49 protein-coding genes and 2 pseudogenes (2 of these 51 running past the window's edge) are annotated in these 56,705 nt (G+C 72.5%); 30 read left to right on the top strand and 21 right to left on the bottom strand.

From position 1 onward, the window contains the following. Nucleotides 1-834: the 5' portion of a sensor histidine kinase gene (locus ACFXKZ_RS41350; RefSeq protein ID WP_380009537.1), read on the bottom strand. 471 nt of this gene lie to the left of the window's left edge; the window shows 834 of its 1,305 coding nt (coding positions 1-834); the start codon lies at nt 832-834; its stop codon lies off the left edge, out of view. A gap of 395 nt (nt 835-1,229) precedes the next feature. Between ACFXKZ_RS41350 and ACFXKZ_RS41345 the strand changes: the two genes are divergently transcribed. Next, the gene (locus ACFXKZ_RS41345; protein WP_380009534.1) at nt 1,230-1,883 is read left to right on the top strand and encodes a hypothetical protein; all 654 of its coding nucleotides are present in this window, start codon (nt 1,230-1,232) and stop codon (nt 1,881-1,883) included. 362 nt (nt 1,884-2,245) lie between these two features. Here ACFXKZ_RS41345 and ACFXKZ_RS41340 read toward each other — a convergent pair whose 3' ends face one another. Further along, complete coding sequence (locus tag ACFXKZ_RS41340) at nt 2,246-3,739, bottom strand: amidohydrolase family protein (protein WP_380009531.1); 1,494 nt, start codon at nt 3,737-3,739, stop codon at nt 2,246-2,248. Nucleotides 3,740-3,932: 193 nt separating this feature from the next. On the opposite strand from ACFXKZ_RS41340, the pseudogene ACFXKZ_RS41335 reads away from it, so the two are divergent. Both ACFXKZ_RS41335 and lnt read left to right on the top strand, forming a co-directional pair. Next, nucleotides 3,933-4,256: pseudogene (locus ACFXKZ_RS41335) on the top strand (winged helix-turn-helix domain-containing protein); the annotation flags it as partial. Between the two features lie 480 nt (nt 4,257-4,736). Beyond that, the gene (gene lnt / locus ACFXKZ_RS41330; protein WP_380009528.1) at nt 4,737-6,422 is read left to right on the top strand and encodes an apolipoprotein N-acyltransferase; all 1,686 of its coding nucleotides are present in this window, start codon (nt 4,737-4,739) and stop codon (nt 6,420-6,422) included. Between the two features lie 82 nt (nt 6,423-6,504). Here the strand turns inward: lnt and ACFXKZ_RS41325 are convergent, their stop codons facing one another. After that, complete coding sequence (locus ACFXKZ_RS41325; RefSeq protein ID WP_380009525.1) at nt 6,505-7,908, bottom strand: lamin tail domain-containing protein; 1,404 nt, start codon at nt 7,906-7,908, stop codon at nt 6,505-6,507. Nucleotides 7,909-8,319: 411 nt separating this feature from the next. On the opposite strand from ACFXKZ_RS41325, the gene casB reads away from it, so the two are divergent. Together casB and ACFXKZ_RS41315 are read left to right on the top strand one after the other, a co-directional pair. Further along, nucleotides 8,320-8,901: a type I-E CRISPR-associated protein Cse2/CasB gene (gene casB, locus ACFXKZ_RS41320; protein ID WP_380009522.1), complete on the top strand. Its 582-nt coding sequence runs from the start codon at nt 8,320-8,322 to the stop codon at nt 8,899-8,901. Nucleotides 8,902-8,993: 92 nt separating this feature from the next. Beyond that, entirely contained in the window at nt 8,994-9,542 is a 549-nt protein-coding gene (locus ACFXKZ_RS41315; RefSeq protein ID WP_380009519.1) for a macro domain-containing protein, read from the top strand. On the opposite strand, the gene ACFXKZ_RS41310 is transcribed toward ACFXKZ_RS41315, so the two are convergent. The 4 genes from ACFXKZ_RS41310 to ACFXKZ_RS41295 all read right to left on the bottom strand — a co-directional run bounded on the left by ACFXKZ_RS41310 (nt 9,539) and on the right by ACFXKZ_RS41295 (nt 11,956). Next, nucleotides 9,539-10,294, bottom strand: a complete 756-nt coding sequence (locus ACFXKZ_RS41310) for a hypothetical protein (protein WP_380009516.1) — start codon at nt 10,292-10,294, stop codon at nt 9,539-9,541. The genes ACFXKZ_RS41315 and ACFXKZ_RS41310 overlap by 4 nt on opposite strands. 120 nt (nt 10,295-10,414) lie before the next feature. Beyond that, a complete protein-coding gene (locus ACFXKZ_RS41305) occupies nt 10,415-10,687 on the bottom strand; it encodes a hypothetical protein (RefSeq protein WP_380009513.1) in 273 nt (90 codons plus the stop codon). Then, the gene (locus tag ACFXKZ_RS41300; protein WP_380009511.1) at nt 10,684-11,496 is read right to left on the bottom strand and encodes a DUF3105 domain-containing protein; all 813 of its coding nucleotides are present in this window, start codon (nt 11,494-11,496) and stop codon (nt 10,684-10,686) included. The genes ACFXKZ_RS41305 and ACFXKZ_RS41300 overlap by 4 nt, the downstream gene beginning before the upstream one ends. A 94-nt stretch (nt 11,497-11,590) precedes the next feature. Beyond that, entirely contained in the window at nt 11,591-11,956 is a 366-nt protein-coding gene (locus ACFXKZ_RS41295; protein ID WP_380009508.1) for a hypothetical protein, read from the bottom strand. A gap of 270 nt (nt 11,957-12,226) precedes the next feature. Between ACFXKZ_RS41295 and ACFXKZ_RS41290 the strand changes: the two genes are divergently transcribed. Together ACFXKZ_RS41290 and ACFXKZ_RS41285 are read left to right on the top strand one after the other, a co-directional pair. Continuing rightward, the gene (locus ACFXKZ_RS41290; protein ID WP_380009505.1) at nt 12,227-12,583 is read left to right on the top strand and encodes an ArsR/SmtB family transcription factor; all 357 of its coding nucleotides are present in this window, start codon (nt 12,227-12,229) and stop codon (nt 12,581-12,583) included. A gap of 121 nt (nt 12,584-12,704) precedes the next feature. Beyond that, a complete protein-coding gene (locus ACFXKZ_RS41285; protein ID WP_380009860.1) occupies nt 12,705-14,072 on the top strand; it encodes an MFS transporter in 1,368 nt (455 codons plus the stop codon). A 9-nt stretch (nt 14,073-14,081) separates the two neighbouring features. Here the strand turns inward: ACFXKZ_RS41285 and ACFXKZ_RS41280 are convergent. Continuing rightward, nucleotides 14,082-14,639, bottom strand: a pseudogene (locus ACFXKZ_RS41280) (DUF4396 domain-containing protein); the annotation flags it as partial. A 416-nt stretch (nt 14,640-15,055) separates the two neighbouring features. On the opposite strand from ACFXKZ_RS41280, the gene ACFXKZ_RS41275 reads away from it, so the two are divergent. After that, on the top strand, nt 15,056-15,463 hold the full coding sequence (locus ACFXKZ_RS41275) for a DUF6153 family protein (protein ID WP_380009502.1): 408 nt from the start codon (nt 15,056-15,058) through the stop codon (nt 15,461-15,463). Nucleotides 15,464-15,566: 103 nt separating this feature from the next. After that, complete coding sequence (locus ACFXKZ_RS41270; RefSeq protein WP_380009499.1) at nt 15,567-16,253, top strand: DUF305 domain-containing protein; 687 nt, start codon at nt 15,567-15,569, stop codon at nt 16,251-16,253. Between the two features lie 98 nt (nt 16,254-16,351). On the opposite strand, the gene ACFXKZ_RS41265 is transcribed toward ACFXKZ_RS41270, so the two are convergent. Then, nucleotides 16,352-17,026 (bottom strand): M56 family metallopeptidase, encoded by a 675-nt coding sequence (locus tag ACFXKZ_RS41265; protein WP_380009496.1) that lies wholly within the window; start codon nt 17,024-17,026, stop codon nt 16,352-16,354. 2,707 nt (nt 17,027-19,733) lie between these two features. Between ACFXKZ_RS41265 and ACFXKZ_RS41260 the strand changes: the two genes are divergently transcribed. Continuing rightward, nucleotides 19,734-20,111 (top strand): BlaI/MecI/CopY family transcriptional regulator, encoded by a 378-nt coding sequence (locus tag ACFXKZ_RS41260; protein ID WP_380009493.1) that lies wholly within the window; start codon nt 19,734-19,736, stop codon nt 20,109-20,111. A gap of 273 nt (nt 20,112-20,384) precedes the next feature. Then, on the top strand, nt 20,385-21,359 hold the full coding sequence (locus ACFXKZ_RS41255) for an NlpC/P60 family protein (protein ID WP_380009490.1): 975 nt from the start codon (nt 20,385-20,387) through the stop codon (nt 21,357-21,359). A 12-nt stretch (nt 21,360-21,371) separates the two neighbouring features. Here ACFXKZ_RS41255 and ACFXKZ_RS41250 read toward each other — a convergent pair whose 3' ends face one another. Continuing rightward, nucleotides 21,372-21,821, bottom strand: coding sequence for a hypothetical protein (locus ACFXKZ_RS41250; protein ID WP_380009487.1), 450 nt, complete (start codon nt 21,819-21,821; stop codon nt 21,372-21,374). 607 nt (nt 21,822-22,428) lie between these two features. On the opposite strand from ACFXKZ_RS41250, the gene ACFXKZ_RS41245 reads away from it, so the two are divergent. Beyond that, entirely contained in the window at nt 22,429-23,814 is a 1,386-nt protein-coding gene (locus tag ACFXKZ_RS41245) for a DUF6895 family protein (RefSeq protein ID WP_380009484.1), read from the top strand. A 62-nt stretch (nt 23,815-23,876) separates the two neighbouring features. Here ACFXKZ_RS41245 and ACFXKZ_RS41240 read toward each other — a convergent pair whose 3' ends face one another. The 5 genes from ACFXKZ_RS41240 to ACFXKZ_RS41220 all read right to left on the bottom strand — a co-directional run bounded on the left by ACFXKZ_RS41240 (nt 23,877) and on the right by ACFXKZ_RS41220 (nt 28,736). Beyond that, nucleotides 23,877-25,400 (bottom strand): NAD(P)/FAD-dependent oxidoreductase, encoded by a 1,524-nt coding sequence (locus tag ACFXKZ_RS41240; protein ID WP_380009481.1) that lies wholly within the window; start codon nt 25,398-25,400, stop codon nt 23,877-23,879. Next, a complete protein-coding gene (locus ACFXKZ_RS41235; protein WP_380009478.1) occupies nt 25,397-25,681 on the bottom strand; it encodes a (2Fe-2S)-binding protein in 285 nt (94 codons plus the stop codon). Before ACFXKZ_RS41235 ends, ACFXKZ_RS41240 begins: the two co-directional genes overlap by 4 nt. Next, nucleotides 25,674-26,843 (bottom strand): NAD(P)/FAD-dependent oxidoreductase, encoded by a 1,170-nt coding sequence (locus tag ACFXKZ_RS41230; RefSeq protein WP_380009475.1) that lies wholly within the window; start codon nt 26,841-26,843, stop codon nt 25,674-25,676. Before ACFXKZ_RS41230 ends, ACFXKZ_RS41235 begins: the two co-directional genes overlap by 8 nt. Next, nucleotides 26,843-27,763, bottom strand: a complete 921-nt coding sequence (locus ACFXKZ_RS41225) for a dihydrodipicolinate synthase family protein (RefSeq protein WP_380009472.1) — start codon at nt 27,761-27,763, stop codon at nt 26,843-26,845. The genes ACFXKZ_RS41230 and ACFXKZ_RS41225 overlap by 1 nt, the downstream gene beginning before the upstream one ends. Nucleotides 27,764-28,199: 436 nt before the next feature. Next, nucleotides 28,200-28,736 (bottom strand): helix-turn-helix domain-containing protein, encoded by a 537-nt coding sequence (locus tag ACFXKZ_RS41220; RefSeq protein ID WP_078980568.1) that lies wholly within the window; start codon nt 28,734-28,736, stop codon nt 28,200-28,202. 487 nt (nt 28,737-29,223) lie between these two features. On the opposite strand from ACFXKZ_RS41220, the gene ACFXKZ_RS41215 reads away from it, so the two are divergent. The 10 genes from ACFXKZ_RS41215 to ACFXKZ_RS41170 all read left to right on the top strand — a co-directional run bounded on the left by ACFXKZ_RS41215 (nt 29,224) and on the right by ACFXKZ_RS41170 (nt 40,799). Beyond that, a complete protein-coding gene (locus tag ACFXKZ_RS41215) occupies nt 29,224-30,894 on the top strand; it encodes an ABC transporter substrate-binding protein (RefSeq protein ID WP_380009468.1) in 1,671 nt (556 codons plus the stop codon). Nucleotides 30,895-31,003: 109 nt separating this feature from the next. Next, nucleotides 31,004-31,999: an ABC transporter permease gene (locus ACFXKZ_RS41210; RefSeq protein WP_380009465.1), complete on the top strand. Its 996-nt coding sequence runs from the start codon at nt 31,004-31,006 to the stop codon at nt 31,997-31,999. Then, the gene (locus ACFXKZ_RS41205) at nt 31,996-32,916 is read left to right on the top strand and encodes an ABC transporter permease (RefSeq protein ID WP_380009462.1); all 921 of its coding nucleotides are present in this window, start codon (nt 31,996-31,998) and stop codon (nt 32,914-32,916) included. Before ACFXKZ_RS41210 ends, ACFXKZ_RS41205 begins: the two co-directional genes overlap by 4 nt. 17 nt (nt 32,917-32,933) lie before the next feature. Continuing rightward, a complete protein-coding gene (locus ACFXKZ_RS41200; RefSeq protein WP_380009459.1) occupies nt 32,934-33,989 on the top strand; it encodes an ABC transporter ATP-binding protein in 1,056 nt (351 codons plus the stop codon). Continuing rightward, complete coding sequence (locus ACFXKZ_RS41195) at nt 33,986-34,987, top strand: ABC transporter ATP-binding protein (RefSeq protein ID WP_380009456.1); 1,002 nt, start codon at nt 33,986-33,988, stop codon at nt 34,985-34,987. Before ACFXKZ_RS41200 ends, ACFXKZ_RS41195 begins: the two co-directional genes overlap by 4 nt. Next, the gene (locus tag ACFXKZ_RS41190) at nt 34,984-36,177 is read left to right on the top strand and encodes an amidohydrolase family protein (protein WP_380009453.1); all 1,194 of its coding nucleotides are present in this window, start codon (nt 34,984-34,986) and stop codon (nt 36,175-36,177) included. Before ACFXKZ_RS41195 ends, ACFXKZ_RS41190 begins: the two co-directional genes overlap by 4 nt. Before the next feature lie 46 nt (nt 36,178-36,223). Further along, nucleotides 36,224-36,670 (top strand): DUF4440 domain-containing protein, encoded by a 447-nt coding sequence (locus tag ACFXKZ_RS41185; protein ID WP_380009450.1) that lies wholly within the window; start codon nt 36,224-36,226, stop codon nt 36,668-36,670. A gap of 189 nt (nt 36,671-36,859) precedes the next feature. Continuing rightward, entirely contained in the window at nt 36,860-37,246 is a 387-nt protein-coding gene (locus ACFXKZ_RS41180; protein WP_380009447.1) for an ArsR/SmtB family transcription factor, read from the top strand. 29 nt (nt 37,247-37,275) lie between these two features. Next, the gene (locus ACFXKZ_RS41175; RefSeq protein ID WP_380009444.1) at nt 37,276-38,496 is read left to right on the top strand and encodes a malic enzyme-like protein; all 1,221 of its coding nucleotides are present in this window, start codon (nt 37,276-37,278) and stop codon (nt 38,494-38,496) included. Between the two features lie 176 nt (nt 38,497-38,672). Beyond that, a complete protein-coding gene (locus ACFXKZ_RS41170) occupies nt 38,673-40,799 on the top strand; it encodes a hypothetical protein (RefSeq protein WP_380009441.1) in 2,127 nt (708 codons plus the stop codon). 78 nt (nt 40,800-40,877) lie between these two features. Here the strand turns inward: ACFXKZ_RS41170 and ACFXKZ_RS41165 are convergent, their stop codons facing one another. Beyond that, on the bottom strand, nt 40,878-42,584 hold the full coding sequence (locus tag ACFXKZ_RS41165) for a hypothetical protein (RefSeq protein WP_380009438.1): 1,707 nt from the start codon (nt 42,582-42,584) through the stop codon (nt 40,878-40,880). A 297-nt stretch (nt 42,585-42,881) separates the two neighbouring features. Here ACFXKZ_RS41165 and ACFXKZ_RS41160 point away from each other — a divergent pair, with 297 nt between their 5' ends. Continuing rightward, nucleotides 42,882-44,087 (top strand): alpha/beta fold hydrolase, encoded by a 1,206-nt coding sequence (locus ACFXKZ_RS41160; RefSeq protein WP_380009435.1) that lies wholly within the window; start codon nt 42,882-42,884, stop codon nt 44,085-44,087. Nucleotides 44,088-44,112: 25 nt separating this feature from the next. Here ACFXKZ_RS41160 and ACFXKZ_RS41155 read toward each other — a convergent pair whose 3' ends face one another. Then, the gene (locus ACFXKZ_RS41155; RefSeq protein WP_380009432.1) at nt 44,113-46,602 is read right to left on the bottom strand and encodes a hypothetical protein; all 2,490 of its coding nucleotides are present in this window, start codon (nt 46,600-46,602) and stop codon (nt 44,113-44,115) included. A gap of 526 nt (nt 46,603-47,128) precedes the next feature. Between ACFXKZ_RS41155 and ACFXKZ_RS41150 the strand changes: the two genes are divergently transcribed. Next, on the top strand, nt 47,129-47,344 hold the full coding sequence (locus ACFXKZ_RS41150) for a DUF4287 domain-containing protein (RefSeq protein ID WP_380009429.1): 216 nt from the start codon (nt 47,129-47,131) through the stop codon (nt 47,342-47,344). 22 nt (nt 47,345-47,366) lie between these two features. Here ACFXKZ_RS41150 and ACFXKZ_RS41145 read toward each other — a convergent pair whose 3' ends face one another. Then, nucleotides 47,367-47,966, bottom strand: coding sequence for a helix-turn-helix domain-containing protein (locus tag ACFXKZ_RS41145; RefSeq protein WP_380009426.1), 600 nt, complete (start codon nt 47,964-47,966; stop codon nt 47,367-47,369). Nucleotides 47,967-48,046: 80 nt separating this feature from the next. On the opposite strand from ACFXKZ_RS41145, the gene ACFXKZ_RS41140 reads away from it, so the two are divergent. After that, nucleotides 48,047-49,066 (top strand): NAD(P)/FAD-dependent oxidoreductase, encoded by a 1,020-nt coding sequence (locus ACFXKZ_RS41140; RefSeq protein ID WP_380009423.1) that lies wholly within the window; start codon nt 48,047-48,049, stop codon nt 49,064-49,066. A 28-nt stretch (nt 49,067-49,094) separates the two neighbouring features. Here ACFXKZ_RS41140 and ACFXKZ_RS41135 read toward each other — a convergent pair whose 3' ends face one another. After that, entirely contained in the window at nt 49,095-50,042 is a 948-nt protein-coding gene (locus ACFXKZ_RS41135; RefSeq protein ID WP_380009420.1) for a helix-turn-helix domain-containing protein, read from the bottom strand. 191 nt (nt 50,043-50,233) lie between these two features. On the opposite strand from ACFXKZ_RS41135, the gene ACFXKZ_RS41130 reads away from it, so the two are divergent. Beyond that, complete coding sequence (locus ACFXKZ_RS41130; RefSeq protein ID WP_380009417.1) at nt 50,234-51,295, top strand: alkene reductase; 1,062 nt, start codon at nt 50,234-50,236, stop codon at nt 51,293-51,295. Nucleotides 51,296-51,482: 187 nt separating this feature from the next. Here the strand turns inward: ACFXKZ_RS41130 and ACFXKZ_RS41125 are convergent, their stop codons facing one another. After that, nucleotides 51,483-51,848, bottom strand: a complete 366-nt coding sequence (locus tag ACFXKZ_RS41125) for a MerR family transcriptional regulator (RefSeq protein ID WP_380009414.1) — start codon at nt 51,846-51,848, stop codon at nt 51,483-51,485. A 108-nt stretch (nt 51,849-51,956) separates the two neighbouring features. Between ACFXKZ_RS41125 and ACFXKZ_RS41120 the strand changes: the two genes are divergently transcribed. The 3 genes from ACFXKZ_RS41120 (at nt 51,957) to ACFXKZ_RS41110 (ending at nt 54,340) form a co-directional block, all read left to right on the top strand. Next, entirely contained in the window at nt 51,957-52,856 is a 900-nt protein-coding gene (locus tag ACFXKZ_RS41120) for an NAD(P)-dependent oxidoreductase (RefSeq protein WP_380009411.1), read from the top strand. A gap of 61 nt (nt 52,857-52,917) precedes the next feature. After that, nucleotides 52,918-53,349 (top strand): PPOX class F420-dependent oxidoreductase, encoded by a 432-nt coding sequence (locus ACFXKZ_RS41115; protein WP_380009408.1) that lies wholly within the window; start codon nt 52,918-52,920, stop codon nt 53,347-53,349. 322 nt (nt 53,350-53,671) lie between these two features. Further along, complete coding sequence (locus ACFXKZ_RS41110) at nt 53,672-54,340, top strand: DUF4232 domain-containing protein (RefSeq protein WP_380009405.1); 669 nt, start codon at nt 53,672-53,674, stop codon at nt 54,338-54,340. Nucleotides 54,341-54,384: 44 nt separating this feature from the next. Here the strand turns inward: ACFXKZ_RS41110 and ACFXKZ_RS41105 are convergent, their stop codons facing one another. Further along, complete coding sequence (locus ACFXKZ_RS41105; RefSeq protein WP_380009402.1) at nt 54,385-56,394, bottom strand: hypothetical protein; 2,010 nt, start codon at nt 56,392-56,394, stop codon at nt 54,385-54,387. A gap of 207 nt (nt 56,395-56,601) precedes the next feature. Between ACFXKZ_RS41105 and ACFXKZ_RS41100 the strand changes: the two genes are divergently transcribed. Further along, nucleotides 56,602-56,705 carry the beginning of a glycosyltransferase gene (locus ACFXKZ_RS41100; protein ID WP_380009399.1) on the top strand. It continues 265 nt past the right edge of the window, so 104 of the gene's 369 nt are visible here — the first part of the coding sequence; the start codon lies at nt 56,602-56,604; the stop codon falls past the right edge of the window.

The raw sequence follows: 56,705 nt of genomic DNA, 5'->3' as shown, positions 1-56,705 counted from the left end.
CTCGCGCAGCGCGGCGCGCCCGGACGACTCCAGGGTGAACAGCGCCTCCCGGGCGGTGTCGGGCTGACGTTCGAGGGTGGCCCGGGCGCCGCCGGACATCAGGTACATCGTGGTGATGTGGTGCGCGACGATGTCGTGCAACTCCCGGGCGATCCGCCGGCGCTCCTCGGTGACGGCCCGATCGGCGAGCAACTGCCGGTTGAGCGCGACCTGGCCCTGCCACTTGGCGGTGCCGAGTCCGACGCCGACGATCAGGAGGGTGGCCAGCAGGTCGGCGCCGACCATCTGGACGAATGTGTCGGAGTCGTACGAGTCGCGCAGCGCCTGGACGGCCAGCGCACCGCAGCCGGCGATCCAGAGGTCGCGGGTGCTGCCGAAGCGGGCCACGGTGTACAGCGCGACCAAAAGGGCGCCGCCGTAGGAGTGTGTGGTCGCGGTGGTCATCACGACCAGGAAGCTCTGGGTGACGACGACCGCGGCGAGCACGCGCATCGGATGCCGGCGCCGCGCGGGCAGGATCATGGCGGCCACCAGGGCCAGCGCGATGCCGACCGGTACGCGCCTGGGCTCCATGCCCTCGTCCGGGATGAGGTAGGCGAGGGTGTCGATCACGCCGGCGGCCAGCGATACGAGCAGGTTCACGCGGTGCCGCACCAGGAAGGCGATCGCACGGTTGGCCCGGAGCCGCTGCCAGGCGGCGGCGCCGGGCTTCGGGACGGTGCGCCGGCGGTGCGCGGGTGCGCGTGGATCGCGCCTCGCGACACCCTTCGTCACGCGCGGTGCGGCGGCGGGTGCCGGCGCGGGGGGCGCCGCCAGGCCGTGATCGGACCCCATGCTCGGGTCTCCTTCGATTGTGCAGGTGGACGGTGAGCGTGGTGGGTGGGGGTCGGGGGCGGGTCGGGGCGTGGTAGTGCGGGGCGAGCGCCGCGCGGGTGCCGGGGCGCGAGTATGGAGCGTCCATTCCATTTCACCGCCTTCGGCGGCCTCGGCGGGCCGTTCGGCAGACGATCTCGACCCGGGACCGGGGTCCGGCGTCGATGCCTGACCGGGACTCAGGTCCGGGGTCGGGGTCATCCCTGGGGCCGAGGGAGGTGGGTGAATTTGGGCGGATCGGGGTGGGGCAGGCGTACAACGGGCCCGGTCGCTGCCCGCCCCCACCCACCGCCGGCCGGCGTCGTGTCGGTGTCGTTTCGGTGCCCGCCGAAGTGTTTCCGGGCCACGATGGCCGCATGACGTCGCGAAACCACGCCTTGCTCGCCGATCCCGCCTACACGATGCCGGTCGTACCCGACGCAGCGCCTGCGGGCGTCGCATGGTTGCGCGCCTCGGTCGCCCGATTCAGCGCCGGCGCCGTGCACGAGCGGCGGCGGGCCCTGGTCGTTGCCGACCTGGACCGGATCGATCCGCAGCACCTCCGGGAGCGGGCCGCGCGGGACGGCCGCGGGCCGGTCGAGGTGTTGGCCGAAGCGCTGGGCCTGCCCGGCGAACTCGCCGCGAGCATCGCCGCCGACGTCGCGGTGGTGGCGACGGCCTACCAGCCGCACACCGCGATCACGGCCGAGGCGGACCGGGCCGTGGCGCGCCTGGTCCGGGTGTGCGGCGGCGTCGCCGACGAGGCCACCGCCAACCGCATCGGCCTGCTCGTCCAGGCGTGCGACGCGACCAAGGCCCTGGTTGCACACCTGGCCTCCGGCCGCAGCGACCCCCCGGTCCCCCGCACCCGCCGGGTGGCACCGGACGGCACCATGATCGAGATCGACCTCACCGAGACCCCCTACGGCCTCGGCCCACACGCCTGCCCCGCCCACACCCACGCCCAATCCCTCGCATCAGGCCTACTCGAAGCCCCCACCCCACAACCCACCGCGCCCACCCCGACCTGACCCCCACCGGCGCGTCAGCGCCCCCAACTCCGGCTGCCCGCGTGATCGACGCGCGAAGCGCGGAGAGCGGCGGAGCCGCGAAGTCTGGGTCGGGTGGCCCGGAGCGAAGCGGAGGGACACCCGACCCCGAGCGAGGGGCCGCTTTTCTGCGGAGGAGCGAAGCGGGGGAGCAGAAAAGTGGTCCCTCGCGAGCCGGCGCGAAGCGCCCAAAAAGAAGCCACGCTGCCGACACGAGTCCGTCCCCCGACACGCTCACGCCGCGATCGGGGCCGCACGCCCCCCGCGCCCACGACTCCGGCTCCCCGTCGCGCCTCACCCGCGTCCCGGGCCCGCGCGCTCCGACGCCCACGCCCCTGTCGGACTCACGCCCGTACCGGCCTCCCCGGCAAAGCGTCCAGGCACAACGCCCCGTCCTGGACCACCGGCACGCCGCCGACCAGGACATGTGCAAAGCCCAGCGAAGGACGCGTGCTGTGCTCATACGTCGCCCGGTCGGTCACCGTCTCCGCGTCGAAGACGATCAGGTCGGCGTCGCAGCCGACCTGCACCCGGCCCTTGCGGCGCATCGCGGGCACGCTGTCCTGGAGGATCCGGGCGGGCCCGAAGCTGCTGCGGGAGACCGCTTCCAGGAGGGTGAGCGCGTCGAGTTCGCGGACGTAGCGGCGCAGCACCTTGGCGAACGTGCCCGCGGTGCGCGGGTGGGTGACCGCCGTCGGGGGCAACGGCCAGGCCAGCGGGTCGGGTTCGCCGTTCGTCCAGGTCAGCGGCATCGCGTCGGAGCCGACCACGGTCGAGGGGTGGAGCAGGGCCCGGTCGATCAGGCCCTGTTCGAACGGGTCGGCCTCGTTGAGGAAGTGCGCGATGGCCAGTCCCGCCGGGTCCTTGGCACGCACCTCGCGCAGCCGTTCGGCGTTCGCCATGCGCTCGCCGGTGGCGGCGTAGACGATGCCGTCGGGGGTGAGGCCGGTGGCGGCGAGCAGCTCGGGGGCGAGGAAGGCGGCGCCGATGGCGGTCATGCCCGCGCCGTACGGGTACGCCTCGGTGGAGATCCGGCCGCCCTCGGCACGGGTGTCGTCCATCAGCTGCATGACCTTGTCGCTGTGCAGCCGCGAGGTCGAGGTGATGTGGCAGAAGTGCGCGTGTACGCCGGTCTCCGCCGCGGCGCGGGCGATCTCCTGCGCGCCGTCGATCGCGACGTCCGGGAACTGCTCGACCAGGTCCCGGGCGTGCGTGTAGGTGGGGCGGCCCGATTCGGCGGCCAGGCGGGAGACGGCCAGGTACTCCTCCGGCCGGACCCGCGGCGCGTAGCCGACCACGACGCCGATCCCGAGGGCGCCGGCGGCCAGGTCGAGGCGGAGGAGTTCGAGCATCTCGTCGACCTGGGTCCCGGTGGCCTCGCCCTGCCAGGCGGGGTTGCCGAGCAGGCCGAGGGCGACGTGCATGCCGCCGCCGTGCGGGAGGCCGCCGACGGCCGCCATCCGGGCCTGGCACCACGACGCGGAGAAGCCGTAGTTGAGCGGACGGCCCTCGGCGGCGGCCTGGCGGTAGCCCTCGTCGACGGGCGAGAGGCCGGCCTCGAGGTCGAGCGCGGTGGTCACGCCGTCCATGGCCTGGAGCCGGTGGCCGGCCACGTCGTGCGAGTGGCTGTGCATGTCGATGAAGCCGGGCGCGACCACGAGGCCGCGCACGTCGACGGTGCGCCGGCCGACCAGCGGGCGCGCGGACACGGCGGTGATCGTGCCGCCGGTCACCCCCACGTCGGCGAGTGCGTCGTGCCCGGTCTCGGGGTCGAGTACCCGACCACCGCGCAGCACGAGGTCGTGGATCTGGGACGGTGGCCCGGCGGTTCGCGTCATGGCCACACGCTAGGAAGCCACCGGGTGCGGGTGCGTTGTCGGCGACGCCGAAATCTCCCACACGACTTCGTGGCCGGGTACAACGCGGGCCGAGGCGGCGGTGTGCCGGGCTCGGGGCCTGTCCGGTTGGATGGGGCGGTCGAATGTTCGATTCAGTGGTTGCTTGATTCAGCGTGTGCTGTAACGTCTACGCGTGCATACGTACGAAGAGGACGGGCCGGCCGTCGTGGTGGACGCCGCCGCGCTGGCCCGGGTGGGGACCGCGCTCGCGGACGAGAGCCGGCGCCGGTTGTTGCTGGCGCTGTTGGCGGCGCCCGCGTACCCGTCGGAACTGGCCGAGCGGCTGGGGCTGACCCGGGGGAACGTGTCCAACCACCTCTCACGCCTGCGGGACTGCGGGCTGGTACGCACGGTCGCGGTGGGCCGCCGAGTGCGGTACGAACCGGCCGACCCCAAGCTGGCCCACGCGCTCGCCGACCTCGCGGCGCTCCTGCCTCCGGCAGAGGTGGAGCGGACGTCGGACGGCTTGCCGGATCGAGACGGCTTGGATCACTCGGATCACTCGGATCACTCGGATCACTCGGATGACCCGGATCACTCGGATCGCCGGGGTCGTCCGGTCGGGGACGCCGACGATGCCGCCGACGCGGCCATACCCGCAGGGGTGCTCCGTGGCTGAGACGCACGGTGGGAGCGCCCGCCGCCACGCTCCCCGCCGGGCCTTCTCCCGCCCGGGGTCGTTGCGGGCGGCAGGCGCCCCCTTCGGACAGGTTCCGGGCCTGCTCGGTGTGGATGTCGTCGTTGGTCGGCTTGCCTGCCTGTTTGTTCAGTTCGTTCCGCGGATCGCCCTACGCGCCGCCCCGAGTTCAGCCGAGGAGACGCCGATGTCGGTTCCGGTCGGGAAGGTTCCGTTGCCCGTGTTCGTCGGGGGATTCGACGACGGATGGCCGTTGTCCGCGGCCTTCGGTCGCTCGGAGCTTCGGGTCGGGTGGGCGGCATGACGGCGGTTCAGGTTCAGGTTCGGGGTGCGGTGCAGCGGCGGTTGCGGGCCTGGGCCGGGGCGATCATGGCGGCCTCCGGTGGGCTGTTGCTCGCGCTCGCGTTTCCGCCGGTCGGGTTGTGGCCCGCCGCGGCGGTCGGGCCGGCGCTGTTGTTGGCCGCCATTCGGCATCGGCGGGCCAAGGTTGCGTTCCGGCTCGGGACGTTGTTCGGGCTGACGTTCTTCATTCCGCTGCTGTGGTGGCTGACCAACCTGGGCATCCTGCCGTGGCTGGCGTTGAGCGTGGCCCAGGCGTTGCTGCTCGGACTGCTGTGCTGCGCCGTGCCGACCTTCGCCCGGCTGCCCGGATGGCCGCTGTGGGCGGCCTGCTGGTGGGTGACCACGGAGGCGGTGCGCTCCCGGGTCCCGCTCGGCGGCTTTCCGTGGGGGCGGCTCGGCTTCAGTCAGGCCGACGCGCCGACCCTGGGCTGGGCCTCCGTGGCCGGCGCTCCCGGCGTGAGTGCCGTCGTCGCGCTGACCGCCGCCTTGCTGGCCGCGCTGCTCACCGCGCCCCGCGCGTACCGCGTCCGGTTCGGGGCGGGTCTCGTGGTGGCCGGTGCGCTCGCGTCGAGCGGGGTGTTCCTGCTGCCGAGTACGCACGGCGAGCGCACCGCGAAGGTCGCCGTCGTCCAGGGCAACGTGCCGCGTGCCCGCAACATGGAGGAGCAGGCCCGGGTCCAGCAGGTCGCGGAGAATCACATCGCCGCCACCCGCGAGCTGGCCCGCGACATCAAGCTCGGCAAGGCCCCGCAGCCCGACCTGGTCCTGTGGCCCGAGAACGCCACCGACCGCGACCCGCGCACCGACGTCGGCCTGCGCGAGGGCATCTCGCTCGCCGCCCGCGAGGTCGGCGCGCCGATCGTGGTGGGCGCCATCCTCGACGCCTCCCACGACCGGATCCGCAACACCAGCCTGCTGTGGTTCCCCGACACCGGCCCGGGTCGGTACTACGCCAAGCAGCAGCTGGTGCCGTTCGGCGAGTACATCCCGCTGCGCGACCTGATCGGCGGCCTCGGCGATCTCCAGCTGATCCCACGCGACTTCGTCGCCGGCTCCGGACCGGTGCGCCTGGACGTCGGCCCGATCCACGTGGCCTCCTCGATCTGCTACGAGGTCGCCTACGACGGCCAGGTCCGCGGCGCGGTCCGCACCGGCGCCAACCTCCTCGCCGTACCCACCAACAACGCCACCTACATGCGCAACGGCAGCCTCGCCGAGCCGAAGCAGCAGTTGGCCATGTCCCGGCTGCGCGCCGTCGAACACGGCCGGTCGGTACTGGTCGCCTCCACCACCGGGATCAGTGCGGTCATCGCCCCCGACGGCACGATCGTGAAGTCCACGGACCCGTGGACGCGTACGGTGCTCAACGCGACCGTGCCGCTGCGCAGCGAGACCACCCTGGCCACGCGCCTGGGCGAACTCCCCGAGGGTGGGCTGGTGTTGATCGCCGTGGCGGCGATGGCCGAGGGCATCCGCCGCAGCCGGCGCGACCGGCGCGACGCGACTCCCGCGGCGGCGACCGCCGGCGATGCCGCGCCGACTGCGGACGCCGGCGCCGACTCGGCGACCGTGCCCGCGACGGCGTCCGACACCGCGTCGGTGCCCTCCGCCGCCGCTCCGGAGGGTGCGTCCGGAGAGCGCTGAGTCCGCCGACGGCGCGGGGCGGGTGGTCTCTCGGTACCTCTTCGTACCGAGACCACCCGCCCCGCGCCGCGTTCCGCGTCCGCTACGGCGTGCAGTTCAGCGTGCCCGCGCGCAGTGCGTGGCCGCCGTCGTTGTCGTCGTCGGACCAGACGACGGGCTTGTGGCCGGACACGCAGGCCGTCTGCGGGGCGATGGCGAAGCCCTCGTTGTTGTAGTTCGACAACCCCGTGGGTCGGTTGTACCCGGCGGTTATCGCGAACCGGCCCTGGGCGTCGATGCCGAGGGTGGTGCTGCGGCCCTGGCAGGTGTTGTCGCAGACCGCCCACAGCCGACCGGTCGCCGGCTCGAACTGCAGCTCCATCACCGCCGGGAAGCCGCTCGCGAAGGTGGCGACGCGGTGGTATCCGCCGCCGGTCCGGTCGAGTGCGTAGGCGTACACCGTGCCGTTGGCCTCCAGGCCGACGAAGAACAATCCGCTCCCGTGGTCGGGGTAGGCGGCCGGGTCGTAGGCCGCGCCGGTGTGTTCGTCCCGGAAGCCGTGTCCGGTGAGGAAGGTGTCGGGGATCCAGGTGATGCCCTCCAGGCCGCTGTTGGCCTCCACCGCGGGCAGGTCGGCGGTCAGGTTCCACTCGGCGGTCGCGTTCAGTGCGCCGGCCGTCGAGGAGGTGTCGAAGCGGGCGATCTTCGGCAGGCTGACGCCGCTGTCGTCGTTGTCGCGCTCGGTGGCGACGAACAGGCCGTCGGGGGTGAAGGTCACGCCCTCCGCGTCGGGATCGCCGCTGCCGTTGCGGTAGTTCAGCGCCTTGCCCGAGGCCCAGCCGCCGGTCGGATCCGGGCGCCACTTGCCGCCGGTGTCCGGCACGAGGCGGTACAGCGTGCCCGGACCGTTCTTCACCGCCCACAACACGCCGGCGTCCTGGAAGGAGAGGCCGCTGAGGTTGGTGCCGAACACGTTGGAGCCGTCGGCGACGCTGACGGTGCTGCCGCCGGGCCAGCCGGCCCACGAGGTGGGGCACGAGTTCGGCGCGCCCTTGGTCGGTGCGGTGGTGGTGGTGAACGAGCCGGTGCCGTCGGCGCAGCGGCCGTACGTCGTGCCGGCGTGCGCGGTCCACGTGTACGAGTCGACGAGGGTGGTGCCGCCGGGCCCGAACAGCCGGGCCGAGTCGGAGCTGCCGAGACCGAAGGACGACTCGACGTCGAGCGCCAGGTAGCCGCCGGCGGGCAGCGAGGTGCCGGCGGCGATCGAGTAGGTGTGCGCGTCGTCGTTGTCCTTGACGACCCACCCGGACAGATCCGCCGCGGCCGAGCCGGTGTTGACCAACTCGACCCAGTCGCCCGGGGTGCCGCCGTTCGACTCGATCTCGTTGATCCGTACCACGGCCTGCCCGGCGGCCTGTGCCTGCGGCTGTGTCTGCGTTTGGGCGGACGCCGGCGCGCCCGATAGTCCGAGGGCGACGAACGACAGTGCGGCTACGACGAGTTGCACTCTTCCAGGCAAACACTTTCGCACGATGGCCAGTCCTTTGCTCGGGGATCGGCGGCGAGCGGCGCACTCGCCCTCGGATCGAAGCATGGGGCACATCGGCGGCGGCGCGCTGAACACTTTACGAACGTCGTGCGAAGCACACCGGGCGGGCGTCCGGCGCGGCGGGCCCGGCCTATGACCGTCCGTCACAAAACGGGGACCTGATTCGTCATGACGGTGATGGAGCGGGACCGCCCGGGCGTGGGGATGCACCGGGGCGGGCACTTCCCGGTCCGATCCGAGTCCGTTCCGAGTCCGTTCCGAGTCCGTTCCGAGTCCGTTCCGATGGATGACCGCACCCGCCCGCCCCGGCGCCCGTCCGGGCGTTGACCCCGAGGAATCGATCATGCACCTCACGACGAATCGACCACGATGACCGCGCCGCCGATTCCGCGCGTCTCCGCGTATTGGGCGCCGTGGGAGCACGCGTTGCATACGTTCCTGGCGCGGATCCACGGCGATCGCCGGTTGGCCGCCCGATTCCTGCCGGCCGCGGCGGCGGAGCCGCCCGTGCCCGCCGTGGAGGCGATCACCGTCCACCTGCCCGTCACCCTCGAACGCGGCCTGGCCGCCCGGGCCGTGCGGCACGCGGTCGCGCTGTACGCGGTGCACCAGGGCTCCATCGCCGGCGGCCTGCACCGCCCGGACGGCACCTCGATCGGCGCTGCCTGCCGTGACCTGGCCCGACTGATCGCGCCCGACCACACCTTGGTGCAACGCCGCGAACGCACCCGCTTCGACGGCGCGGTCGAGGCCGAGACCCTGGACGAACTCTCCACCCGCCTGCACCCGTTGATGGCCGAACTGGGCCGCCGGCGGATCGCCCTGGACCACGTGCGCCTGGCCAAGGACCTGTTGTGGTGGGAAACCCCGGTCGGCCGCCGCTACACCCGAAACCGCTGGGAGGAGGACTTCCACGACCTGGCCCCACAACTCCCGCACCACGAGAGCTGATTACCGCCTCGGCGCACCGGAATGCCCAACTCACCCGCCCACCGGTCGACTTCCCGATCCGCCGCCCGGGAGGCCGCCGGCATGATCGGGCCATGACTGTGATCGAGATCGTGCGGGGTGACATCACGCTCCAGGACACCGATGCCATCGTGACCGCCGCGAACGAGTCGTTGCCGGGTGGCGGTGGCGTGGACGGGGCGATCCACCGGGCGGCGGGTCGACGGCTCGCGGCCGCGGGGGCCGAGATCGGGCCGTGCGACCCGGGCGACGCGATGGCGATGCCGGCCTTCGACCTGTATCCGCCGGTGCGCCACGTGATCCACACTGTGGGGCCGGTCTGGGAGGGCGGCGACTTCGGCGAGGCCGAGATCCTGGCCTCCTGCTATCGGCGTTGCCTCGAGGTCGCGGACGAACTGGGCGCGCGGAGCGTGGCGTTCCCGGCGATCGCCACTGGCGTGTACGGATTTCCGGCGGCGGAGGCCGCGCGGATCGCGGTGGCGACGATCGTGGGGGCGTCGAGTGCCGTGGAGCGGGTGCGGGTGGTGGCGTTCGATCGGGATGGGCGGGACGTACTGGAGGCGGTGTTTGCCTCGGCCGGCGGAGCGTCCGCGTCCGGGGCCGCCGCCGAGCCCCCGTCCTAGATGAGTGGGCGGCGGCGGGGGGTTGTCGGCCAGGGGTGGTGGGGGAGTGGGGTGGGGTCTATCGCGAAGACGCTGCGGCCGGAGGTGGCTTCGCCGACGCCGCCGCGTTTGATGACGCGGTAGTGGATCTCGGCGCTGCTGCCCTCGCAGGCGCGTACCCGGTCCAGGGGGATCTGCGCGGAGCCGTCGCCCCGGGCCCGTTCGACGGTGAAGCGGGTCTCGAACGGCTCGACGCCGGACGGTCGTGGGGTCCAGGTGACGACGACGGTGTCGCCGCTGTCGACCGGGACATCGTCGTACGGCACGGTGACGGTTGCGCCGCGCGCGTCGAGTCGGTCCAGGCTGATGTGTCCGTTGCTGGCCTCGGTGACGTCGGCGAAATCGAGCAACGGCGGGTATTCGCTGACGCATTCGACGACGGCGCCGCTGGGTGCCTCCAAGGTTCTGCCGTCCGGTTTGATCAGTCGGTAGGTCACCTGCACGGCCGCGCCCGCGCTCCAGCAGACCTTGGCGTGCGGGAGGGTGACGTAGACCGCGCCGACCCGCGCGACGGCGGTGTGTACCTCGAACGCCCCGACGAGGGTGGGGGATCGCGGCGCCCACGTCACCACGAGGCCGTCGCCGGGCCCGCACACCGCCGCCGGGGCGGTGATCCGTACGGTCAGGTCGCGCCGCCCGTGTCGATCGAGGTCGACACGATCGTCGACGGCGTCGCACACATGCGGCGGTGCCAACAGCTCGCAAACGGACATGGTGAACGTCCCTTCCACGAACGAAGATCAAACGTCGGCCACTTCGCAGCGTAACCAGGAAAGCATCCGGTAACACCTCGTTGCCGGGATGAAGATGCCAGGTCGAGATCTTGGGTGCGGTCAGGGCTTTGCCGGGTCGTCACTCGCGTGTTCTCGTGCCTCAGGAGGGTTTGCGGGCTGGGCCGATGCGGGTGCCGGTGCCGGTGCCGGTGCCGGTATTGGCATCGGTGCCGGTGCTGTGGCCGACGTCGTTGGTGCCGCCGCGCGGTCGCGGGCGTCCAGCAGGGCGCGCTCGCGGCGGTCGGCGTTGAGGATCGCGCGGATGAGGTAGGTGAACCCGAACGCGACCACCAGGAACGGGGTGAGTTCGACGATCGCGCCGAGCGCCTTCACTTGCTCACCCCGCCGCTGCACGGCGCGCCGGGTTCGGGCGATTGTGGCCCCTCCCGGTACGTCTTCAGGAACTCGTCCAGACGCGGATCGCCGACGTCGTCCAGCGGCAGTTGTATGCCCCAGGCACTGGCGACCACCGGCGACGGGAGGTCCGGGACGGGGCTCAGGATCACGTACGACGCCTTGGCCTTGGCCGTGAGCGGGGTGAGTTGGTCGGCGGGCAGATCCGGGCGGTAGGTGAGCCATACCGCGCCGTGTTCGAGCGAGTGCACCGCGTTGCGGGCCGGGACGGGTTGGGCGTATGTACCGCAGTTCAGCCACGCAGGATCGTGTTGTCCCCCGACGGGCGGCACCTGTTCGTAGCGGATCTCCCGCTTGGCCTCGTGGCCCTGGGACGCGGTGTAGGTGGTGACTCCCCGGATCGGGGAGGAGATCCCGGCGACGGACTTCACCTCGGCGACGAGCGTGCCGCCACTCGAACCGGCTTGGTCCGCACGGTTGTTCGCGTCGTCGTTGCTCCGCGATACGACGATGGCCAGGGCCGCGATCACGCCGGTGGCGAGCAGGGTCACGAGGCCCCTGACCGCGAGGGCTCGGCGGCGCTGCGCTCGGCGCTGCCGGTCGCGTTCGGCGGCGACACGGCGGCGGGTTTCGGCCATTTTGGCGGATCGTTCGGCTTTCGACTGCTTTTTGGAGGGCTTGTTGGAGTACTTGTCGGGTTGGTTCCCCGGTTGGTTTCCCGGCCGGTTCGGTTCGCTCGGCTTGTTCTTGTCGGCTGCGGACGGGTGGGTCCGGTCCTGCTGGTCCATGGGTGTCCCTCGGGCGTCTCGGTGACATCGACGACGGATCCCGCTCGCCCGGGGTGCGCCGGTGTCGCGGCGCGGGCGAGTCGGGTGGTCGTGGTCAGGTCCGACTGACGCACAACTCCCGGGTGTCGGGCGGATCCCGGGGGACGGTCGAGGGCGGGACGGCGCGGAGAGCCGCGTGCGCCGCCGTGGTGTCGAGATCGTCGGGAGCGGAGGACGATCGGGGCGGGACGACGGGGCCGGCGGTCAGAACGGCCGCGCAATGGCGGTCCCCGGGGCGGCAGTCGGCGCCGAGCGCGCCGTGCGGGGAGCCCGGATTCGGGTGTCCGGCCGGTGCGGTGGCCATTGCGGCGGAGGCGCCGAGCGCCGGGATCGGCGCGGCGGTCGCCTCGTTCGTGCCGGAGGTTTCGACCGTGCCGACCGTCGCGCAGGCCATGAGCAGGAGCAGCAGCAACGGAATCACCCGACGGAACCCACGGCCACGGGCGCGGCCATGGCCACGGGTGCGGTCGCGAGTGCGGCCACGGCTGCGGCCGGCGAAATCCCCTGCGAAGACCTGCCCTGCGGCGGACCAACGACCCACGCGCGGACCCCTCCGTCCCGAATTGCGACCGCTGCTTCGATCGAGCGGCCGGCCTACCTCCTACGTATCGTAGGAGATGTGGCGGCGCCCCCGTCGCGGCGGGGCCGTGGCGTTCGGTCGCGGCTCCGGGATTCGCCCTACGATGTGCGCATGAGTACGGGCGAACGACACGCAGGTGCCTCGATGACGCAGGAATCGGCCGCCGCTGAACGCCTGGAGGTCGCCGCTTCGGTCCTCGCCCTGCTCGCGGACCGTACCCGGCTCGCCCTGCTCGACCGGCTCGGTCGGGGTGAGGCCGACGTCACGACGCTGACCCGGGACTGCGCCGCGCCGCGCCCCTCCGTCAGCCAGCACCTCGCCAAGCTGCGGCTGGCCGGCCTCGTCACGGCCCGCAAGGACGGGCGCCGCGTCGTCTACTCGCTGCGCCACGGCCATCTGCGTCGACTGGTGGACGAGGCGCTCCAGGTGGCCGACCACACGATCGGCGAACTGCCGCCGCACGACTGACGCGTGTGGGGACACGCGCCTCCGGTGGGATTCGTGATGATCAACGCGTGCATGTGTACGCACATGATGAGTACGCTGGTCTCGCTCCTCGATGCCGCCGAACGGGACGAGGCCGATGCCGATGCTTGCCGTATTGCGAAATCGCACCTATCGCCGTCTGTTCACCGCGCAGGTCGTCGCGCTCGTGGGTACCGGGCTGGCCACGGTCGCACTGAGCCTGCTCGCCTACGACATCGCGGGGGCCGACGCCTCCGCCGTACTGGGCACGGCGCTCGCGATCAAGATGGTCGCGTACGTCGTCGTCTCGCCCGTCGCCGGTGCGCTCGCGCATCGGGTCTCCCGCCGGGGACTGCTGGTCGCGATGGACCTCGTCCGTGCCTTCGTCGCGCTCGCGCTGCCGTTCGTCACCCAGGTGTGGCAGATCTACGTGCTGATCCTGCTGCTCCAGGGCGCGTCGGCGATCTTCACGCCCACGTTCCAGGCCGGCATCCCCGAACTCCTGCCCGAGGAGGGCGAATACACGGCGGCCCTGTCGATGTCTCGGCTCGCCTACGACCTGGAGAGCCTGTTCAGCCCGGTGTTGGCCGCACTGCTCCTCGAACTGGTCTCGTACCACTGGCTGTTCGCCGGTACGACGGTGGGCTTCGTCGCCTCGGCCACCCTGGTCGTCTCGGCCGTGTTGCCTCGGCCGGCGCCGGCGGAGCGGGCCGATGGTGTGCAGGGCCGGTATGCGCAAGCGGGCCTCGGGTTCCGGCTGTTCCGGGAGACGCCGGGACTGCGAGCGCTGTTGGCGCTCGATCTGGCGGTCGCGGCGGCGAGTGCGATCGTCTTCGTCAATACGGTGGTTTTGGTTCGGGAGCACTTCGGGCGGAGCGCAGGTGCGGTGTCGCTGGCCCTGGGCGCGTATGGCGGGGGTTCGATGGTGGCGGCCCTGCTGCTGCCGCGCCTGCTGCGCCGTTTTGCGGATCGGGGCGTGATGTCGGCCGCGGCGTGCGCGCTTCCGGTCGTACTGGCCGTCGTCGCGGGGGTTACCGCGGCGGCGCCGAATACGCGGTCCTGGGTGCTGCTCCTGGTCGCGTGGGCGGCGATCGGCGCGGCGTGTTCGCTCGTGCTCACCCCGGCCGGGCGGGTGATTCGGCGGTCGGCGGGGGCCGCGGACCTGCCCGCCGCGTTCGCCGCCCAGTTCTCGCTGTCCCACGGGTGCTGGCTGGTGACCTATCCGCTCGCCGGATGGTTGGCTGCGGGTGCCGGTATGCCGGTCACCGCGATGGTGCTGGGCGGCATCGCCCTGGCGGGGGTGGTCGGTGCTGCGGCGGGTCGGCCCCGTCGCGGGCGCACGGAACTCGTGCACGTGCACCGCGACTTGCTCGCCGACCACCCGCACCTGGCCGACGCCGTGCCCTCGGCCGGCGGGTGGCGGCACCGGCACGCCTATGTGATCGATCGGCACCACCACGCCCGGCCCGACGCGCTGTCGGAGTGGGACTGAGGGGCTCGGTCAGTGGTATGCGTGCACGACCGCGTGGCCCTTGCCGCGTGCGATCAGCCAACGGTTGACAGGGACGGTGATCACGAAGGCGACGGCGAACGACAGCGCGAGACTGGCCCAGAAGAGCAGGTCGCCGAGTCCGGCGTGCATCGCGCCGGGCACGAGCATCATGACGCTGTTGTCCATCACTTCCATGACGATGATCGACACGGTATCGGCGGCAAGCGCGACCTTGACGGCCTGGCGCAGATCGACACCCGCGCGCAGGACGCCGCGCATGGTGAGGCCGTATCCGAAGACGAACGCCAGGATGATGGCGGTGATGATCGTGGCGAGGTTCGACCAGCCGAGGGCGGTGCCGATGATCATGCCCAGGACCTCGCCGATCGCGCAGCCGGTCAGGCAGTGCAGCGTGGCCATGGCCGCCATTTTCCAGGAGGCGGGGTCTTGGGTGGCGTGGCCTGCGTGGCCTGCGTGGTTCGCGTGGTCTGCATGGCCGTCATGGCCTGCATGGCCTGCATGGCCGTCGTGGCTTCCGTGGTTCTCGTGACTTCCGTGGTGCTTTTCGTGACCCGCGTGGTTTGCGTGCTCTTCGTGGGGCTTCTCGTGATCCCCGTGGTTTGCGTGTTCCCCGTGCTCCTGGTGCTCCCCGTGGTTGTTGCCGTCGTCGCCGTGGCCGCCGTGTGGGTGCTCGGAGTGGTGATTTTCCGCGTGTTGGTGTCGGGCGGGTGTTTCGTGGTGCGTGGTCATGAATGTCTCTCCCGTGTGTACTTGCGGCGCGACAGCGCCCGGCGAGTTTACGGGCCGGGGGTATGCATGACCAGAAGATCATTTCATCGGACCCCATTCGTCGATGTGTTGCTCCTGGGCCTAGTCTGGATACCAACGTGGGGTATGGGCGACGCGAAGCGGAGGGTGGGTACGTGGCGGCGCGGACGGCGGGACCGGTGGCACGCGCGCCGCGTGGCATCGACCGTGTCCTCGTGCGTGGCCTGCTCCTTCTGCTGCTGACCCTCGGCGTCATGGGCATGCACACGTTGGGCCATCCGGCGTCGGCGGCTGCGCAGGGGTCGGCGACCGAGGCCGCGGATGCGGTCGGCGCGAGCCGCGGCGCGATGGAGCCGATGGCGCCCGGCCATCACGGCGGTTGCCCGGATGGCGACTGCTCCACCGACGGCGGCCCCCGCCACGGCTCCGACCCGACCATGATCTGCCTGGCCGTGCTGCTCGCGGGCCTCGGCGTCGTGGTGGCGGCCTTGGCCGTACCCGCCCTGCGTCGCGCCCGGACCCGGCGCCGACTTCGGCCGAGGGCCCGACTGGCGGCGTTCGTACTGGGATTGCCGCCGCCGAGGACACCCGATCTCGCCCTCCTGCGAGTGCTGCGCATATAGGCCGACGTCCGGTCCCGGGCCACGGCCGGGGACTTCGCGCCCTGTTCCGCATCGCCGAGCCCGCCGTACGGGCGGGCCGCGCACTCCCAGGAGAAGTACGACCATGAAGCGATTCACCCGTACCCGTACCCGTACCCTCGCCCTGACCGCCGCCGTGTTGTCCGGCGCGCTCGTCCTCGCCGCGTGCGGTAGCGACGACAAGGACAAGTCCTCGGCGCAGGCGTCCACTTCGGCGTCCGCTCCGGCTGCGGCGTCCGCCCTCGCCTCGGCTTCGGCGTCGGCGTCGGCGGGTGCGTTCAACGACGCGGATGTGATGTTCGCGCAGATGATGATTCCGCACCACGAGCAGGCCGTGGAGATGGCCAAGGAGGCGCCGACCAAGGGGGTCGACCCCGAGGTGAAGAAGCTCGCCGCGACGATCGAGGCGGCGCAGGCACCGGAGATCAAGCTGATGAAGGGCCGGCTCACCGCGTGGGGCAAGCCGACCTCGGCTCCGGGTGGCATGAACCATGGCGGCGGCATGATGTCCGAGGCGGACATGACCGCGTTCAAGGCGTCCACCGGCGCCGACTTCGACCGGCGCTTCCTGACCATGATGATCGAACACCACAACGGGGCGATCGCCATGGCCGAGACGGAACTCGCCCAAGGCGTCGATCCCGCCGCGCGTAAGTTGGCCGAGCAGATCAAGAGTTCGCAGGCGGCCGAGGTGCAGCAGATGCGGCAAATGCTTGCCGCCAAGGGCGGTACCACCCCGAGTTCGCCGTCGATGCCCGGCATGAACCACTAGCCGGCTCCGAACGCCGCCGCCGTCCCTCCGCCGCCGAATTCCCGCACGGCGAGGGGCGGCGGCTACCTGCGCCGTCCGCCGTGCGACGTCGACGATCGTCACACGGCGATGCGGGCGGCCGTGTCGGGATCGATGCCGTCGGCCGGGGCGGACGCACAGTGGTGGGCCCCTGCGGCGTGCCCGAGCGGCGCCAACGCGAGTAGAGCGGGACCGGTGAGCAGAACGACGGCCAGCGCCATCGCCGCTGCGAGGCGCAGGCGGCCCAACGGCGCGTCGGCACGGGCGAGTCGGCGTACCCGATGCAGCGCGGACACCCCGCCGGCGCCGAGCCCGCGCGTGGTGGTTTCGGGCGCGGCCACCGCGACAACCGCCTCGGCCAGGGCCCGCCGGCCATGACGGTGCGCGGCCGCGTCATCCGCCGCGAGTTCGATCAGCAACGTGATCTCGGCGCGGGCGCGGCGAAACAGCGGCGGGAACGGCATGGCTCGCTGAAGCCCGGCGGCCAACCCGAGGGCAAGATGGTGCCGTTGGCGGATGTGGGCATGCTCGTGGGCGAGGGCCGCCCGCAGCTGACGCGACGTCAGCGCCGCCACCGCCGCCGAGGTCAACACGACCGTCGGCCGGCGCCCCGGCAGGCAGTACACCATGGGTTCGGCAAACGGAACGACAAGCGCCCCCGACGGCCCGGCCGGACACCCCAGCAGCCGCAACCGCTCACGATGCGCCCGCCGAGCCCGCGCCGCCGCCACAAGCTCATACCCGACATTGCCCACGACCCACAGACTCACCCCACCGGCGCCAACCGCACCCACAATCGGCGCCCCGGCAACCCCCGACCACCCGTAATGCCCACGCAAACCGGCCGCACAAACCCCGAACACCTCCCCAACGGCCACGCCCACGGCCCCGACCGGCACCACCATCACAGCCCCGACCAGCACCAACGCGCCCAGGGCCGACAGACTGCCCACCTGCCACAACACAATCCCAACTCGCGGCGCCCGCTCGACCCACCGCCCCACCGACAACAACCAGGGCAGCCCGAAACTCACCCCCAGGCCATACCCGAAGAGCACCACGAGCAGACCCCCCACACCCACCCCCACCGGTCACCCAACCCAATCGCCCCCCGAACCCTAACCACCGCCGCCCCCACCGCCCCCGCCCACCCGATCACAGCCGCGCGAGCCCCTCAGGGCGGGCGCCGGCCGCCCGTCGGGGCCGACGAGACGGGCGCGTTGCTCGGCTCCGCCGGGGGCCTCCCGAGCGGCCCGCGTCTCCTCGGCGAGCTTTGTGCTTGCGGTGGGCCGGCCCGGGGCGGGTCAGGGTCGCTGGGTCGGCCGCCGCCGGCGTGCGGGGCTCCGAGACCCGCCGCTCCAGACGAGACGACCGCGTTGCCCGGCGGAAAACCGACCGGCAGCGGCGGGCAGGGAGGGTGGTCGGGTCGAGTCTGCCGGGATGTTTTCCCGAGTGGCCCGCGTTTCTGCGGCCGGCGTTGCGCTGGTGGTTGCGGAGGGCCGGCCCGGGGCTGGTCAGAGTCGCCAGGTGGGCCGCCGCCGGCGTGCGGGGCTCCGAGACTTCGAGGTCTCGACGAGACGAGCGCGTTGCTCGGCTTAAAAGCGGCCGGCAGCCGCGGACAGGGGGGCGCTCGGGTCCAGTTCGCCGGGCTTGCGTTCCCGAATGGGCCGGGCGTTCCCGGCGTGCGTTGCGCCTTGGGTCGCGGGTGGCCTGGTGCGGGGCCGGTCAGAGTCGGTGGTGGGCCGCCGCCGGCGTGCGGGGCTCCGAGACTTCGAGGTCTCGACGAGACGCGCGCGTTGCTGGGCGAAAAAGCGACCAGCAGCGGCGGACAGGGAGGGCGCTCGGGTCCAGTTCGCCGGGCCTGCGTTCCCGAATGGGCCGGGCGTTCCCGGCGTGCGTTGCGCCTTGGGTCGCGGGTGGCCTGGTGCGGGGCCGGTCAGAGTCGGCGGTGGGCCGCCGCCGGCGTGCGGGGCTCCGAGACGGCGGGTCTTCGGCGAGGCGGGCGCGTTGCTCGGCGAAAAACCGGCTGGCAGCGGCGGGGAGGGAGGGCGCTCGGGTCGAGTTCTCCGGAGGGCCCTCCCGAGTGGGCCGAGCAGGGGCATTTCGAAGTGCTGTGTGAGGGGGCGAGAGTTCACGAAACCGGACAGCGTGAGGTGCCGCAGTCTCGGCGCGAGAGAAAACCGCAGGTCAGCGCGCGGCGGACACGTCTGCGGTGCCTCGGGATCCGGTTTCGGCCCCCACTGGGCACTTTCGGCCCGCTCGACAGCCTCTGCGAGGTCGCAGCGCCCGAAGCCAACCCCCACCGGGCAGTTTCGATCTCCACACCGGCGCCGAGGAGACCGGGACACACGAAACCGGCACTCGACACCCGACTTTCCGCCCCGACTCCGCAAAACCGCAGGTCACCGAAGCTCGAAGCCCACAACCACCCACCGCGATCCGGTTTCCAACCCCAACTCCCCCCAACGCCCTCCAAACACCCCGACCCACCCGGGAAGGCCTCCGGCGAACCCGACCCGACCAACCCACCCGCTCCCCCCGCTGCCAGCCGGTCTTTTCGCCGAGCAACGCGCTCGTCTCGTCGGGGGCTCGAAGTCTCGGAGCCCCGCACGCCGGCGGCGGCCCACCGCCGACTCTGACCGGCCCCGCACCGGCCACCCGCAACCCAAGGCGCAACGCTCGCCCAAAACACCCGGCCCATTCGGGAACGCAGGCCCGGCGAACCCGACCCGAGCACCCACCCCGCCGGCCGCTGCTGGTCGCTTTTTCGCCCAGCAACGCGCTCGTCTCGTCGGGGGCTCGAAGTCTCGGAGCCCCGCTCGCCGGCGGCGGCCCACCGCCGACTCTGACCGGCCCCGCACCGGCCACCCGCAACCCAAGATGCAACGCACGCCGGGAACGCCCGGCCCACTCGGGAACGCACGCCCGGCGAACCCGACCCGAGCACCCACCCCGCCGACCGCTGCCGGTCGCTTTCAAGCCGACCAACGCACCCGCCTCGCCGAAGACCCGCCGTCTCGGAGCCCCGCACGCCGGCGGCGGCCCACCGCCGACTCTGACCGGCCCCGCACCAGGCCACCCGCGACCCAAGGCGCAACGCACGCCGGGAACGCCCGGCCCATTCGGGAACGCAGGCCCGGCGAACTGGACCCGAGCGCCCTCCCTGTCCGCCGCTGCTGGTCGCTTTTTCGCCCAGCAACGCGCGCGTCTCGTCGAGACCTCGAAGTCTCGGAGCCCCGCACGCCGGCGGCGGCCCACCCGCCGACTCTGGCCCGCGCCGGACCCGCCCCGCGCAACCACACGCGCAACGTCCGCCGGAGACATCCGACTTACCCGGCCGGCGCATCACTCTCGTTGGGAGGCCGGAGGCTTGGAGTCTCCCGTGCCGGGGGGCGGGTCGGGCCCGCGACTCGGGGTGGCTGTGCAGCGCTGGTGTTCTCGGGGGGTCGGTAGGCTGGAAGGGTGTGGGGGTTGGGGAGTCTTGAGGGTGAGGCCATGGACGTGGTTTGGTCCATGGGGCGGCCCGTCGTGGTGCATGACGTTGTTGCGGCGTTGAATGAGCGTCGGGAGAAGGAACTTGCCTACACGACGGTCATGACGGTGTTGAACAAGCTCGTTGCCAAAGGGTGGCTCGATCGTCGGCTCTCGGGGCGTGTGGGTACCTATGTGCCGGTTGAGGACAAGGATGCCTACACCGCGCGGATCATGGCCGAAACGCTTGCCGATAGTCAGGACCGTGCGGCGGCCTTGTTGGGCTTTGTCGAGCGGCTCGATCCGGTGGAATCGGCCGCTCTGCGGGCGGCGTTGAGGCGGGTCGGGGACTCCGGGGTGGTGGAGTGAGGTACGAGTAGCGCATTGCGCATTGCGCATTGCGCGTAGGGCGTAGGGCGTAGGGCGTACGGCCGAGCTTCCCGGGGTTTGGGTGGGGTTTATTACTACGCTGCATAGTAATAGGGTTGGCGGTGCCGTTGAGGTGCCGCCCTGGCGGCGTCTGCTTTGTGTGGGCGGCCGGACCGGAGGAGTGCAGCGTTTATGGGTGTGCATGCCAGATCTCGGCCTCGGGTTGCTCGGCGGGTCGGGGTTTCGATTGTTTCCTCGGCGGCGGTTGGGGTGATGGTGTTCGCCGCTTCGCCCGTGCAGGCCGAGCCGCAGCCGACGCTGCAGCAGGCCAAGGAGCAGGTCGACGCGCTGCACGAGGAGGCGGAGGCCGCGACCGAGAGTTACAACGGTGCGGCCGATGCGAATCGTAGAGCGCAGGAGCAAGTCGCGGTGTTGCAGCAGCGGTTGGCCGACAAGCAGGCCGCGCTTGCCCGTCAGCGGGAGATGCTCGGGGGCATCGCGTCGGCGGAGTATCGCGGTGGTGGCGTGGATCCGAGCCTGCGGCTGTTGATGACCGATGACCCCCGGGGATTCCTGAACCGGATCTCCCTCGATCGCCAACTGAGCGCGCGGCAGCAGGAGGCGCTGGGTCTCGTGCAGCGGCAGCGGCGCGAACTCGACCAGGAGCGCCGGGAAGTCGCCGAGCGGATGGCGGAACTCGACCGCACGCAGCGGGAGATGACGGCGCGCAAGCAGACCGTCGAGGCCAAGCTGCGCCAGGCGCAGGACGTCGTCAACCGGTTGTCCGGCGCCGACCGGGAGCGGTTGCGCCGGGAGGAACAGGCGGAACGTGACGGCAAGGCCCGGGAGGCCGCGGCGGCGAAGCGGCAGTACGAGACGACCTCCCCGGCGACGTCCGACCGAGCAGCCGCCGCGGTACGGGCCGCCTACGCGCAACTCGGCAAGCCGTACCGCTGGGCCGCCACCGGCCCCGACTCGTTCGACTGTTCGGGGCTGACCCAGTTCGTCTGGCGGACGGCGAACGTCTCGCTGCCGCGCACGTCCCAGGAGCAGGTGCGGGTGGGCAGGCCCGTCGCCAAGTCCGAACTCCAGCCCGGGGACCTGGTCTTCTTCTACTCGGACCTGCACCACGTCGGCATCTACATCGGCGGTGGCAAGATGATCCACGCCCCCAAGCCCGGCGCGAACGTCGAGATCCTGTCCATCGACGTGCGCGGCATGCCGTACATGACGGCCATCCGCCCGTAACGCCGCCCTCGCTCAGTTCGGGGTCGGGGTCGTGGTGGCGTCGCTGTCGTCGACCCGGCGGACCTCCGGGGCGGGCCACTCCTCGAGGGAGTAGCAGACGGCGAAGTCGTCCACGTCCATCCAGCCCACCGCATGGCGTGGGTCGTCCTCGGCGTCGGCGATCAGGATCGCCGCCGTGCCGTCGCGCGGATGGTTGCCGTGCGCGTGTCGGACGCCTTGGACCAGGACCAGGCGCGGCGAGAAGTCGGCGTTCGGCTCGAATTCCTCGCGTAGTCGCCAGGTTTGGCCCGGCGCGGCGATCAGCCACGGCGAGAGGTCGGCGACACGGTCGCAGGCCACCCGGGTGGCCGCGGCCGGGTCGAGGTGGTCGTCGGTGATCAGGGCGTCGATCCAGGCGTTGACGAGAGCTCCGGCGCCGAAGGCCCCGAGGAGATGGTCGATGCGCTTGTCGTTGGGGTTCATCGTCAGAACCCACGAGTGTGGACCGGGTATTGGTTCTCATCGGACCGGTTGGGGGTGGGATCGGGATTCTGATGGGTGGTACGAGTGGTGTACATGAGGCTCGGCGCTTCCTGTGGGGTCGGTCGACGGCGGGTGGACGGCCGGGCGGACGATTGTGGACGTCCTCCGTGGGTGTGAACCGGAACGGACGCCCGGGTATGCCGGGGTGGGGCGACACGATGGTGCGGATACCGTCCGCGCGTGGTTCGTGCGCGATCCGGGTGCGACCGGCGCGCGCCCCGCGTGCGGGTATGGCGGCGACATACGGCCCGATCGTGAGCGGTTTGTGATGCTCCGGCCGTGTATGGCCGGCCGCCGCGGTCATAGCGGCCACCCATGGTCGTGCATGGTTCGCCCATGAGTACGCAATACGAGGCGATTTGCTGATTTACCTGACGAACTGCCCACGATGGTGTCAAGCTTGAGGGTCCGGGTGGAGGAATACCGACGACTTGGCGGGGGATCCGATGGGTGAGTGGGGGCAGGGCGTGGAAGTCGGTGGGATCCGGTCGATGGCGAGCGAGGACGGTGCCGGCGCGGGTGCCGGTACGCAGTCCGCCGAGCGGGCGTGATCCCGGAACCGCGGGGGGCCGAGGTCCTTCACTCGACCCCCGCCCGAGACGCCGCCCCCGACGCCGGCTCGACCCCGGCGAGCCGCGCCGCGCGTTCGGCCGGCAACGGCGCCGGCCACCCCGACGAAGCACCCGCGCCTGCGCCGGCCCGCCGCCGACTGCTCCAGGTGCTCACCCTGGCCGAGTTGGGCCTCGAACGCCTCGAACGCCAAAGCCCCCACCGGGAGCCGGCGGCCCGCCCCGACCCCGACCGCAGCGCCACCGAGCAGTTCGTCGTGGAGACCGCCCGCCTCGTGCTGATCGCCGACCGGATCCCGCACTCCGCACCGGAGATCCGATCCGCGCTCCACCGCATCGCGACCCTGCTGGCCCCGTTCGCCCGCACCTCCGAGCGCACCGCGTTGCTCGTCCGACACCCGCGCACCGCCGTGCCATTCGGCATCACGCATCTCGCCCTGGAGCAACTCGGCGTCCCAGACCCCTACTTCGCGGCCACGCTGCGTCGTGCCTTCGCCACCGGCCACGTGGACGCCGTCGAACGGCCGCCGCACCGCCGCCTCGAGGCGGCCTGGCTGCGTGCCCAGTGCGGCGGCGAACCGGTCGACTACACCGCACACCGCCAGGGTTCGATCCTGGCCGCACACCCGCACCCGCTGTACATGAGCCTCGCCGACCTGCACGCGCTCACGCACACCCTGTTCCACCTCACCGACTTCGGCCGCCGCGAACTCCCCGACGAAGCCGACCCGATCGAGCTGCGGCGCATCCTCGATGCCTGCCTGCTCTGGCACCTCTTCGAGGAAAACCCCGACGTGGTGGCGGAGTTGCTGACCGCCGTGCTGCTCCTGCCGGGCCCGGTGTCGCGTACCGCGCTGCTGTGTCGGGACGCCCTCGACGCGTTGTGGACCGAGGTGGGGTTCCTGCCCGGCCCCGGTCCCGGTCCCGGTCCCGACCGGCAGCCGACGCTCTTCGGCACGCCCACCCGCACGGAACGTGAGACCTACGCCTTCCGGCACGACTTCCACACGATGTACGCCGCCGGCCTGATGCACGCGGTGGCCCTCGCCCGCGCACCGCACGACGTGTGGGCGCGGCCCGGGGTCCCGGCCGACCAGACGGGGGTCGGCGTGTACTCGGACCGATGGCCGCTGTGGATCCGCCTCGTCACGCGCGACGGACCGGGCCTGCCCGTCGCGTCGGCCGCCGAGGCGGCGATCATCCGGGCCGGGCGCAACGGCGCGTACGCCGAGATGGAGAACGCTCTCCTGTCGGCCGCCGCGCACGGCGTCTCCCCGCTCACCGTCGCCCACGCCCGGGACCTGCTCGACCGCCACCTCACCAGCGACCGACCCGACCGACCCGACGTCGACGCGCGGAGATGACGACCCGCGTCCCCGCCGAAGCCGAAGCCGAAGCCCAAGCCCGCGCCAGTCCGGCACAGCCGCTACCTCACCACCGGCCCCGCGTCCGTCGGTGATTCCGCCGTCGTGGTCGCGTCGTGCGCGCGCGCCAGCGCGTCGACCGGGAGCGGTTTCACCGGTGGCCGGGCGGTGAAGGCGCCGATCGTCTCCCTTGGCAAGCCGGTTTCCCGGTGTAGGAGTTCGAGCAGGGCCGGCCCGCACATCCGGCCCTGGCAGGGGCCCATGCCGGCGCGGGTGATCAGTTTGACCGCGTCGGCGGTGTCCAGGCCCGGGTTGTCCGCCAGCGTGCGGCGGACCTCGCCGAACGTGATCTCCTCGCAGCGGCACAGCACGGTGTCGTCGTCGGCGAGCGCGTGCAGCCCGGCCCGGTGCGGTGCGCACGTGTGGTCCAGGAACGCCGCCATCCGCCCGGTGGTGGCCAACTCGGCCTCGATGGACCGCAGTTCCCTGTCGTATGTGGCGGATTCGAGCAGGCCCAGGCTGCGGCCGATGTCGAGGCCGGCGCGGCGTCCGGTGGCCACGGCGTGTTCGGCGCCGGCCACGCCGGTGAGTTCACCGGCCGCCCAGATGTGCGGCAGCGAGGTGCGCATCGCGTCGTCGTGGTCGAGTACCCAGCCGCCGGCCGGGCCGTTCCAGTGCACCGCGCAGCCCGCCTGGCGGGCCAGTTCGGTGGAGGGGACGAAGCCGTAGCCGGTGCCCACGGTGTCGCAGCCGACGGTGCGGGCGCTGCCCGGGACCGGGCGCCAGTCCTGGTCGACGCGGGTCAACACGGCGGCGGTGACGTGCTGTTCGCCCTCGGCCCGCAGGAGCAGTGTGCGGGTGTGCACCGGAACGCCCGCCCGACGCAGCGTGCGCAGCGCGGCCAGGCCCTCGGCTACCTTGGCCCGGTTGCCGGGCAGCGCGGCGACGGCGCGGATCAGGTCGGCGGGGGCGGGCAGGTGCTGGGCGAAGGCGACTTCGGCGACGTCCGCGCCCGCGCGCACCAGTTGCGCGGCGGCGATCAGCAGCAGCGGGTGTGCGCCGGCCAGTACGATCCGCCGACCGGCGAGCGTGCGGTGGCCCTTGAGCAGGGCCTGGATGCCGCCGACGGTGAGAAAGCCCGGGAGGGTCCAGCCCGGGAGCGGCACCGGCAGGTCGTAGGCGCCGGCGGTGAGCAACAGGGCGCGTGGCAGCAGGACTTCCACCCCCTCGGGGCCGTGCACCGCGACCCGGGGCCCGGCCGGGACGGGGGTGCCGGGCGGCGCCGCCCAGCCGTCGGGCGCGGTGCGGGTGGCGAACACGCCCCAGGCGGTGGTGTGGTGGGCGAAGGCGATGCCCGGATGCGCGGCGGCGCGGGTGAGCAGCGCGCGGCCGGCCGCGTACGCGGGGGCGGAGAGCGGGTCCGGGCCGGGGTTGCCCGGGTCGGGGCGGCGCCAGATCTGGCCGCCGGGGCGCGGCTGTTCGTCGACGACCAGGACCCGGGCGCCGTGCGTGGCGGCGGTGACGGCGGCGGCCAGCCCGGCGGGGCCGGCGCCGACGACGAGCAGGTCGGGGGTGGTGGTGTTCATCGGGCTTCCTCGCCGGTGGTGTCCACGGTCATGCCGGCGCGTACGGGTTCCTGGCAGGAGCGGATCAGGGGCGCGCCGTCGACGGTGACGGTGCACTCGAAGCACACGCCCATTCCGCAGTAGGCCGCGCGCGGCCGGCCGGCGCGGTCGTGCCGGGTGACGGGTTCGTCGATCGCGATCAGCGCGGCGGCGAGCGAACGACCGCCCGGCACCTCGCGCAGGACGCCGTCGAGGGTGATGGTCACCTGCCCCGGACGGCCGGAGGGGGAGTGGTCAGACAAAGTTCAACGCTCCGAACCGTGCGGGGGAGTAGTCGTCCAGGGGCAGGGCGGTACTTCCGGTCAGGATCTGTTCGGCGAGCAGGCGGCTGTAGGTGGGGCCGAGGGTGAAGCCGGATCCGCCGGTGGCGACGTACAGGTCGGGGCGGCGCGGAACGGCGCCGAGCAGCGGGAGTTGGTCGGGGGCGAGCGAGGTGGCGCCGGACCACACGCGCAACACGGGCAGCCGCTGTACGGCCGGCACCACGCGGGCGGCGTCGGCGCCGGCGAAGACCGAGTCCAGGCGCAGTTCGGGGCGGGCGTCCAGGTTCAGGGTGCCCGCGTGCTGGACGAACTTGGCGGCCCGGCCGCCGCCGATCAGGATGTTGCCCTCCGCGCTCTGCTTGAGCGAAAGCCGCCGGCCGGCGTGTTGCACCAGGTGCGGAACCAGCGGCCGAGTGGGGGCGGTGACGGTCATGGTCAGCGCGACGGGGACCACGGGCAGCCGGATGTCGGCCATCGCGGCGACCTCGGCGGTCCACACGCCGGCGGCGACGACCACGGCGCGTGCGCTCAGGCGCGGGCCGGCGGCGGTGTCGGCGAGCCAGTGCCGGCCGTCGTGGCGCAGCGCGGTCAGCCGTACGCCGGTCTCGATCCGGGCGCCGAGCCGCCGCGCGGCGCGCGCGTAGGCGTGCGTGACCAGACGGGGGTCGGCCTTGCCCTCGCCGGGGCACCACGCGGCGCCGACGACCCGCTCGGACAGGTACGGGGCCAACTCGTGCGTGGCGCGGGCGTCGAGGAGTTCGACGTCGAGCCCGTGGCTGTGCTCCAGGTGCGTCTTGTGCGCGAGCAGGGCCAGGTCCTCGGGGCTCTCGGCGAGCATCAGGCCGCCGCCGCGGCGCACGCCGCACGGTTCGCCGAGTTCGTCCTCCAGGCCCGCCCACGAGTTCATCGCGTCCAGGTGCAGCGGCAGTGCCTCGGCGGCGCGGGCGGCGACGGCGTGGCCGTGTTGGATCATCCGGTATTCGAGCTGGAAGTGCAGGCTGCCGGCGTTTTGGCCGGAGGCGTGCCGGTTCAGCTGGTCCTTCTCGATCAGATGTACGCCGGCACCGCCGCGGGCGAGGTGGTAGGCCACCGCGCAGCCGAGCAATCCGCCGCCGATGACCAGGACTTCGGTGCGTTCCATCAGGAGACGAGTCCCAACTCGGCGAGGGTGGCGTGGACTTGGTCGGCCTCGGCGACGGTGAGCGGAAGGAGCGGACGGCGCGGGTGTCCGGCGGGCACGCCGCGCAGGGTGAGGGCGTGCTTGAGGATGGCGGGGGCGCTGGCGAAGCGCGGCCCGTAGTCGCGGGTGAACCACGCCTGCATCAGCACCCGGTCGCGGGCGCCGACGGCCAGCGCCGCGGCCTCGTCGCCGGCGGCGAGGTGGGTGAAGAAGGCGGGGTGGTCGCGGCCGAGCACGGCGCCGGCGCCCATCAGGCCGTCGCCGCCGATGCCGCGCATCAGGGCGGCGCCGACCGCGTCGGTGGTGATGCCGAAGTAGCGCACCCGCTCGTGCAGGGCGACCAGGCCGCGGACGAAGCCGCCGAAGTCGCCGGTGGAGTTCTTGATCGCCACCACGGTGGGCAGGTCGGCGAGTGCGGTCAGGGTGTCGGTGTCCAGGTCGACGCCGGTGCCGCGCGGCCAGTTGTACACGCACAGCGGGATGTCGACGGCGGTGGAGACCTCCTCGTAGAAGGCGATGGTCTCGCGCGCGTTGGGCACCACGTACGGCGGCGGGGTGAGCAGGATGCCGTCGAGGCCGGCGGCCCGGGCGGCGCGGGCGTGGCCGATCGCGGCGGCGGCGGTGTAGGCGTTGCAGCCGCCGAGCAGGGTGTATCGGCCGCGGACCCGGCGGGCGGCGTGGGTGAACAGGGTCGCGCGTTCGGTTGCGGTGAGCGTGTACCACTCGCCGGTGGTGCCGGCGATGACCACGCCGTCCAAGCCCTCGGCGGCGAACCATTCCAGTTGTTCGTCCCAGGCGGCCAGGTCGAGGTCGCCCTGGGAGGTGAAGGGGGTGGTCACGGCCGGTATGTAGCCGTGCCAGTCGACGGTGGTGCGGTCCATGCCCTCGATCCTTTCGGGGACACAAACCCGGGATCCGACACACACGGGCCGTTCGGCACCGGTGGGCCTGGTACGTGCGCTCCGGCCGTACGGCGCGGTCGGCCGGCGCGTCCGGGGTGTGGGGGAGCGACCACACCCCGGACGCGCAGACCGACCGCGCCGCGCGAAACGGAACCCGCGCCGTGGCGACGCGACGCCCGCACGTCGCGGGCCGTCGAGCGGACCCGTGCCTACGGCGACGGGTGTACCCGCGGGCTGTACGGCGCGGGCGACACCCATGCCGTACCACCTCGGGAGCACCCGAAGCCGTGCCGGCCCGAGAACCGCGCCGCGCTACGCCAACGGGTGTACCCGCGACCACCGGTCCGCCGGGACCGCCCGCCGCGCTACGGCGTGGGAAGTACCCGCGTTCCGGTGCCTCGGGCGCACCCGCGCCTCACGGCATGGGCGGCGTGACCGCGACCAGTAGCCGTGCCGGGGCGTCGGAGTTGTTGACGAACCGGTGCGGCAGACGCGAGTCGAACGTGATCGCGTCGCCCTCGTGCAGGTGGTGGACGCGACCGTCCACCTCGACGTCGAGTTCTCCGGCGAGTACCGTGGCGCATTCCGTGGAGGGATGGCTGTACGGCTCGTCGGAGGAGGCCTGGCCCGGCTCGATGTCCGCTTCCAGCACTTCCAGATCACCCGTTCCGGGGGTGAGCCTGGAGTAGGTGATGTGCTGACGGGCGGCACCGAGCCGCATGCGCCGCTCACGCGTGGTGACAGCCACGCGCGGTACGTCGGGGTCGTCGAACAGGGTGGCGATGGAGGTGTCGAAGACGCGGGCGAGCTTGCGCAACGTGCTCAGGCTCGGTTCCGCGGCGCCGTTCTCCAACTGGCTGAGCATGCCCGCGGAAATACCGGCTGCGGCGGCCAACTGACGCAAGGTCAGATCGTGCGCCTGCCGTAGTTCGCGCAGTCGGTCACCCAGCATGTCCGATCCCGTTCGCTTCGCTGCCGAGTACCCTCGACTCGTGGATCCTGGCTTGTGCTATCGACTTGTTCAACGTGATTGAACGCTTCGGGGCGAAGATAAGCACGGTGCTGATCCCCCGTCAAGATCGATTGGCTCGGTGTGGGGGTGAAGCACGCCCTCCCGGCGTACCGCGAGCGAAGTACGCGTCGGCGAAAGCGGGTTCGCCGCTCCCCGGTCGCCGCTGTCGGCATTTGTCCCCGACAACGCCTGTGAGCAGTCATCGAGCAGCCGGCGAGCAGTCATCAAAGCGTTATCAAAGCGGAGAATGATCGCTCCATGTGGATCCTTGATCACCAAACATAAATTTTTGGTCCCACATGTCGAGATGTGGAAAAAAGTCATTGACCACCACCTCGACCCGCGCCTACTTTCGAGCCCACCGTTCAGCCAGATCAAACACTCGGTTCCGTCATCGGCCGATCGGGTGCCTTGAGAAAGGTGCGCCATGCAGGGCAATCAAGCCATCGGGGACAACAGCGGCAGCACGACCGCGGGCAGGTCGGCAGGCAGCAGATCCGCCCGCCGCCGGGCCGTGCGACGCGCCGCCGCGCCCGTCGCGGTCACCGTGGCCGCCGCCATGATGCTCGCCGCGTGCGGCGGCGCGAAGAAGAACACCGACGACAAGGGCGGAGGCGGCGGAGGCACCCTCGTGGTCGACACCTCCTTCAGCCTCAAGACCGCCGACCCGGGCCGAACCTTCGAGCCCACCGGCATCATGGTCACCCGGCCCGTCTACGACACGCTGCTCACCTTCGCCAACGGCGACGTGACCAAGCCCGTGCCGTTGCTCGCCTCCTCCTACGAGGCCTCGCCCGACGCGAAGACCTTCACCTTCCCGCTGCGCTCGGAGGCCAAGTTCTCCGACGGCACCCCGGTCACCGCGAAGGATGTCGTCTTCTCCTTCAACCGGGTCAAGAACCTCAAGGGCAACCCGGCCTTCCTGCTGGACGGCGTGACCGCCACCGCCAAGGACGAGCACACGGTGGTGCTGACCACCGCGGCCGCCGACCCCGCGCTGCCCTTCCGCATCGCGACCCCGGCGCTCGGCGTGGTCAACTCCAAGACCGTGGCCGCGCACGGGGGTTCCGACGCGGCCGGCGCCGACCAGGGCGACAAGGCCGAGCAGTTCCTCAACGGCGACTCGCAGGGCAGCGGTCCGTACAAGATCACCAAGTACGACGTGTCCACCGAGGTCATCCTCACCCGCAACGAGAACTACTGGGGCGCCAAGCCCAAGTACGCCAAGGTCGTGGTGCGCAACGTGCCCGCGAACACCCAGCAGTTGAACGTGCTCAGCGGCGAGAGCCAGATCTCCCTCGACATGTCGCCCGACCAGGCGGTCAAGGTCAAGGGCCAGGCCCAGGTGCTGCAACAGCCCACGCCCACCACCGCGTTCCTGTTCACGAACGACAACCCGGCGATCTCGCCGACCACCTCCAACAAGGACTTCCAGGAAGCCGTGCGCTACGGCCTGGACTACAAGAGCCTGTTGGACGTGGCCGGCGCCGGATCCGCCCAGGCGGCCGGGATCGTGCCCAGCTTCTTCACCGGCGCGCTCGACCCGGGCAAGGCCGTCCAGCGCGATGTCCCGCGCGCCAAGGCCGCGTTGGCCAAGGCCGGGCTGAACAACCCGAGCGTCGACCTGTACTACGCGTCCGACGTGACGATCAACGGCATCAACTTCGGCGACCTCGCCGCCCGGGTGCAGGCCAACCTCAAGGAGGTCGGCATCAACATCAACCTCAAGCCGGCCCCCACCCAGACCGCGCTCGACTCGTACCGCAACGGCTCCGAGGCGATGGGCCTGTGGTGGTGGCAGGCCGACTACCCGGACGCCAGCGACTACCTCGCCTTCACCCCCGGCGAGCTGGTCAGCCTGCGCGCCGGCTGGAAGGCCGAGGCCAACCCCGAGGTGTCCGGCCTGGCGCAGAAGGCCAAGACGGCCACGTCCGACGCGGAACGCGTGACGGCCTACAAGCAGTTGCAGGAGTCGATGAACAAGACCGGCCCCTTCATGCCGCTGCTCCAGCCCGCCCAGGTGATCGCCGCGAACAACTCGGTCAAGAACCTGCGCTACAACCCGATCTGGTACATCGATGTCGACAAGCTCGGCTGATCCCACCGCCCGACCCGGCACGCCCCGGCCGGCCGCATCCCCCACGGGGGGTGCGGCCCCCGGGCCCCGGGCCGCGCGCGGCTCCCACCCCTTCGCCAGGTTCGTCCTGGTGCGCCTGTCCATCGGTCTGCTGCTGTGCGTGGGCATCACCGTCCTGGCCTTCGTGCTGACCCACTCCGTGCCCGGCGACCCCGTCGCCGCGAACCTCGGCGACCGGGCCCAGAACGACCCGGCCGCGGTCGCCGCGTTCAAGGAGAAGAACGGGCTCAACGACTCGCTGCCCTCGCAATACTTCACCTACCTGGGCAACCTGCTGCACGGCGACATGGGCACCTCCCAGCAGACCCACCGGCCCGTCTGGGACGACCTGGCCGACAAGGTCCCCGCCAGCATCGAACTCGCCCTGTTCGCCATCGTGTTGGCCCTGGTGATCGGCGTCGGTCTGGGCATCGTCGCCGCCGTCACCCGCAACGGGTGGCCGGACCGGGTGATCCGGGTGGTCAGCCTCGCGGGCGTGTCCATGCCGGTCTTCTGGCTCGCCCAAGTCGCCTTCTACCTCTTCTCGTTCAAGCTCGGCTGGATCCAGGCAGGCGGTCGGCTCTCCCCCGGCGCGATCCCCCCGGACGAGATCACCGGCCTGTACACGCTCGACTCGCTCCTGGTCGGCGACACCGGGACCTTCGGTGAGGCCTTCTCCCGGATGATCCTGCCCGCCTGCGTACTGGCCGCCTTCAACATCGGCGTACTCACCCGCTTCACCCGCGCCGCCGTACTCGAAGCCCTCGGCAACGACTACGTGCGCGCCGCCCGGGCCAAGGGACTTCCCGAGAGCACGGTCATCCGTCGGCACGTGTTGCGCCCCGCGCTCACCTCGATCCTGACCGTCGCCGGACTCACCTTCGGTGGCATGCTCGCCGGCACCGTGCTCGTCGAGAACGTGCTGTCCTGGCCGGGGCTGGGCCAGTACGCCTACAAGAGCGCGCTCAACCTGGACCTGCCGTCCATCATGGGCGTCTGCCTGTTCGTCGCGGTCGTCTACGTCGTGATCAACCTCCTCGTGGACCTGCTCTACGGGGTCATCGACCCGAGGATTCGCCTCTCGTGAACGCCACGCGCCTGTTCCTCGGCGATCGGCTCGGAGCCGACCGCACCCCCAGCCCGGACGACGACGCCCCCCGGCGCAAGCCCCGGCGCGCCGGGAAGTCGCCCTGGCGCAGCCCGTTGGCCGTCACCGGCCTCGCCATCATCGGCGTCTTCCTCTTCGCCGCCGTATTCGCCTCGCTGATCTCCCCCGAGGACCCCCTCGCGCAGAAGTGGCCCAAGTACCAATCCCCCTCCGGGGACCACTGGTTCGGCACCGACCAACTCGGCCGCGACATCCTGTCCCGGGTCATCCACGGCACCCGGATCTCGCTGCCGCTGGCGCTGCTCCTGGTGGTCCTGGCGATGGTCATCGGTACCGTCCTGGGCGCGGTCGCCGGATACTTCGGCGGCTGGATCGACATGGTCGTCATGCGCTGCGCCGACCTGGTGCTCGCCTTCCCGGCGATCATCCTGGCCATGGCCGTGGTCGCCGCGCTCGGGCCGAACCTGACGAACGCCGTCCTCGCCGTGGTGATCGTCAGCTGGCCGACCTACGCCCGCGTGGTGCGCGGCCTGGTACTGACGCTGCGGCAATCGGACTTCGTCCAGGCCGACCGACTCCTCGGCGCCTCCGGATGGCGCGTACTCGCCGTGGACCTGCGGCCCAACCTGGCCGGGCCGGTCGCCGTGCTCGCCGCGCTCGACCTGGGCAACGCGGTACTGCTGCTGTCCGGACTGTCCTTCCTCGGCCTGGGCGCGCAACCGCCCGCCGCCGAGTGGGGCGCCATGGTCAACGCCGGATCGGCGAACTTCGACGCGTGGTGGGTCGCGGTCTTCCCCGGCGCGGCCATCCTGCTCTCGGTGCTCGCCTTCAACTTCCTGGGCGACACCCTGCGCGACGCGCTCGACCCACGTACGGCCCGGGCGATTCGAAAGTGACTCCGAAAGTGACGGAGATGAACGAGAACCCCGCTTCGACGCCCGCCGCCTCGACCCGCGAGAAGTCGATATCCGGCGCGGAACCCGTGCTGGCGATTCGCGATCTGGTCGTCGAACTGCCCGGCCCCGACGGGAGTCCGCTGCGCGCCATCGACGGCGTCGACCTCACGGTCGGGCGCGGCGAGATCGTCGGCCTCGCCGGCGAGAGCGGCTCCGGCAAGACGATGACCGCGCTCGCCCTGCTCGGCCTGCTGCCGCAGGGCGGCACCGCCGCCGGGCGGATGCTCGTCGAGGGCGACGACGTCCTGAAGATGACCCCGCGTCAGGTCCGCGACCTGCGCGGCAACCGGGTCGCGATGGTCTTCCAGGACCCGATGACCTCGCTGCACCCGATGCTCAGCGTCGGCAAGCAGCTCACGGAACACCTGCGTCACCACAAGAAGTTGGACAAGCGCGCGGCCAACGCACGCGCGGTGGAACTGCTCACCACGGTGCGCATCCCCGACCCCGAACGGGCGCTCGGCCGCTACCCGCACCAGTTCTCCGGCGGCATGCGCCAGCGCATCGCGATCGCCATCGCGCTCGCCTGCGACCCGGCGCTGCTGCTCGCCGACGAGCCCACCACGGCGCTGGACGTCACCGTCCAGGCGGGCATCCTGCGCCTACTGGACCGACTGCGCCGGGAGAACGGCCTGTCCGTGCTGATCATCACGCACGACCTCGGCGTGATGTCCGCCCTCGCCGACCGGGTCAGCGTGATGTACGCGGGCCGCATCGTGGAGAGCGGGCCGCGCGCCGACGTGCTGCGCGAACCCCGACACCCGTACACCCGAGGCCTGTTGGACGCGCTGCCGCACCCGGACGGGGGCAACGCCGCGCTGGTGCCGATCGTCGGCTCGCCGCCCAAGCTCGGCCAGGCGCCCAGCGGTTGCGCGTTCCACCCGCGCTGCCCGCACGCCGTGGCCGCATGCGCCGAGGAGCGGCCGAACCTGCTCGCGCTGACCCCCACCCACGCCGGCGCCTGCCCGATCGACCCCCTGGCCGTCACCGCCTCGAAGGTGGGTACCCCATGACCGCGCTCTCCACCTCCAACCTCACCGTCACCAGCAAGGACGTCGGCCTGCGGCTGCACGACCTGTCCGTGACCTACCGCTCGCCGGGCCGCCCGCACGTGCGCGCGGTGGCCGGGGTGAGCCTGGCGGTGGCCCCGGGGCAGGTGGTCGGCCTGGTCGGCGAATCCGGCTGCGGCAAGTCGACCCTGGGCAAGGCCGCGGTCGGGCTGCTCAAGCCCGCCGGCGGCCGGGTCACCTTCAACGGCCGGGCGGTCGACACGCTGGGCCTCAAGCCGCGGCCGAGCGACCAGCGCGGCCTGCAGATGGTCTTCCAGGACCCCTACGCCTCGCTCAACCCGCGCCGCCGGATCGGCGAACAGATCTCCGACGCCGTGGTGTTGGCCGGCGGCACCCGCGAACGCGGTCGCGAGACCGCCCGCGAACTCCTCGAACGTGTCGGCCTGGCCGCCGAGTTCGACGACCGCTTCCCGCACGAGTTCTCCGGCGGGCAGCGCCAACGCATCGCCATCGCCCGGGTGTTGGCGGCCGAGCCGTCGTGCATCGTCGCCGACGAGCCGATCGCCGCCCTGGACGCCTCCGCGCAGGCGTCGGTGGCCAATCTGTTGCTCGACCTGGCCCGGGAGCGCAACGTCGGCCTGCTGTTCATCTCGCACGACCTGTCCATCGTGCGCCAGATCGCCGACACCGTCGCGGTGATGTACCTGGGCACCGTGGTCGAGAGCGGCCCCACCGCGCAGGTCTGGGACGACCCGCGCCACCCGTACAGCAAGGCGCTGATCTCCGCGGTGCCGCGCGCCGACGGCAGCGGCGAGTTGCCCGTCGACCTCCCCGGCGACGTCCCCGACCCCGCCTTCCCGCCCACCGGCTGCCGGTTCCACCCGCGCTGCCCGATCGCCACCGACGCGTGCGGGGTGGACGAGCCCGCACTGGTGGAATTCCTCCCGGAGCGCAGGGCCGCCTGCTCGATCCTCGCTCCCGCTCTCACGAAAGTCGGGTGACCGCACCCATGTGGTTGACCAACTGTCACGTCGTCGACGTCGTCACCGGCGAGGTCCTGCGCGATCGCAGCGTGCACATCGACAACGGTGTCATCGTCGAGGTGGCCGCCGCCGCGCCGGCGGACGCGGACGTCCACGACCTGGGCGGGCGGCACCTGCTCCCCGGGCTGATCACGTGCCACTCGCACATGTCGATCGTCTTCCCCTTCTCCGAGACGCGCGAGGACGAGCCGGCCGAGTTGACCGCGTTCCGCGCCGCCCAGCGGGCCGCCGACGCGCTGCACGCCGGGGTGACCACGATGCGGTGCGTGCACGAGCAGAACCGGATCGACTTCGTGCTGCGCGAGGCGCGCGCCCGGGGCTTCATCCGCGCCCCGCGCGTCTTCGGCGCCGGTCGTGCGCTGTCCACGCCGGGCGGCCACGGCGAGGGCTCGGACTGCGTCTACGTCAAGGGCGCGGACGCCTTCTACCACGCGGCCATCGGCGAACTGGAAGCCGGCGCCGACCACATCAAGATCTTCATCAACTCCGGCCTGGCCCGCGAGGGCGAGGACTTCGAACACGCCGAGATGACCGACGCGGAGATCGCCGCCACGGTCAAGGCGGCCGACGAGCACGGCGCCTACGTGGTCGCGCACGCCGGCGAGTCCGCCGCGATCCGCCAGGCCGTCGAACTGGGCGTGCGCTCGTTCGAGCACATCTACGCCCTCGACGCGGAGACCGCGCGCCTGCTCGCCGAGCGCGAAGCGTTCGTCACCCCGACGCTGTGCGTGACCAACTCGCTGGGCTGGATGCGGGACAACCACTTCGACGAGGGCTCCGTCGTCAACGCCAAGAACGCCATCGCGCCGCACCAGGAGAGCTTCCGGCGCGCGGTCGAGGCGGGCGTACAGGTGGTCAACGGCACCGACGTGCCACCCGGCGACCGGGTCGACGGGGTGTCCGCCGTCGTGCACGAGATGTACCTGATGGCCAAGGGCGGCCTGGACAACCTGCGCGTGCTCCAAGCGGCCACCGTCACCGCGGCCCGGCTGATCCGGGCCGAGGACCGGCTCGGACGCATCGCCCCCGGCTACGCGGCCGACCTGATCGCCGTCGACGGCGACCCGCTGAGCGACCTCGGCGCGATGGGCCGGATGTCCTTCGTGATGCTGGAGGGCGAGGTCGTCCGCGAGGACGTACCGGTCTGACCTCCCGCGTGCCGCCCGACCGCCCTCTCCGATAGGACCCGCATCGATGACCACCCCTTCCACCTCCCGCGACGCCCACCGCCCCGCCGGGTCGGCCGAGGACCGCGCCGCCGTGTGGAGCGCCCTGCTCGACATCTACGCCGGCTTCACGGCCGGCGACCGGGAGCGGATCGACCGCCGGATCCACCCCGAGGCCACCATCTGGGACTCGGCCGCCCCCGAACTCCTCTTCGGCCGCGTCGATCTGGACCGCATCCGGGCCGAGCGCCCGGTCGGCCCCGACGCCCCGGTGGTCACCGGGATCCACGCGAGCGACGAGGTGATCGACATCTGGGACGACACCGCCCTCGCCCGCTACAACCTGCGCGTCGACTTCGCCCCCGCCGCCGACGGCACCGTCCTGCCCTCGGAACACATCCGCAACACCGCCGTGGCCCGCCGCTTCCCCCAGGGCTGGCTCGTCGTCCACAACCACGAGGACGTCCTCGGGTAACAACCCCGCACACCCGGCCCGGGTAACCCCGCCGCCCGGCCCGGACGGCCTCCGCCGCCCGAGCCGGGCGGCGGGGCTGCGGTGGGACTTGCTAAGGTGTGCGATTGCTCAATCCGCGCAGATGCGAGGAGCATGCCTCGGCGTGCGCCGGTTTCGGCCGGGCACGGCGCGCGGGAAGGACGTGGAGCGGTGAGCACACCCCTGTACGAAATGAAGGCCGAGTTCTTCAAGACGCTCGGTCATCCCGCCCGCATCCGGGTGTTGGAACTGCTCAGCGAGCGCGAGTACGCGGTCGCCGAGATGTTGCCCGAGGTCGGCATCGAAGCCTCGCGGCTGTCCCAGCAGCTGGCCGTGCTGCGGCGGGCGAACCTGGTGGCGGTCAGCCGCCGCGAGGGCTCGACCGTCTACTACACGCTGACCAGTCCGCGGGTGGCCGACCTGCTCGCGGTCGCGCGCGGGATCCTGACCGGGCTGCTCACCGACCAGGTGGGCCTGCTCGAAGACCTGCGTGCGACGACGCCGGGGGCGTCCGCGGCCACCGCCGCGGCCGATGGGGCCGGGAGCTCGCCGTGCTGAGCCGGGGGCGGGGCGACGCGGAACGGCCCGTGCCCAATCCCGCCTACAGCGTCCGGATCCACATCCCGCCCGACGCCGACGCGATCGTGGAGAGCGTGCTCGCCGACGCCCCCGGCACGGTCGCCCGCCGGGCGGACGAACCGGACGTGACCGGCGCGCGGCGAATCACCCTGGACGCCGACGGCCCGCGTACCCTCGCCTGGCTCACCCGCACCCTCGCGCACCGCCTGGGCGCCGACCTGCTGCACGCCCAGGACCCCGTCTTCACCACCGCCTCCACCGGCAAACTCACCCTGCGCGTATGCGCTGCCACCAGCACCGGACACGACGTCGCGCTCCTGGACGCGGACGCCGACCGCCGGGTCGTCTCGCACCTGGCCGCACACCCGGAACAGATCGACCGCTACACCGGACGCGGCCACCGCGTCGCGCTGATCAGCGACGCCAGCGCCGTCCTCGGCTTCGAGGAACTGCCCGCCGACGCGGTCCTGCCCGCCCTCGAATCGCAGGCCGTACACCTGCGCCGGGCCACCGGACTCGACGTCTTCCCGCTGCCCGTGGCCACTCCCGACGTCACCGACATCGCCCGCGCGGTACGCATCCTGGCCCCCGGCTTCGCCGCCGCGGTGCTGGTACACACCCGCCTGGACCGGGTCACCGTCACGCACGCCGCGCTCGGCCCGACCCCGCCGGTGCTGCTCCTGGACACGATCAACGACGGCCTCGCGCCGGCCACCGCCGCCGCCACGGTCAACGCCCTGGTCAACCGTGGCCTCAACCCGCTCTCCGCCCGGGTGATCGTGGTCGACCCCGCCGCCGGCGGCGACCTCGCCGGACTGCTGATCGCCTGCGGCATCGCCGACCTGACCCTGTTCGACCCGTTCACCCACCGTGCCGACGCGCTGCACACGATCGCCGACGGCGCCGATCTGATCGTCGACCTCACCGCCTTCGCCACCCCGCCCCCGGGCGTCCCGGTCCTGCGCGCCCGTCCCGACACCCCGCCCGCCTTCGGCGCCACCACCACCGGGCCACGCCCGCTGCACGCCCTCCCGGGCCTGCTCACCGCGGCCACCACCACCCGCCGTGCGATCACCGGCCACGCCCGGGTCGCCGCCGTGTACGCGCTGATCGAGAACACCCCGCGCAACGCGCTCCTGCCCCCCACCGACCAACCCGGACTCACCGCCGTGGTCGCCGCGGCGGCCACCCGGGCGCTCGACAACGACCCGGACCGGGACCGGGGCTGACGCCGGGATCGGGGTCGAGACCCCGTCGCGGCGCCCCTTCGGTCACCCGCAGGCATGATCCGGTCGCGGTTCGGTGATGATTCGGGTGGTCGGGAATGGGCGTGTCCGGTGTCGGATCGGCGGGCGAACGGCCATCCTGGGGTCGGCGGGTCCGGTCGTTGCGGAGGAGACATCGGGTGGGTGATCGGGGCGAGGACACACGGGACACGACGGCCGAAGACGGCGGTCCCGGAAACGGGTTCGCCGACGGGGACGGCCATCGGGCGCCGCTCGGACGCGACTTCGGCGGTGTCGCCCTCGCGCCCGTGCCGACACGTCTGATCCCCCGACAGATCCCGCCCTCGCATCGCGACTTCGTCAACCGCGACGCCGAACTCCGAGCCCTCGAAGAGGTCCTGGCCGGCGGACTGCACGGTCCGGGTCCCGGCGTGGTCGCCCTCACCGGTCTGGGCGGCGTCGGCAAGACCGCGCTCGCCGCGCACTGGGCCGCGCGCGCCGCCGGCCGTTTTCCCGACGGACAGCTCTATGTCGACCTCGGCCAGAGCCGGTTCGAGGGCACGATCGACGTCGGCAGCGTGCTCGGCGCGTTCCTGCGCGACCTTGGCGTCGACGAGGCGTACATCCCGCCCACCCTGGCCGGGCGCGCCGCCACGTTCCGCTCCGCGACCGCCGGCCGCCGACTGCTCGTGTTCCTCGACAACGCCCGGCACGCCGCCGAGGTCCGCGCCCTGCTGCCCGCCTCCGGCATGGTCATCGCCACCAGCCGGACCCGCATCGACGGGCTGATCCTGGACGGCGCCCGCGCGGTGGTCCTGGACCCGCTGAGCGTCCCGGCCGGCACACTGCTGATCCGCCGCTGGTTGGGCGCCGGCCGCGCCGCCGACGGCGAACTGGCCGAACTGGTGCGGCTGTGCGGGGGACTCCCGCTGGCGCTGCGCGCGGTGGGCGCGCGCCTGATCCGGCGCCGCCGGCTGAGCGTGGACCGCGTGCTGACCGAACTCGCCGACGCGGAGCACGGGTTGGACGCCCTGGCCAACCACGAGGGGGTGCACGTGGAACGGGTCTTCGACGCCGTCTACGACAGCTTCTCGCCGGCGGCCCAACGGCTGTATCGCATGCTCGCCGCCCACCCCGGCCCCACCTTCACCCCGGCCCTGGCCGCGGCGGCGACCGGCGAACCCGATGCAGCCGCACACCTGGACGAACTCGTCGACGCCCACCTGGTCGAGGAGATCGACCCCGACGGCACCGGCGAGGAGCGCCACCGCTTCCACGACCTGGCCCGCCTGCACGCCCGGCGGCACGCGCTGCGCGATCCGGAGCCGGAACGGGAGGCGGCGCTGCGCCGCATCGTGGCGTATCACCTGGTCGCCGCCGACACCGCCGATCGCCTCGTGCTCGGCTCCCGGCTCCGGCTCGGCGGCGACGCGAGTACGGCATCGGCCGCCACGCCGACCGCCCCGCGGTTCGCCGGGCGCGCCGAGGCGCTGGACTGGTTGGACGCCGAACGCGCCGACCTGCTCGCGGTGCTGCGGGCGGCGGCGAGCCGGGGGTGGCACGACGCGGTGTGGCGCCTGTGCGAGTCGTTGTGGGCGCTGTACCACAGTCGCAAGCACTACGCCGACTGGATCGAGAGCCATCAACTGGGCATCGTGGCCGCGCAGTGGGAGCGCCGACCCGACGCCGAGGTCCGGATGCGCAATCAACTCGCCCGCGCGTTCTACGAGTTGCGCGACCACGAGCGGGCCGAGACGGAACTGCGGCGGGCCGAGGAGCTGTTGCCGATCGTGTCCGACCCGCGCCTGAGCGGGGTGGTGTGGGAGACCCAGGGCCTGCTGCACCTCGCCCGGTCGAGTCCCGAGGACGCGGTGCGCTCGTTCTCCCGGGCCCGGGAGGCCAATGCCGGCGACGCGCACGGCATCGTGGTGCAGAGCTACAACCTCGGCGGAGCGCTGCTGGCCGCCGGTCGGCCGGACGAGGCGCTGCGGGTGCTGGACGAGGCGCTGGCCACGGCCGACGCGGCCGGCGACGAGGCGATGCGGCCGCGGATCGCCATCGTGCGCGGCCGGGTCCAGCACACGCTCGGCGCCACGGACCGGGCCGTCGCGAGCCTGACCGAGGCGGTGCGGACGGCCGCGCGGCTGGGGCAACACGTCAAGGAGGCCCAGGCGTTGGAGGCGCTGGTCGAGGTCGCGGTACACACGGGCGACGCCGCCCTGGAGCAACACGGCCGGGCCCGACTGGGCGTGCTGTACCGCGAACTGGGCGTGCCGGCGCCGGAGCCGGGGGCCGACCGGCCCTGACCGCCGGCCGGGCCCGAGCGGCAACCGCATCGGACTCGGACCTCGAACCCCCCCGAACCACCGCCGTGGCGACGCCGATCAGCCCCGGCTCGACCCCGACCCCGGCCCCGGGGTCTCCATGGTGAACGCGACCTCCACCTCCCGCTCGCCCGTGCGGATCCGGATGCCCTCGTGCAGCGTCGTGGGATGTCCGCCGGCCATCGCCCACAGATGCAGCGCACAGCCGAGCACCACGGGGTCCAGCCACGGCCGGTTCGTCCCCCACGCCCGCACGGTGGACGCCTCCAGCAGGATGCCGCCGCGCAGGCGCACCAGATGTCGGCCCTCGTCCAGCGCGGCCACCGCCACGCTCAGCCCCGGCAGTTCGTCCGCCGTCTCGGCCGCCCACGCGGGCGCGGCCGGTTCCGCGAACGGGTCGGTGCGTACCACCACTTCCGCGCCGGCCCGGCGCCGCAGGTCCACCTCGTCGGCGGTCACCGCGTAGAACCCCCGCGCCTCGTCGTGCCCGGGCAACACCGGGAACCGCCGGACTGTCACCGTCGCCTCGGCCGGCACCACCGAACCCACCACATCCCACAGGGTGGGACCGCCGCCGAACTCCGGGCGCGGATCGGCGACCGGCCGCACCACCGGCTCCTCGGCGGAGGGCGGCAGGCCGAGCTGTGCGTAGAGCAAATCCCGCAGCAGGCGCGGAGATTCGCCGATTGCCCCCAACGAGCGGGCGGTGATCGGGTGCAGCGCTCCCGGCTTGTGCTCCTCGGCGGTCCGGAGCAGCTGCGCGTACAGATCCCCGTCCGGGTCCAACCGGGGCGCCTCCCGGGCGAACGCGGCCGTGGGCGAGGCCGGATCGACCTCCCCCTCGCCGGTCGCCGCGAGCAGCGTCACCCGATCCAGGCCCGCGCCGTAGAACGACACCGAACCGTGGTCGCCGACCACCCAGTCGGCGGCGATCAGCGCGGCCTGCCAACCCCGTTCGGGCGGCACGATCAGCAACCCGGCGTCCAGCGCGTCGGCCAGGAGCCGGTCCCGCACGTTGAACGGCCCGTGATAGCTCCACACGTTCGGATGCAGCACCACCGCCACCACGAACTCGTCCACCGGCAGTTCGCCGATCAGCCGCAGCGGCAGCTCCGGATGCCGACCCAGCAGCGAATGCTCGCTCCAGGTCGAACTGACCACGACCAGCCGCCGGCCGTGCACCGCGCCGAACGGCTGCCGGTAGCGGCGCCGCCGGGACAGGCTGAGCACGATCCGGTGGAAGCACGGATCGCCGATCACCACCGAAACCGGCAGCGCCTCGGGGCACGTGCGGGCGAGCAACTCCCACTGCTCCTCGTGGGACAGCCCGATCGCGGCCGGGAACACCCGCCCGTCGTGGGTCAACTCCCGCCGGGACAACCCCGCCGGCGACTCGCCGTCCCCCGTCGACGCCGGTACCAGGCGGTTGTATCCGGCGCCGTGCGGCATCACCACCAGCGGCGCGTCCAGGTGCCGCATGTCCGCGTGGACCGCCGCCGCCACCGCGAGATCGAAGCGACGACTCGTCGCCTCGGCCCACGACAACACCCGCACACCGAGCGAACCCAGGTATTCCGGCAGCCCGTTGGCGAACGCCGAGCCGGGGTTGATGGTGAACGACACCTGGATGCCGTGCTCGGGACGCAGCAGGGGAAGCACGTCGAGCAGACGCGTGGCCGAGGTGAGCGTGCGGACGACGGCGAGCACTTCGAAGTCGGTCCGCAGGGTGCCCCAGCGGGAACCCTCGGGGCTATCGGATACCAGCAAAGGTCACTCCGGGCGACGACGCGCGTGAAGACGGGTGATCACGATGCTAGCCAAGTCCGCCCACCTTCCGGTTCACCGGACCCCGCCACGCCGAGCCGACCCGCCGCGCCGAGCCGAGTCGCCGCGCCGAGCCGAGTCGCCGCGCCGAGCCGAGTCGCTCCGGCGGCCGGGCGCGGGTGGCTTCGAGCCAAGTTTGGTCAAGTGGGCCTCGCCGGCGGGCGACGGTGTCCAGGATGACCCCATACGCGCCGCGCGCCGGCAGGGCGACCGGCACACCTCTCGGAAAGCGGGGTCGCGATGACCGCACCCGAACGGGTCGTACCGCCGGAGGGCGACGACTTCTACCTTCCACCCGTCCCGCTGCCGCCGGGGGAGTACGGGGACGTGATCCGATCCCGCCCGCTCACCGGCGTGGCCGCGCTCCGCTCGGCGAGCCACAACGAACTGGTGCTCTATCGTTCGGAAGCCGTCGACGGCACACCGATCGCGGTATCCGGCATCGTCGCGCTGCCGCCCGCGCCCGCGCCCGACGGCGGCTATCCACTGATCGGCTGGGCGCACGGCACCCTCGGACTGGGCGACAAGTGCGCGCCCTCGCGCGACAACGAGGAGATCGCGGCCGAACTCCCCGAGCACCACGAGATCAACCAGTCCCCGCACGTGCTGCTGAACGCGCTGCTCGAAGCCGGCTGGGCGGTCGCGATGACCGACTACGAGGGTATGGGTACACCCGGCCCGCATCCCTTCCTGCTGGGCCGATCAGAGGCGCACGGCGTGCTCGACCTGGTCCGCGCGGCGCGCCGGCTGTACCCGGTGATCTCCGACCGGTTCGCCCTCGTCGGCCACTCCCAGGGCGGCCAGGGAGCGCTGTTCGCCGCCCACCACGCCGATCGCATCCCGGAGTTCACCCTGCTCGGCGTGGCGGCCCTGGCCCCGGCCTCGCACATCGTCGAGGACCTGATCGCCGGAAGCGACTACGACGGCTACACCGGCGGCCTCGCCTTCACGCCCCTGCTGCTGACCGGCGCGATCATCGGTTCCCGGGCGGAGGCGACCGAGGAGCGGCCGGCCATCGACGCGCTGGAGGTGCTGAGCACCGAGGCGTACACGCTGTTCACCGCCTCCGCCGACCGATGCCGGGTCGAACTGTCCGCGTGCGAGGCGTGGGGCGGCATCAAGGGCAACGCCCAGTTCCGGGGGAGCCTCACCCAGGATCCCAATCCGCATCAGCGGGAGTTCCTGCGCCAGGTCGAACGCACCAATCCCGCCCTGACCATCCCGGTGCCGATCCGCGTCTCGCACGCGCAGCGGGACGAACGGGTCAAGATCGCGTACAGCACCAGACTGGTGGCCGAACTCGGCGAGTTGGGCAATAACATCGTCTACCGGATCCATGCGCGGGTCGCCGACGGCGGCAGCTTGGGGGCGCACTTCGGGCTGATCGAGACCGACGTCCCGGAACTGCTCGCCTGGCTGCGCGACCGGGAGCGGGCGAAGCACTGACCGGTGCCGGAGCGAGTGCCGGTGCCTACGTGCCGGTCGCCGCGCGGGCGGTGGACAGCAGTTCGCTCACCGTGCCGGTGAAGTCCGGCAACATCGCGTAGGCGGTCGTCCAGGCGTCGGGGCTGCCCGCCAGGTGGATGTCGACGAGCAGGTCCAATGCCTCGTCGACCGCCTGCGGGACGACGCCGTGCGGCGCGTCGGTCAACGTGCGCAGCACCATGCCGGCGGGGCGGCCGTGCCGGAGCCACTGCTCGGGGTCGACCGCGCCGTCGGTGAGTGCGTCCGTGATCAACCCGGGCCAATCGGCGGCGGATCGGCGCCGGCCGAGGAACGGGTACACGGCGCGCAGGAGATCGCGAGCGAGGGGCCACGCATGCCGTGCGAGTTCCGCCAGGTCGCAGTACTCGCCGGCGTGTTCGGCCAGTGCCCGGGTCGGTTCCTCGGGCAGGTCCGGCCGGACGTCGGCGAGTACTTCGAGCGCCTTGACGGAGAGCGGTTCGGCGCGGTGTGCGGCGAGGATCGTCGACCAGCCGGGGTCGGCGACGGTCTCCAGGAAGCCGCGTGCGCCCAGGCTCGGCAACAACGCGACCACGCCGCCCGCCCGGGCCCGTTCCTCCCAGTCGGTGATGGTTTCCGCCAGGAGCCGATCGGCATCGGCGGGTGTCGCCCGGTCCGCCCGGGCGACCACCCCGCTCGGGTCCGTGCCGAGGTTTTCCCGGACGTGGTCGGCGCCGTCCGGGTGCAGGGTGTTCTGGGCGAGCATGGCGGTGACGCGCGAGTCTCCGACGGCCAGTGCCGCGCGGTAGGCGTGCAGCGACTCGTGGACGGTTGCCCGGTAGTGGTCGCGATAGAGCCGGGACGGCCGGGCGGTCGGGTCTTCGACGGCGATGGCGATCAGTGTCCGGCGCAGCGCGGGCAGCCGGGCCGGGTCGCGCAGCAACCGCTCCCGAACCCGCGGCGACGTGCGCGGACGGGTGAAGATTCCCACGTCGATTGTGGGAGCGGCGGCGGCGAGCAGCGCGGCGTCGACGTCGGCGCCGCCGGGCCGGCCGTACAGATCGGCGGTGAACTCGGGCGGCAGATGGGCGGCGACGCGCGCGATCGTGTCCGGGGTGGTCTCGCGCAACAGTGCGCACAACGCGGCGTGGCGTTGCCGGCCGGAGTCGTGGCTGTAGGGCCGGAGGTAGTCGGCCCAGATCGGCGGGGCGGGGTCCGGGCCGTCGGCCGCCGCCGACGCCGCGTCGAGCAGATCGGGCAGGGTGCCGGGGTACTCCGGGCCGAGCCGGGCCAGGTGCAGCCACCCGGGGACGTCGTCACCGAGCCGGTCGCGGACGAGTCGGGCCAGTTCGGCGTCGACCAGCGCGAAACGCTCCCGCCGGCGTCGCTGCGTCGCCGGTCGCGCCGCGGCCTGGACGTAGTTCTCCAGGAACGCCCACGCCGGCGCGGCCTCGGCGACCAGGTCGGCCGCGGCCGGAGCGTCGGCGGTACGGGTGGGCTCGCACGCGTCCAACAGGGCGGCGGTGAGATCGCCGTCGTCCACGCCCTCGGCCGCGGGCCACCGCTCCAGCCGCGGCCGGCCGTCGGGGCCGACGCCGACCAGCGCCCGCAGCGCCGCGTGGTCGAGCCCGTACCGGCGTACGAGGCAGACCACGTCGTCGGAGAACAGGGGCGATCGGTGGTGGGCGTCGAGGACCGGGCCCCACGCGAAGGTGTGCGGGGCGACCATGACCCGGTTCACCGCCGGGGACAGACGTGAGCGCGACGGGTCCTCGATCGCTCGCAACCGCCGGACGAAGCCCTCCGGTCGGGCCGCGTCGAGGATGGTGGTCTCCACGTCGGCCCGGACCTTGGGCCGGTCGAGTGCCTCGCGCATCTGCCGGTGCAGTCCCCGATAGGCGCCGTCGAGATCGCGCGTCCACGGTCGCACGGCATCGGGTCCCTCCAGGTCCCACAGCCGCAGCAGGGCCAGGGCCCGTTCGGCGCGGGTGAGCCGACCGTCGGCGCCGAGCGTGTGCAGCGTGTGCCGGACCAGGTCGGGATCGGCCGCGACCACGGCGGGCGCGAGCACGGTGTACTCGGTCGTCGCGAGCAGGCGGGCCCGGAGCGCGGGATGCACGGGTACCGGTCCGACCGGCACGAGCCCGGCCGCCACCCGCTCGGTCGGCGGCAGGCATCCGGGTGGACCGCCGGCCAGGATCAGCCGGCACATCAGCGGCGAATCGGGTTGGTAGAGAAGGGCGTTCGTGTCCGGCTCGGCGCGGCGGTACAGGTCCCACAGCGGACTGTCGTAGCGGGTGAGGTGTCCCGGCTCGGCCCGGAACTCGAGATCGCCGGCCAGTACGATCCGGTCGATGTCGTCGCCGTGTGCGTACATCCAGTCCAGGAGGGCGTCGGGGCTGCCGAGTGCCCCGGCCACGAGCCGAGCGCGGGTCGGGGCGCCCAACCGCGCGGCCACCGCCTCCACTTCGGCGGCGTCGGCGTGGCACAACAAACGGATGAACGCCGCCTCCGCCATGCCGTGCCATTTCTCTCGTGCGCGCGTCCCCGGGCCGCCCGCCGACGTTACGCGCCATCCGTCGGGATACTCCACCCAATCATCCGCCGCCGGGCCGTCGCGGGCGGGGTCGCGCTCGGCCGCTTTGCGGCGCCCGCGCGAGGCATGAACACCCCTCGGGGCGGCCGGATTCCCCGAACGGGAGAGCACCCCGGACGGCCGGTGCGGCGGTGGAGTGGTGGCGCCGTCGGGCGGCCGGCTCCCGCGAACGGCGCGCCGATCCGACTCCGCGACCGCGACGCGGGAGTGGGGCAGTCCTGGATCGTGGAGAAGGACGGCGCGCCGCGCGCGATGGGGAAGCGCCCGGACGACCTGGGTGGACACCCCCGGGACGGGGTCGGGGGCAACTCCGGACCGTCCCGAAGCAGCCGCCCACCGCCGGTCGAACCGGGTGTGACCCGGATCTCCACGGCATATCGATGAGTTCCCGGGGGGCCGGCGGTCCTATCCTCGACGGCATCGGAACGACCGCGTGAGGAATACGGACATGAGCGACAAGCCGAAGGGCCCGGCGGCCTACTTTCCCTCGATCGAGGAGAAGTACGGTCGGCCGATCGAGGAGTGGCTGGGCCTGGTCCGCTCCTCGCCGCTGACCAAGCACATGGAGTTGGTGTCCTGGCTCAAGAGCGAGCATGGCCTGGGCCACGGTCACGCCAACGCGCTGGTCGCCCACGTGCGCGCCGAGCAGTCGACCGCCGGGTAGTCGTCGGTCGTCGTGCCGGGGATCAGGCGCTGCCCGGCGGCGTCGTGGTGGGGCGGGCACGCAGGTGGGCGCGCTCGCCCTGGGTGCCGAACAGGCTGAGGAATTCCACCGATCGGGCGTCGACCGCGTCGAACCAGTGCGGCACGCGGGTGTCGAACTCGGCCGCCTCGCCGGGCGTGAGCACCAGATCCTGCTCGCCCAGGATCAGCCGCAACCGCCCGTTGAGCACGTACAGCCACTCGTAGCCCTCGTGGGTCTGCGGGTCGGGCTCCCCGCGCAGGCCGCCGGCGGAGATGACCAGTTTGTACGCCTGGATGCCACCCGCCCGGCGGGTCAGCGGCACCATCGTCATGCCGAAGCGGGTGATCGGACGCAGATGGATGCGCGGGTCGCCGGTCGGCGGGGCGTCGACGAGTTCGTCGAGGGTGACCCCGTGTGCCCGGGCTAGCGGGAGCAGCAATTCGAGGTTGGGGCGGCGGGAGCCGGATTCCAGGCGGGACAGCGTGCTCACCGAGATGCCGGTGGCCGCCGCCAGGTCGCCCAGGGTGATCTTGCGGTCGCGGCGCAGCGCGCGCAGGCGTGGGCCGACGGCGGTGAGGGCGGAGTCGAGATCGTCGTCCATGCCGTCGAGTTTGCCATATCGGCAAGTAATGTTGCCGGAATTGTGGATGCGTCGCATGGTCGTAATCGGAGGTGGTCGCGATGACCGATCGGCTGATGGACGGCTATGACGTGGTGGTGATCGGTGGCGGTGCCGCCGGATTGAACGGGGCGCTGATGCTGGCCCGGGCGCGCCGCTCGGTGGTGGTGATCGACGCGGGCGCACCCCGCAACGCCCCGGCCGAGGGGGTGCACGGCCTGCTGGCCCGGGAGGGCATGCCACCGGCCGAACTGGTCGAGCGGGGCCGGGCGGAGGTGCGCGGATACGGGGGGCACGTGGTGACCGGCGAGGTGGACGCGGTGGCCCGGGAGGCCGACGGCTTCATGGTGGCGTTGGCCGACGGGCGTACCGTGCGGGCCCGGCGGCTCCTGGTCACCACCGGGCTGGTGGACGAACTGCCCGAGGTCTCCGGGCTGCGCGAGCGGTGGGGGCGGGACGTGCTGCACTGCCCGTACTGCCACGGCTGGGAGGTGCGCGACGGGGCGATCGGCGTGCTGGCGAGCGGGCCGCTGTCGATGCACCAGGTATTGCTGTTCCGGCAGTGGAGCGACGACATCACCTTCTTCCCGCACACCATGGCGCCGCCGACCGGGGAGGAGGCCGAGCAGTTGGCGGCCCGGGGGATCCGGGTGGTGGCCGGCGAGGTGGCATCGGTGGAGGTCGTCGACGACCGGCTGGTGGGTCTGCGGCTCGCGGACGGGACGCTGATCGAGCGCGACGCGCTGGCGGTGGCCACGCGGATGGTGGCACGCGCCGACTTCCTTGCCGGTCTCGGGCTGCGGGCGGTGGCGCATCCGTCGGGGGCGGGCGAGTACGTCCCCGCCGACCCGACCGGCCGCAGCGAGGTGCCCGGAGTTTGGCTCGCGGGCAACGTGACCGACCTGATGGCGCAGGTCGGCGCCGCGGCGGCCGGGGGCGCGGCGGCGGGCGCGCAGATCAACGCCGACCTGGTCGCCGAGGACACCCGGCGCGCGGTCGCCGCGTACCGGGACGTGTTCTCGGCCGCGAGCGAGGCGCGGGTGTGCGAGAAGGTGCTGGGGGAGCGTCGGCACGGCCTGTGACGCCGGGGGCGTCGGCACGGTGTGCCGGTCAGGGGCGTGGGTCCGGTAGCTCCTGCGGTGTGGGGTCGGTGCCCCAGCTGGCCAGCAGGCGCAGGTTTTCCGCGGCGATCGGGTCGGTCGGCACGTGGTGGATCGTCAGGCACTGTTCGGGGTCGTCGGGCAGGCGCAGGGTCTCGAACGGGAGGGTCAGCTCGCCGATCACGGGGTGGTGCAGACGCCGGCTGCCGTGACTTTGCTCCTGGACGTCGTGCCGGGCCCACAACCGGCGGAACTCCTCGCTCCCGGACGAGAGTTCGTCCACCAGCGCGGTGAGGCGCGGGTCGTCGGGATAGCAGCCGGCGTCCAGGCGCAGGGTGCCGACGACGTCCACCGCCTTCGATTCCCAGTCCACGAACAGGCGGCGGTACCCGGGGTTCAGGAAGACCAGCCGGCCCCAGTTGCGCTCCCGGTCCGGGAGTTCGTCCCAGTCGCCGAACAGGGCCGCCGCCGGGCGATTCCAGGCGAGGACGTCCAGCCGCCGACCGGTGACGTACGCGGGCATCGTGTCCATGGCGGTCAGCAGCGCCCGCAGGCCGGGCCGCACCTGCTGGCGCCGCGACGCGGTGTAGCGCCGGTGCGGCTGGTGCCGGCACTTGGACAGGTGGGTGAGGTGGGCGTGCTCGATCTCGGTCAGCCGCAGCGCCCGGGCGATGGCGTCGATCACCTCGGTCGACACGTTGTGGCCCTTGCCCTGTTCGAGCCGGGTCAGGTAGGCGACCGACACCCCGGCCAGCTGGGCCAACTCCTCACGGCGCAGCCCCGGTACGCGCCGGTGCCGCCCGGTGACCGGCAGCCCGACGTCCTCCGGGCCGAGCCGGGCCCGCCGGGTGCGCAGGAACTCGCCGATCCCGTCGCGCGGATCGATCGGCCGCCCGCCGCCGGGGCGCGCGGCCTCGTCCGTACCGATGCGATCGTGGACGCCGTTCGTGCCGTTCATGTCGTTCATTGTCCACGGCCGGGCGGGCGGGCGCGGGGCCGAGGCTGACCCTGGCAGTGGTAGGAACGGCGGTCCTGAGCGGAACGGAGGTCTGGCAGCGCGGGCCCGGGGCGGGCAGGGTCGAGTGCAGGTACATGCACACAATCGGTGTCGCTACCGCCCCCGTTTCCGCTTCCGGCGAAAGAGCCCCCATGCACTCTCCCCTGCTCGACCCCTATCGCGGCCCGAACCTGCACCTGCCCAACCGGGCGGCGATGGCGCCGATGACCCGCTCGCGCGCCGACGACGCCACCGGGGTCCCTACGCCGATCATGGCCGCCTACTACGCCCAGCGCGCCGCCGCCGGTCTGATCGTCAGCGAGGGCATCTGGCCGCATCGCCTCGGCAAGGGCGGCCCCGGCGTGCCCGGCCTGACCGACCCGGCGCAGGTGGCCGGCTGGCGGGAGGTGACCCGCGCGGTACACGCCGAAGGCGGGCGCATCTTCGCCCAGCTGTGGCACGTGGGCCGGGTCAGCCACCCCGATCTCCTCGACGGGGCACGGCCGGTCGCCCCCTCCGCCGTGGCGATCACCTCCGGCGCCATCCACACCGCCGCCGGCCCGAAGTCCTATGTGCGCCCGCGCGAGTTGTCGACCGCCGAGGTCGCCGCGTCGGTCGAGGCGCATGCCGAGGCCGCGCGCAATGCCGTCGACGCCGGTTTCGACGGAGTCGAGATAAGTGCCGCCTACGGCTATCTGCTCGCCCAGTTCCTCGCCGACAGCGCCAACCGGCGCACCGACGGCTACGCCGACCACGTGCGCTTCCCGATCGAGGTCGTCGAGGCGGTCGCCGCCGCGATCGGGCCGGAGCGCACGGCCTTGCGGATCTCCCCGGACAACACGCAGCTCGACATCGTCGAGGTCGATCCGGCGACGCGCTACCGCCGACTGGTCGGCGCGCTGGACGGGATGGGACTGGCGTACCTGCACGTGGTGCAGTCGGGGGTCTATCCGGCGCTGGCCGACCTGCGGCCGCGCTGGGGCGGCACGCTGATGGCGACGTACGACGGCGCCGAACCGGGCGGCCACGAACGGGCGGAGCACGCGGTGCGGACCGGGCTCGCCGACGTGTACGCCTTCGGTCGACTGTTCCTGGCCAACCCCGATCTGCCCCGACGCCTCGCCGCCGGCGCCGTGTTCAACCGACCGCTGAAGACCGGCCACTACGGCGGCGGCGCCGAGGGTTACCTGGACTACCCGCGCCTGGACGGGTGATCGGGGTCGATCCCGCCCTGGGACGGCGGCGATTCCCGGAGTCGGGCGCGGGGGAGGATTCCGGGCGTGACCGACTCCGGGCACCACCTCGACGGTGCATCCGAGCAATTCGCCGATCGAGAAGGGGCGCGCGGCGATCCGCGAACCGGGTCACGAGCCCTGAGCAGGTCCGCCGACGGCCGGGGCGTCAGTGCGGGGCGCCGGCGCGTTCGGAGGCGTCGAGGTAGGTGTGCAGCGCCCGGCGGGTGTGGGTGAGCGCGTCGATGCGCTGGTCCAGTCCGTCCAGGCGGGTGCGCAGGAAGTCGGTCAGCTCGCCGCAGGGGGCGAACTCGGGGGCCGCGCCGATCGCGCAGGGCAGCAGATACGCGATGTCCTCGGTGGACAGCCCGGCTTCGAGCAGGCTGCGGATCTGGGTGACGGTGAGGACGGCGTCGGCGTCGTACTCGCGATAGCCGTTGGCGCCGCGCGCGGGTTCGAGCAGGCCCTGGGCCTCGTAGTAGCGCAGTTGGTGGGTGTGTACCCCGGTCCGTCGACTCAGTTCCCCGATCAGCACGTGCGCGCTCCTGGTGGACGTTCGTGGTCGACCTTCGCGGTTGACCTTCATACCGGTGTGAACGTCGATGATCCTGCCACAGGCATCGCGTCACACGAAGGAGCCACGATGGGAAGGCACGACGTCGACCGCACACCCGTGACGGTCATCGGTCTGGGGCACATGGGTCGGGCACTGGCCGACACCCTCCTGCGCGAGGGATACCCCACCACGGTGTGGAACCGTTCGCCGGCCAAGGCCGACGACCTCGTAGCGCGGGGCGCGCGGCTCGCCCCGTCGGTCGCGGACGCCGTCGCGGCCGGCGCGCTCGTGGTCGTCTGCGTCACGGACTATGCCGCCGTGCGCGAACTGCTCGACCCGCCGACCGGGACGTTGGCCGGTCGGACCCTGGTCAACCTGACCACGGGCACCTCGCGGGAGGCCCGGGAGACCGCCGCGTGGGCGGCGGGGCACGGCGCGGACTACCTCGACGGCGCGATCCTGGGCGCGCCGACCGCGATCGGTACGCCCGAGGGGGTGATCCTGTACAGCGGCCCGCCGGCCGCCTTCGAGCGGCACGAGGCGGCGCTGCGGAGCCTGGGCGGCGGGACCGCGTACCTCGGCGCGGACCAGGGTCTTTCCGCGCTCTACGACGCGTCCATGCTCGGTCTGATGTGGGGCATCCTGAACGGTTTCCTGCAGGGGGCCGCGCTGCTCGACACCGCGGGGGTGAGCGCGGGCACGTTCGCGCCGGTGGCCCGGCAGGGGTTGGCGACGGTGGCCGAGTGGCTGGCCGGCTACGCCGCGCAGATCGACGAGGGCAGCTATCCGGTGCTCGACGCCAGTATCGACACGCACCTCGCGTCGATGGAACACCTGGTGCACGAGAGCGAATCGTTGGGCGTCGACGCCGCGTTCCCGAGGCTGGTCCGGGCCGTGGCCGAGCGGGCGGTGGCCGACGGGCACGGCGGCAGTGGTTACGCGGCCGTGATCGAACAGCTCCGTGCGCCGGCCGGGACCCGCCCGTGATCGGCGATCGGGCCGGGCGCGGGGGGAATACGCGGCGCCCGATCGGGAATTGGGCCCTGACATGAGCACCTCATCGTTCGACCCGCATTCGCTGCTCGCGCAGAGCCGCCTCGGCGTGCTCGCGACCATCAAGGCGGACGGCCGCCCCCAGCTGTCCCCCGTGATGCCCTTCTACGATCGAGCGGCCGGCGTGCTGCACGTCTCGATGACCGAGGGCCGGGCCAAGACCGCGAACCTGCGCCGCGACCCGCGCGCGACACTCGAGGTCACCAGCTCGGACGGCGGCTCCTGGGCCACCGCCGAGGGCGTCGCGACGCTGATCGGACCGGGCACCGACCCGGACGGTCCCGAGGCCGACGCGCTGGTGGACTACTACCGCGCGGCGGCCGGGGAGCACCCGGACTGGGCGGAGTACCGGTCGGTGATGGTGTCCGATCGTCGGGTGCTGATGACGATGACGGTCGACCACGTCTACGGAGCCAGAATCCGCTGACCCGTCCGGCCCGTCCGGCCCGTCCGGCCCGTCCGGCCCGTCCGGCCCGTTCGCCCGTCCAGCGTGACCGGCGGTACCGATGGGACCCGCGTCGATCACGTCGACGGGTGTGGGTCGGGCGGGGGTCGGGCGCGGTGGCGGGCGACGGCCTCGCGGACCGTGGGGGTCGGGCCGGGGCCGACCCCCACGCGGGTGCCCACGACCCCTCCGTCACCGAATGATCACCGACCGCACCACGCGTACGGCAGGCGATTCGTACCCCTATATTGATCTGCGCTCTGCCCGGGGAACCAACAACCGGGCACTACACGGGGGAATCACCATGTCTGCTTTCGTGCGCCTCGGCGCGGTCGTGATCGCCGGCTGTGCGGTGCTGGGCCTGTCCGCCTGCAACGACGAGGACAAGGAAAAGAAGGCCACCACGGCGGACCCGGGAGGCCGGGCCATCACCGCCCCGGCCACCGCCGCCGCGACCGGCACCACACCCTCCCCGACCGCCTCCGGCGCCGCGACCAGGCCCGCCGGCACGCCGACCTCGACCGCCAAGTCGACCGGTACCCCCGGCGGGGAGTGCGCACAGGACCAGATCTCGCTCAAGGTCGACTACCCGGCCGGGCACAAGGACGTGCTGTTGGTCGTGGGCACCAACACCGGCGCGGCGGCCTGTGTGCTGCCGGGTTGGCCGCAGGTGTACGCGGGCGGTACGGCCGGCCGGGACGTCGAGCACGGCAACGACTACCAATACCCGTTCCAGACGCTCAAGCCCGGCGGCACCGCCTACGCCGCCTTCCACCCGGCACCGCCGGCCCCGGGCGGCGGCTCGGAGATCGCCGACATCCAGGTGGCGGTGGAGGCGAACAAGGCCGGGCAGACCGGCAAACGGCTGCCGGTGCACGCGCTCGACAAGCCGAGCGGCCAGCTGTTCGTGAACGCCGATGCCGTCATGGGTGGTTGGTATCCCACGACGGCCGCGGCGATCGCCGCGAAGTAACCCTCGGCAAGGTGGGCGGGATCCCGATCCCGCCCACCGGTGGGTCAGCGGGGGCCGTTGCCCTGTTCGACGCGCTTCCAGGCGTCCGCGAACAGTTCCGGCAGGGTCCGGTCGAAGTCGGCGCGGAAGTAGATGGTGAGGCTGTCGGGTACGAGACGGATACCGAGGAAGGTCGCCTTCCAGGTCTCCATCGAGTGGTATTCCGGCGTGTGCGCCTCCGCCCACGGGCCCGGCAGGAAGAGGCCCCGGTAGGCCCGGGAGCGTTTGTCGGCGACCGCCAGGCTTGCGTCGACCAGGGCCGTCGCGGCCTTGCGATGGCGGGTCGGGGTCCAGCCGTTCCAGGTGCGCACCCTGCGGTCGGTCGGGGCCTCCAGGACCAGCAGTTGCAGGTACAGGGCCGCCGCGTCGGGCGACAGTGCCAGTGACGCGGCGACCCGGTCGACCAGTTCCGGGACGCTCGCGGCGGGGTTCGCCTCGTACGCGCCCGGGGGCAGCGCGCCGGAACGCACCCGCTCGACCACGCCGGTGAAGTAGTCGCTGCGGATGCGCCGGACGTGGTCGACGGCGCCCCTTCCATGGAAGCCGTTGCGCCTGTCGGTGAGTTGCCTCGTGCGCTCGGCGTCGACATCCAACAGGGCGGGACGGAAGCACAGTTGGGGGGAGTGCCGGTACCGGCCGTAGTGCGACGGCGGCGGTGCCCCGATCGCCACGGTCAGCCCGTCGTCGAACGCCGGCGCGGTCAACGGCTCCGGGCTCCGGTAGGGATCCGGGCCGAAGAGCGCGCGCAGGTCGTCGTCCGTGATTTCTCGCGGGCCGTCGCCGCCGTGGAGCAGCAGTCCGGGATGGGCCAGTCGCGCGCGAAGTTCCTCGATCAGGGTGGGCAGACTTTCCCGGATCGGGTCCCCGGCGGGCAGTTCGGCGTACACGGTCGGCACGAGCATCGCCACGTCCTGCAGCAGGTGGGCCAGGCGCCGGGGTTCGTCCGTCGTGCCCGAGGCGTCGACCAGCCTGATGGAGGTCTCCGAGGCGTGCGGCCGGGTGTCCAGATCCTTGGCGACCAGCGGCTCGTCGGCGGGGTGGGCGAGGGTCGCGCAGATCTCGGCGGCCGGTGTCCGCGGCTTCTGCGCGGCGATCAGCGCCCGTGAGGTCTCCGGGATCGGGGCGTGGTGACCGCGCCGGGCCCGCCACGCGGCGGCGATCCGGCCGGCGACCTCGCACGGGCCGGCCGGCGACCACAACTCGGCGGGGTCGGCCGGCAGCGCGTGGGCGAACAGGTCGAGCCGGTCGGTGTCGGTCAGCGGTGCCAATTCGGCCTCGGCGGGCTTGGCCTCGGTGGTGGTCAGGCCCAGGGCGTGGCGCTCCTCGCGCGCCGGGAACGGGTCGGGGGAGGACGGCGTCCCGGGGTTGGCGGCCAGCAGGAGGGTGGCCGCGGCGCGGGACATCCCGGTGGCGTCGACGAGCAGGGCAACCGCCTCGGGGTCCCACGGCATCGGGCCGCGGGTCCGCACCAGGGCGACCAGTTCGCGGATCTGCCCGGCACTGCCCCAGGCGCCGCGCGGCACGTCGACGACATCGGTCATCGGGCCCAACTCGGGTGCCTCGGCGGCCCCGCGCCGAAACTCCAGGACGCGGATGCCCTTCCAGACGTGGAACAGCTTGATGGTGGCGCCGTGTTCGTCGCGTATCCCGGGTGCGAACACGCTCGGTTCGGACACCTTTCCGGTGCGCCATCGGGCGTCGGCGTCGACGAATCCGGTGTCGGACCAGACCTCCAACAGGGCGAGCAGGCGCTCGCGGGCCTCCTCCGGGGCCGACGGCGCCGCGGCGCGCAACGCGATCGCGCCGATCCGGCCGATCAGCGCCGCCCATTCGCCGTGCCCGACGGGCTCGGGGGCAAGATGCCCGGCGGGCGGGTCCCACGTGCCGGCCAGGTATCCGCCGACGCGTTCGATGCCGGCGAGCGAGGCGCCCCGCCAACTCCCGCCCGTGTGGAGCAACCCGGTGACGGCCGCGGCCACACCCTCGTCGTCGATCGCCTGAAAGTTGTGTGCCATGGCCCCTTTCTAGCCCGCCGCCCGGACAAAGCGGCCGATGGAGGGGGTTCGTCGCGCATGTTCGGGTCGGGGCGGGCGGGGGGACTTGCGGCAAGGCCCCCGTGCGGGCCCACAATGCCGACTCACGGTGATCGACTACCGGCTGATCGTGACCACGACGGTGTCGCGAGGGCCGGGTCCGAGGTCGATGCGGGAGAGGGAGTTTCGATGCGTGTGTTGTTGTCGACGATCGGGTCGCGGGGCGATGTGCAACCGATCGTCGCGTTGGCGCTGGAGTTGCGCAACCTCGGGGAGGACGTACGGGTGTGCGC

The organism is Embleya sp. NPDC059237 (assembly GCF_042754105.1).
Classification (GTDB): Bacteria; Actinomycetota; Actinomycetes; order Streptomycetales; family Streptomycetaceae; genus Embleya.
This window is presented reverse-complemented; position numbering and strand designations above follow the sequence as displayed.

Excerpts from the sequence above, each read along its gene's own strand:
- ACFXKZ_RS41345 (WP_380009534.1), top strand. The coding sequence starts at position 1,230 with ATGACGTCGCGAAACCACGCCTTGCTCGCCGATCCCGCCTACACGATG.
- ACFXKZ_RS41340 (WP_380009531.1), bottom strand. The coding sequence starts at position 3,739 with ATGACGCGAACCGCCGGGCCACCGTCCCAGATCCACGACCTCGTGCTG.
- lnt (WP_380009528.1), top strand. The coding sequence starts at position 4,737 with ATGACGGCGGTTCAGGTTCAGGTTCGGGGTGCGGTGCAGCGGCGGTTG.
- casB (WP_380009522.1), top strand. The coding sequence starts at position 8,320 with ATGACCGCGCCGCCGATTCCGCGCGTCTCCGCGTATTGGGCGCCGTGG.
- ACFXKZ_RS41315 (WP_380009519.1), top strand. The coding sequence starts at position 8,994 with ATGACTGTGATCGAGATCGTGCGGGGTGACATCACGCTCCAGGACACC.
- ACFXKZ_RS41310 (WP_380009516.1), bottom strand. The coding sequence starts at position 10,294 with ATGTCCGTTTGCGAGCTGTTGGCACCGCCGCATGTGTGCGACGCCGTC.
- ACFXKZ_RS41300 (WP_380009511.1), bottom strand. The coding sequence starts at position 11,496 with ATGGACCAGCAGGACCGGACCCACCCGTCCGCAGCCGACAAGAACAAG.
- ACFXKZ_RS41290 (WP_380009505.1), top strand. The coding sequence starts at position 12,227 with ATGAGTACGGGCGAACGACACGCAGGTGCCTCGATGACGCAGGAATCG.
- ACFXKZ_RS41285 (WP_380009860.1), top strand. The coding sequence starts at position 12,705 with ATGCTTGCCGTATTGCGAAATCGCACCTATCGCCGTCTGTTCACCGCG.
- ACFXKZ_RS41270 (WP_380009499.1), top strand. The coding sequence starts at position 15,567 with ATGAAGCGATTCACCCGTACCCGTACCCGTACCCTCGCCCTGACCGCC.
- ACFXKZ_RS41255 (WP_380009490.1), top strand. The coding sequence starts at position 20,385 with ATGGTGTTCGCCGCTTCGCCCGTGCAGGCCGAGCCGCAGCCGACGCTG.
- ACFXKZ_RS41250 (WP_380009487.1), bottom strand. The coding sequence starts at position 21,821 with ATGAACCCCAACGACAAGCGCATCGACCATCTCCTCGGGGCCTTCGGC.
- ACFXKZ_RS41240 (WP_380009481.1), bottom strand. The coding sequence starts at position 25,400 with ATGAACACCACCACCCCCGACCTGCTCGTCGTCGGCGCCGGCCCCGCC.
- ACFXKZ_RS41230 (WP_380009475.1), bottom strand. The coding sequence starts at position 26,843 with ATGGAACGCACCGAAGTCCTGGTCATCGGCGGCGGATTGCTCGGCTGC.
- ACFXKZ_RS41225 (WP_380009472.1), bottom strand. The coding sequence starts at position 27,763 with ATGGACCGCACCACCGTCGACTGGCACGGCTACATACCGGCCGTGACC.
- ACFXKZ_RS41220 (WP_078980568.1), bottom strand. The coding sequence starts at position 28,736 with ATGCTGGGTGACCGACTGCGCGAACTACGGCAGGCGCACGATCTGACC.
- ACFXKZ_RS41215 (WP_380009468.1), top strand. The coding sequence starts at position 29,224 with ATGCAGGGCAATCAAGCCATCGGGGACAACAGCGGCAGCACGACCGCG.
- ACFXKZ_RS41200 (WP_380009459.1), top strand. The coding sequence starts at position 32,934 with ATGAACGAGAACCCCGCTTCGACGCCCGCCGCCTCGACCCGCGAGAAG.
- ACFXKZ_RS41195 (WP_380009456.1), top strand. The coding sequence starts at position 33,986 with ATGACCGCGCTCTCCACCTCCAACCTCACCGTCACCAGCAAGGACGTC.
- ACFXKZ_RS41185 (WP_380009450.1), top strand. The coding sequence starts at position 36,224 with ATGACCACCCCTTCCACCTCCCGCGACGCCCACCGCCCCGCCGGGTCG.
- ACFXKZ_RS41160 (WP_380009435.1), top strand. The coding sequence starts at position 42,882 with ATGACCGCACCCGAACGGGTCGTACCGCCGGAGGGCGACGACTTCTAC.
- ACFXKZ_RS41155 (WP_380009432.1), bottom strand. The coding sequence starts at position 46,602 with ATGGCGGAGGCGGCGTTCATCCGTTTGTTGTGCCACGCCGACGCCGCC.
- ACFXKZ_RS41150 (WP_380009429.1), top strand. The coding sequence starts at position 47,129 with ATGAGCGACAAGCCGAAGGGCCCGGCGGCCTACTTTCCCTCGATCGAG.
- ACFXKZ_RS41145 (WP_380009426.1), bottom strand. The coding sequence starts at position 47,966 with ATGGACGACGATCTCGACTCCGCCCTCACCGCCGTCGGCCCACGCCTG.
- ACFXKZ_RS41140 (WP_380009423.1), top strand. The coding sequence starts at position 48,047 with ATGACCGATCGGCTGATGGACGGCTATGACGTGGTGGTGATCGGTGGC.
- ACFXKZ_RS41135 (WP_380009420.1), bottom strand. The coding sequence starts at position 50,042 with ATGAACGGCACGAACGGCGTCCACGATCGCATCGGTACGGACGAGGCC.
- ACFXKZ_RS41130 (WP_380009417.1), top strand. The coding sequence starts at position 50,234 with ATGCACTCTCCCCTGCTCGACCCCTATCGCGGCCCGAACCTGCACCTG.
- ACFXKZ_RS41120 (WP_380009411.1), top strand. The coding sequence starts at position 51,957 with ATGGGAAGGCACGACGTCGACCGCACACCCGTGACGGTCATCGGTCTG.
- ACFXKZ_RS41115 (WP_380009408.1), top strand. The coding sequence starts at position 52,918 with ATGAGCACCTCATCGTTCGACCCGCATTCGCTGCTCGCGCAGAGCCGC.
- ACFXKZ_RS41110 (WP_380009405.1), top strand. The coding sequence starts at position 53,672 with ATGTCTGCTTTCGTGCGCCTCGGCGCGGTCGTGATCGCCGGCTGTGCG.
- ACFXKZ_RS41105 (WP_380009402.1), bottom strand. The coding sequence starts at position 56,394 with ATGGCACACAACTTTCAGGCGATCGACGACGAGGGTGTGGCCGCGGCC.